The following is a 56936-nucleotide window of genomic DNA, read 5'->3' on the forward strand; positions in this document are numbered from 1 at the left end:
GACGACGTTCGCGGCGATGGCGAACAGGATGACCTGGGAGGCGCTGAACCCGAACACCTGCGCGGCGATGATGCCGCCGAAAGTGAACACCGCACCGACGCCGTCGCGGAACACCGCGCTGGCGAGCAGGAACGCGAGCACGTTGCGTCGTTCGCGCCAGAGTCGTGCGATGTCACGGCCGAGGTCCGCGTAGGCACTGAGGACCCCGCCGGTGTGGGTACGGTCGGGTGCGGCTTCCGGGATGACGACGAAGAGCGGGATCGAGCTGACGGCGAGCCACACGGCGGCGATGCCGATCGCGACGCGGACGTCCCACTGGCCGGTCGCGACGGTGGCGGGCAGCTGCAGGAGCCCACCGACGACGCCGTCGCCCTGGAAGTCCTGGATGCAGAGCACGAGCAGCACGACGAGCAGCACGATGCCACCGAAGTACCCGGCGGCCCACCCGATCGCGGAGACCCGGCCGGTGCGCTCCCCCGAGGCGACCTGCCCGATCATCGCGTTGTAGCCGACGCTCGCGATCTCGTACGCGACGGTGCCGATGCCGAGGAGCGCTGCGCCGAGCACGAGGTACGGCTGGCTCGGTGCGACGAACACCATGCCGCCGATGGACAGGGCGACGCCGATGGTGGCGATGAGGACGGATCGGCGGCGGTGGCCGGACGAGTCCGCGAGGCGTCCGATCGCCGGTGCGACGAGCGCGACGACGATGCCGGCGATGGTGAGGGCGGTGGACACGACCGCCGTGTTGTGCGCGAGCTCGCGCTCGACGAGGGCCTTCCCCGCCGCGGACGTGTCGGCGACGTGCGCCGGGTCCACGAACGCTCGGCTCGCCAGGTACGTGCTGAACACGAAGGTGGTCACGACGGCGTTGAACGCCGCGGATCCCCAGTCCCACAACGCCCAGGAGACGAGCGCACGCCGGTCGGTGCGCTGCGGCACGACGGCGGCCGGTGAAGCGGTCATGCGCGAACCGTAGCGCGTCCCGGTGACGCACCGGTGGCCCCGTTCCGGGTCACGTGCCGGCCTGGAGGCGCGGTGCGGGCCCGCCCCGCGCCTCCAGGCCGCACCGTGCCGCGTTCCGGGCCCGGTGCGAGCTGCGCACGCCGCCACCGTGTGCGGGACCTCGCACGCTGCGCGTGCTCGGCGGGTCAGGCGGGGACGCCGCCGGGGTAGACGACGGACTTGAGGGACTCCGGGTCGGTGTCGCTCTCGAGTGCTTGGCGGACGTCGTCGAGCCCGAACCGTCCGGTGACGAGCGAGTCGAGGTCGACCTGGCCGGACGCGACGAGCTCGATGGCGACGGGCCAGGTGTTCGTGTACCGGAAGATGCCGGTGACCGTGACCTCGAGGTTCTGGATGTGCTCGACGGGCAACGTCATCTCGGAGTTGCCGAGACCGACGAGCACCGCGGCTCCGGCCGGACCGACGGCCTTGATGCCGTCGGAGACCGCACGCGGGGCGCCGCTCGCGTCGATGAAGGCGTCGACGGGCACGATGTCGGACGCGACCGACACCGCGGTGGGGTCGACGACCTCGGTCGCGCCGTACTGCAGGGCGCGGTCGCGGCGCTCCGCGACCAGGTCGCTGACGACGATGCGCGAGGCACCGAACGCCTTCGCGGCCTGCGCGCAGATGATGCCGATCGGACCGGCACCGGCGATGAGCACCGACGAGCCGGGGACGATCCCGGCCTTGCGGACCGCGGCGATGCCGACGGACAGGGGTTCGAGGAGTGCGCCGGCCTCGAACGAGACGGAGTCGGGCAGGGTGTGCGCGAACTCGGACTCGATGGTGACGTACTCCGCGAACGCGCCGTCGACCGGCGGGGTCGCGTAGAAGCGCATGTGCGGGCAGAGGTTGTACCGGCCGGCCAGGCACTGGGCGCAGCGGTGGCAGGGCCGTTGCGGCTCGATGGCCACGCGTTCGCCGACGCGGGACTCGTCGACCCCCGCACCGACGGCGGTGATCGTGCCGGAGAGCTCGTGTCCGAGGACCAGGGGCTCCTCGACGACGAAGTCACCGATGCGGCCGTGCCGGTAGTAGTGCACGTCGGAGCCGCAGACGCCGACGGCCGCCACCCGGACGAGCACGTCGCCGGGGTCGACGGTCGGGACCGGGCGGTCCTCGACGGTGAGGTCCTGGGTGCCGAGCAGGACGCTGACGCGCTGCTGCTGGTCGCCGTGCTGGGTGGAGGTCATGCGGTTCTCGCTTCCCCGGCCGCGTCGTCGCGGCCGTGTGGTCGGGTGGGGGCTCGCAGCAGGTCGCGGAAGCCGGTCTCGGCGGCGCCGCGCAACAGCACGTCGTCGCCGAGCCCGGCCGGCAGCACCCGGAGCCGTTCGGTCATCGCCGCCATCGTCTGCGCCCGGACCTCGGTCTCGATGCGGTCGCCGACGTGCTGCAGCAGGACGCCGAGGAAGCCGCCGAGGACGACCACCTCGGGGTTGACGGTGTGGATCGCGTTCCGGAGGGCGGTGGCCAGTGCGGTGACCTGCCGGTCGACGACGCGCTCGACCTCGGGACGGTGTTCGGCCAGGACCGCCGCGAGGGCTGCCTGATCGTCCGGTGCGACCCCGGCGGCGGTGACGAGGGCGTCGCGGGAGGCTTCGGTCTCGAGGCACCCGACGGCACCGCAGTGGCACCGGATGCCGTTCGCGGCGACGAAGGTGTGCCCGAGCTCGCCGGCGTACCCGTCCGCGCCGCTGAGGGGCCGCCCGGCACTGATCACCCCGCCACCGATGCCGCTCGCGCCGCCGTTGAGGTAGACGAGGTCGTCGACGCCGCGCCCGCTGCCGTAGAGCCGTTCGGCCCACGCGCCGGTGTTCGCGTCGTTCGTGACCCGGACGGGCAGACCGGTGCGGTCGGCGAGGGGGCCGGCGACCGGTTCGTCGTGCCAGCCGAGGTGCGGTGCGTACCGGACGACGCCGTCGCCGACGTGGACGGTGCCCGGGACGGCGACGCCGATGCCGACGAGGCGGGCGCCCGGGCCGATCCCGGCGGTGAGCCGCTCGACCAGGACCGCGATGGTCTCGATCGCCGTGGCGGCGCTCGGGGGCGCGTCGGACGGTTCGACGGCGCGCTCGCGGACGGTGCCGTCGAGCCCGACCAGGGCGACCGTGACGGCGTCGACCTCGACCGTGACGGCGGCGGCGACCACGTCGGCCGAGGCGCGCACGACGGGGCTCGGACGGCCGACCCCGGCGGAAGCGCGGCCGGCACCGGCGGACGCGCGGCCGGCGCCGGCGGACGCGCGGCCCGCGCCGGCGGTCGCGCGGCCGGCGCCGGCGGTCGTGCCGGTGGCGCTCCCCTCGGACTCGTGCACCAGTCCGAGCTCGACGAGCTCACCGACGATGGCGAGCGTCGTGGAGCGGTTGAGCCCGGTCAGCCGGGTGAGCTCCGCGCGCGTGACGGGCCCGAGTTCGTGCACGAGCCGGAGCACCCGTCCGGTGTTGCCCGCCGGCCGTTCGGTCACGGTGTCACCAGGTCGCCGGTCGCGCGCCGTGCGGGACGGTCGCGGGGCGGTCGACCCGCGAGGTCACCGGCACGACGACGTGGTCGCGAGCCGCGGTCGCGACGGCCTCCATGACCTCGAGCACGTGGAACGCCAGGTCGCCGGAGGCACGGTGCGGTCGGTCCGTGGCGATCGCGTGGGCCATGTCGGCGAGACCGTACCCGCGCCCGGCGTCGGCGTACCCGGCGCTGGTCGGCAGTCCGTTCCACGTCGGGTCCTGGGCGGTGGCGACGGACACCGGCTCCGAGAAGCGGTTCGGGTCGGGGACGTCGAGCGTGCCCGAGGTGCCGTACACCTCGAAGAGCGGAGCGCGTGTGGCCCAGACTTCGAAGGACACGGTGACGGTGGAGATGACCCCGTTCTCGTGCTCGAGGACCGCGGCGACGTGGGTGTCGACGTCGACCGGGATCGGCGTGCCGGCGTTCGGACCCGTCGCGACGGTGCGCTCACGGGTCGAACGGGTTGCGCTGCCGCTCACCCGGACGACCGGGCCGAAGAACGTGACGAGGCTGGTCAGGTAGTACGGCCCCATGTCGAGCAGCGGCCCGCCGCCCGGCTGGTAGTAGAACGCCGGTGCCGGGTGCCAGCGTTCGTGCCCCGGGGCGCTCCAGGCCACGGCGGCGCCGACGGGGGTGCCGATCACGCCGTCGTCGAGTGCCGCGCGGGCGGTCTGGATCCCGGTGCCGAGGACGGTGTCGGGTGCGCTGCCGACCCGCAGCCCCGACCGGCGGGCGAGGTCGAGCACAGGGGCTGCCTCGGCCGTCGACATCGCGAGCGGCTTCTCGCCGTAGACGTGCTTGCCCGCGGTGAGCGCGCGGGTGGCGACGTCGGCGTGCGCGGCGGGGATCGTCAGGTTGAGGACCACGTCGACGTCGTCGGCGGCGAGCAGGTCGTCGACGCTCGTGCCCCGGACGCCCTGCTCCGCTCCGACCGCCTGGGCTCGCGCGACGTCGAGGTCGGCGACCGCGGCGAGCTCGAGCCCGGGCAGCGCCGGGAAGTGCTCGAAGTACTGCTGGCTGATCACCCCGACGCCGACGACGCCGACGCGGAGCACCCCCTCGTTCACCGTGCTGCCCACAGGAGTCCCCGTTCGATGATGGTGCGGACCGGCTGCGACTCGACGATCTCGAGCCGGTGTCCGGGTGCCGAGACGAACACGCGTCCCTTCCCCCACTGCCTGGTCCAGATCGCCGGCGCGGTGACCGGGCGGTTCCAGGCGTCCCACGGTCGGGCTTCCTGGGTGGTGGTGGCGAGGACGTCGTTGTACTCGTCGCTGAGCACCCAGTACTGCTCGGTGACGAGGTCGAAGTCCTCGATGCCCTGCGTGATCGGGTGCTCGCGCCCGAGGTCGGTGACGTGCACCGTGTACGGGATGTAGTTGTCGGACTGCTCGCCGATGCGCTCGTCCGGGTGCTTGCCCGCGTGGTGCGCGAACTGCCCGCCGATCATGTGGAGGTAGTCGGCGGTGTCGCGGTACGAGTCCGCGATGCCGCCGTGCCAGCCCGCCATGCCGGTGCCGTTCAGGACCGCACGCTGCAGGCCGGCGAACTCCTCCGGTGCGATCGTCGTCATGGTGTTCACCTGGACGATCAGGTCGACGGTGTCCATGTAAGGCTCGTCGGCGTAGACGGCCGTCGAGTCCGACACCCGGACCTCGAACCCGTGCTCCTGCAGGAACGGGGTGAACAGGTCGGTGGTCTCGACCGGCTGGTGGCCGTCCCAGCCACCACGGACGACGAGGGCCCGGCGGGTGGTCTCGGCGGCGCTCATGCCGTCACCGTCCAGCTGCTGCCGTCGGCGGCGCTCCGTTCGACGGCGTCGAGCACGCGTTGCACGTGGAGTCCTTCCTCGAACGAGGGCGAGGGGTCGGTGCCGGCGACGATCGCGTCGACGAAGTCCTTCACCTGGTGGCTGAAGGTGTGCTCGTAGCCGATGAGGTGCCCGGTGGGCCACCACGCCGCGGCGTACGGGTGTTCCGGTTCGGTGACGAGGATGCGGCGGAAGCCCTGCTCCCCCGCGGGTGCCGATGTCTCGTACAGCCGCAGCTCGTTCATCGCCTCGAGGTCGAACTGGATCGCCCCGAGGGACCCGCTGATCTCGAGCGTCAGCCCGTTCTTCCGGCCGGTGGCGTACCGCGTGGCCTCGAACGTGCCGATCGCGCGGTCGGCAGCGCCGCCGCCGAGCCGTGCGGTGAAGAACGCCGCGTCGTCGACGGTGACCTGCCCGCGCTCGCTCGACGCGGTGCCGGAGAGTCCGACGCCGTCGGCGAGCAGGGGACGTTCGGTCACGAAGGTCTCGAGGGTGCCGGACACGCTCGTCAGCTCGGAGCCCGTGATGTGCTCGACGAGGTCGATGGCGTGCGCGCCGATGTCGCCGAGCGATCCGGACCCTGCGAGCGCCTTGTCGAGCCGCCACGTCATCGGGCCGTCCTCGTCGGCCAGCCAGTCCTGCAGGTAGAGCGCGCGGACCTGGCGGATGGTGCCGAGTCGACCGGCCTGCACGAGCTCTCGCGCGAAGGCGATCGCGGGCACCCGGCGGTAGCTGAACCCGACCATCGAGCGGATCCCCCGCGAGCGTGCTGCTGCGGCGGCCGCGGTCATCGCCTCGGCCTGCTCGACCGTGTTGGCGAGCGGCTTCTCGCACAGGACGTGCTTGCCGGCCTCGAGTGCGGCGATCGCGATCTCGACGTGCGACGAGCCGGGCGACACGATGTCGACGACGTCGATGTCCGGGTCGGCGACGACGGCGCGCCAGTCGGTGGAGGCTGCCTGCCAGCCGTACTGCTCGCGGGACGCCTCGGTGCGCTCCGGGTCACGCCCGACCAGGACGGCCATCTCGGGTTCGACGCCGAGGTCGAAGAAGCGTGGGGCGGTCCGCCAGGCCTGCGAGTGGGCGGCCCCCATGAAGCCGTGCCCGATCATCGCGATCCGCAGTCGGTCGTGTCCGCGTCGTTCCTGTGCCATCCAGTCGCTCCCTTGCGATCGGTCCTTGCCACAGCCAACACTACCGCTTATGTTGGGCGCGGCAACATTTTGTTTCGACGACGAACGGTGACCACCATGGCAACGACGCCCACCCGTGCAGACAAGTTCTCCTTCGGTCTCTGGACCATCGGCTACAACGGCTCCGACCCCTTCGGCGGGCCGACCCGTCCGGCCCTCGACGTGGTCGAGGCGGTCGAGAAGCTCGACGAGCTCGGGGCCTACGGCCTGACCTTCCACGACGACGACCTGTTCGCGTTCGGTTCCACCGACGCCGAACGGCAGACCCAGATCGACCGCCTCAAGGGCGCGCTCGAGTCCACCGGGATCGTGGTCCCGATGGTCACGACGAACCTGTTCTCCGCCCCCGTCTTCAAGGACGGCGGCTTCACCTCGAACGACCGGCAGGTGCGCCGCTTCGCGCTCCGCAAGGTCCTGCGCAACATCGACCTCGCCGCCGAGCTCGGTGCGTCGACGTTCGTGATGTGGGGCGGCCGCGAGGGCGCCGAGTACGACAGCGCGAAGGACGTCCAGGCGGCGCTCGAGCGCTACCGCGAGGCCGTCAACCTGCTCGCGGACTACGTGACCGACAAGGGCTACGGCATCCGGTTCGCCATCGAGCCGAAGCCGAACGAGCCCCGTGGCGACATCCTGCTGCCGACCCTCGGTCACGCGATCGCCTTCACCGAGACCCTCGAGCGTCCGGAGATGTTCGGCATCAACCCCGAGGTCGGCCACGAGCAGATGGCCGGTCTGAACTTCACCGCCGGCATCGCCCAGGCGCTCTACCAGGGCAAGCTCTTCCACATCGACCTCAACGGTCAGCGCGGCATCAAGTACGACCAGGACCTGGTGTTCGGTCACGGCGACCTGCAGAACGCGTTCTCGCTCGTCGACCTGCTCGAGCACGGTTCGCCGCAGGGTGGCCAGGCGTACGACGGCCCGCGCCACTTCGACTACAAGCCGAGCCGCACCGAGGACATCTCGGGCGTCTGGGACTCGGCCGCGGCGAACATGCGCATGTACCTGCTCCTCAAGGAGCGCGCCGAGGCGTTCCGCGCCGACCCCGAGGTGCAGGCCGCGCTCGAGGCCTCGAAGGTCTCCGAGCTGTCGAAGCCGACGTTGGACGACGGCGAGTCGTACGACGCGTTCCTCGCCGACCGTTCGGCGTACGAGGACTTCGACGCCGACGCGTACTTCGGCGGCAAGGGCTTCGGTTTCGTCCGCCTGCAGCAGCTGGCGATCGAGCACCTGATGGGCGCTCGTTGAGCGACGACCGGCGGCTCGTGGCCGGGGTCGACTCGTCGACCCAGTCCTGCAAGGTCACGATCCGTGACGCCGACACCGGTGCCGTCGTCCGGGAGGGGCGCGGGTCCCACCCGGACGGCACCGCCGTCGACCCCCGCCACTGGTGGGACGCGCTCGGCACCGCGATCGCGGAGGCCGGCGGTTTCGACGACGTCGCCGCCGTCGCGATCGCCGGGCAGCAGCACGGCATGGTCGCGCTCGACGCGGACGGCCACGTGGTGCGCGACGCGCTCCTGTGGAACGACGTGCGCAGTGCGGACGCGGCCGCGCAGATGGTCGAGGAGATCGGCCGGGAGGCATGGGTCGCCCGGACGGGTCTGGTGCCGGTCGCGTCGTTCACCGGTACCAAGCTGCGGTGGCTCCGGCAGGCAGAGCCCGAGAACGCGGCCCGTGTCGCGGCCGTCGCGCTCCCCCACGACTGGCTGTCGTGGCGGCTGCGCGGCTACGGGCCGGCGGACGAGAGTCCGCTCGGCCCCGACCTGGACGCACTCGCGACCGACGCCTCGGACGCCAGTGGCACCGCCTACTGGGACCCGGTGCGCCGTTCGTACGACGAGGACCTGTTCGAGCGCGCACTCGGCCGACCGCTGCGCGTGGCCGGCTCGGGGGCGTCCGACGCCGTCGTCGTGCCACGGGTCGTCGAGCACGACGAGGCGATGGGCACGCTGTCCACCGACGTACAGCTGCCGAACGGTGCGCTCGCGCCGTCCGGCCTGGTCGTCGGCGCCGGACTCGGTGACAACGCCGGGGCAGCGCTCGGCCTCGGGCTCGGCCCGGGTGACGTCGCGGTGTCCCTCGGCACGAGCGGCACGGTCTTCGGGGTCACCGGGACCGAGGTGCGGGACCCGAGCGGGACCGTGGCGGGCTTCGCCGACGGGACCGGGTCGCGCCTCCCGATCGTCACGACGCTCAACGCGGCCCGCGTGCTCGAGGTGATCGGCGGCCTGCTCGGCGTCGACCACGACGCGCTCGGCGAGCTGGCGCTGCAGGCGCCGGCCGGTGCGGACGGGCTCGTCCTCGTGCCGTACTTCGTCGGCGAGCGCACCCCGAACCGTCCGGACGCGACCGCGTCCCTGCTCGGCATGACGCCGGGGACGACCGACCGCGTGCACCTCGCGCGGGCGGCCGTCGAGGGGATGCTCTGCGCCCTGGCGGACGGACTCGCCGCCGTCGAGGACACCGGCGTCACCGTCTCGCGCCTCCTGCTCATCGGCGGGGCCGCGCGGAACGCGGCCGTCCGGGCCGTCGCCGCACAGGTGTTCGGGCGCGACGTGCTCATCCCGGAACCCGGCGAGTACGTCGCATCCGGCGCCGCGAAGCAGGCGGCCTGGGCGCTCACCGGCACCCTGCCGTCGTGGGACGTCGCGACGACGACCGTGCCCGCGGACCCGCACCCCGAGGTGCTCGAGCAGTACCGCGCCGCGGCGCACTGAACCGACACTCCGTGCCCCCGGCGCCGTCCTCGACGGTGCCGGGGGCACGATCGTCCCGGAGGACCCCCACATGCCACTGACCGACCTGCCCCTCGACGCACTCCGCGCCTACCGCTCCGACGTCCGTCGCCCCGCCGACTTCGACACGTTCTGGGCCGACACCATCGCCTCGGCCCGCGCCGCCGGCGTCGCTCCGGTCCTCGCGCCGGTCGACACCCCCGTCACCGGCCTCGTCGTCGAGGACCTGACGTTCTCCGGCTTCGGCGGCGACCCCGTGCGCGCCTGGGTCAACCGTCCCGTGGCCGACGACGGTGGCGCACTGCCCGTCGTCGTCGAGTTCCTCGGGTACGGCGGCGGCCGCGGTCGCCCCGGCGAGCGGGTGCACTGGGCCCTCGCCGGGTACGTGCACGTCGTGATGGACACCCGCGGCCAGGGCTCGGGCTGGGCCGGCGGCGACACCCCGGACCCGCACGGCTCCGGACCGCACGCCAGCGGGTGGATGACGAACGGCATCGGCTCCCCCGCCGACCACTACTACCGCCGCGTCTACACCGACGCCGTCCGCCTGGTCGACGCCGTGCGCACGCTGCCCGGCATCGACCCCGAACGCATCGCGCTGACCGGCGGGAGCCAGGGCGGCGGGATCGCGATCGCCGCCGCCGCGCTCGTCGAGGCCCACGTCGGACCGGTCACCGCGGTGCTGCCCGACGTCGCGTTCCTGAGCGACTGGGAGCGCGGGACCGACGTCGCCGTCGGCGGACCGTACCTCGAGCTCGCGACGTACCTGTCCGTGCACCGCGACGCTGCCGAGGCCGTCTGGGCCACCGCGGCGTACTTCGACGGCGTGAACCACGCTGCCGGGATCACCGCACCCGCGTTGTTCTCCGTCGCGCTGATGGACGACGTCGTGCCCCCGCGCACCACCTTCGCGGCGTACAACGCGCTCGGGTCCGTCGACCGGGAGATCGAGGTCTACCCGTACAACGGGCACGAGGGTGGTGGCTTCCGGCAGTGGGAGCGGCAGGTGGCGTTCCTGCGGGCTCGGGGCTAGGGGCCGCGTCAGTGCGACCTGCACCCGGTCGGGACCGCCGCGCAGGGGCACCTACCCTAGGGGGATGCTCTCCCGACGCGACGCCGCCGTCCGGCTCGACATCCCCCTCGAGATGGCGACCCACCACGGGATCCCACCACGCATCAGCGAAGCCGAACTCGACGCGATCGAGCAGGACCCGCCCGCCTGGCTCGCGCAGTCCCGGGCGAACCGCACGGGCACGAAGAAGGTCTGGGTCCACCTCGAGTGCGTGGTCTGCGGGTTCTCCGAGGACGCCCGGCCCAAGAAGTGGTGGCCCGACTGGGACTACCTGATGTGCGACTACCACGCCCCGTACCAGGCGCCCGACCCCACCGCCGGGCTGACCCGGCGCGAGGTCGAGGGCATTGGTAGCCGGTTCGTCGCCCTCGTCGACGAGAAGCCCTAGCCAGACTGCCCGGACCTCAGCCGCGGGCCACCGGGTCCGGGTCACCGAGCAGTCGCCGGGTCCAGTCGGCGAGGGCCCGTGTCGCGGTCCGTGAGATCGCCGCCTCGGGCACCATGCTCGTGAAGCCGTGGAACGCCCCTGGCCACACGTGGAGCTCAGCATCGACGCCCGCGGCCCAGAGTCGGCTGGCGAACGCGACGGTCTCGTCGCGGAACACCTCGGCGCTGCCGGCGTCGATGTAGGTGCGCGGCAATCCGGACAGGTCGGCCGCGCGGGCTGGAGCGGCGTACCCGGAGACGTCGTCCGTCCCGCGTCGCGCGCCGAGGTACGCGTTCCAGCCGAAGCGGGTCAGCTGCCGGTCGGCGACCCCGACGCCGTCGATCTGCTTCGTCGAGACGGTGTCGTCACGATCGTCGAGCATGGGCGACACGAGGACCTGCGCCAGCAGCTCCGGACCCTTCCGGTCGCGTGCGAGGAGGGCCGTGCCGGCAGCGAGCCCGCCGCCGGCGCTCTGCCCCGCGATGACGATCCGCGCTGGGTCGACGCCGAGTTCGTCGACGTGCGCAGCGACCCAGAGCAGGCCGGCGTAGCAGTCCTCGACCGGGTACGGGTCGGGGTGCTCGGGGGCGAGGCGGTAGTCGACGCTGATCAGGACCACGTCGTGGTCGAGCAGCCAGTCGTCGTAGGAGTCGAGGTTCCCGAGGTGGTGGCCGAACATCATGCCCCCGCCGTGGATGGTGTAGACCGCCGCCGTCGTCCCGGTGCGCTCGATGCGGTCGATGACGGCGAGGTCGATCGGGTCGCCGAGGTGCCCCGGCACCGTGACGGTCCGTCGTTGGTACCCGCGGGACCGCAGGCGCTCGTCGAGGACGTCCTCGGGCACGTCGAGCTGTCGCATGCGGGGCAGCATCTCGGCGGTGACGGTGAGAGGGCCGCGAGCTTCGAGCGCGGTGAGGAAGGTCGCGAGTTCGGGGTCGAACGGCGGACGGACGACGGCGTCAGACATCGGTGGGCTCCTGGACGGTGCTGGTGGTTGCGGGGGTGCTGGTGGACGCTCGGCGGGCACGGACGATGCCCGTGCCGACGAGGAGCGCGGCGACCGCGGTGATGACGAAGCCGGCGATCGAGACCGCACCCTCGAAGGCGCTGATCCGCTCCGGCGTCCACGCGGTCGTCGTGATGCTGCCGCCGACGAGGGCGGCGAGGATGGTGCCCGTGGCAGCGACGCCGACCGCCGTCGCGATCTCGCTCGCCGTGTCGACGAGCGCCGCACCGATCGACGTGCGGTCCGCCGGCAGGCCGGTCAGGACGTTGGTGCCGGCGACGACCCCGACGACCCGCATTCCCGCGGCGACGAGGACGAGGGCGACGAGGACGAACGGGTACCCGAACCGGGCGCCGGCGGCGAACACGGCGAGCCCGGCGACGACCGCGGCGGCACTGGTCCACGCGGCTCGGTCGAGTCCGACGCGCCGGACGAACGGTCCGACGAAGCGGCCGCTGCCGAGCAGGACCACGACCTGCGGGAGCGTGCCGACGGCGGCCATGACCGGGGACCACTCCCAGGCGAACTGCAACTGCAGCGTGACCATGTACGACAGTCCGGCCATCGCGAGGCCGGCGGCCGCCTTGTAGGCGAGACCGCTCGCGACCAGGGGCTGCGCGATGAGACGGAGGTCGAGCAGCGGGTGACGGGCGCTCCGTTCGCGCACCCAGAACCCGGCCGCCGCGACGATCGTGGCGAGGGTGACGCCCCAGGTCGTCCACCCGTCGACACCGCTGACGAAGAGCGTCGGGGTGACCAGGACGCCGACGACGGTCGCCGTCCCGAGCACGGCACCGACGACGTCGACCGGGTGTGCGTGCAGGTCACCGGGCCGGTCGGCCGCGATCCCGGTGCGGACACCGACGAACGCGACGGCGGCGATCGGCGCGTTCGCGACGAGGAGGACCTGCCACGGCGCCACCGCCAGCACGAAGCCGCCGATGGTCGGTCCGACCGCGAGCCCGACGAGCCCAGCCGTCGAGATGACCGTGAGCGCGCGGACCCGCAGGTCCTCGACCGAGAACAGGCGGAAGGCCAGCGCCATCGAGCCGGGAGTCGTCATCGCGGCGGCGACACCCATCAGGGCGCGGACGACGATCAACTGCTCCGCCGTGGTGACGAACACCGTCACCACGCTCACGACCGCGAGCAGTGTCAGGCCGACGAGCATCGTCCGGCGACGACCGAATCGATCGGCGACGGCTCCGAAGAGCAGCATGAGCCCGCCGAACGCGACCGAGTAGGCGCCGGACACCCACTGCAGCATCGTGGTCGACGCGTCGAGATCGCGGCCGATCGTCGGCAGCGCGACGTTCAGGACCGAGTTGTCGAGCATCTCGAACAGGAACACCGCCGAGAGCCCGGCGAGGGCCACCCACGAGTCACGCAGGCGTGGTGTTGCGGCTGGCGCTGTTGGGCTCGGGATTGGTACGGACACGAGCGCACTCCTTCGATGAAGAAGTGGCGGCTCCTGTGAGACGCGTACGCGGTTCCGCCTGCCGGAGCAGAGCGGGTTTTTTCCCTCTGCCGCTGATCCTAGCGCATGCGCTCGGTGACGAGGATGGTCTGCACCGACGGCGCGACGAGCGCGACGATGTCCTCGAACTCGGCATCGACCAGTGCGTCGATGCCGACGACCTGGCGTCCCACCACCACGCCGATGAGCATGGACGAGGCGAGGGTCGCCCGGAGCGCCGCGTCCGGCAGGTTCGGGAACCGCGGCGCGTAGACCTCGAGGACCCGTGCCCGGATGAACGCACGGAGGTTCTCCGCGGCCCGCTCGTTCGTGACGGCGGAGCGGAAGGTGGCGAGCAGCGCTCCGGAGGACTCCGGCGCGGTCCACATCCGCAGGAAGGCGCGGACCAGCCGTTCACCGAGTCCCTCGACCGGGCCGTCCAGCGCTTCGGCGAGCGCCACCGCGGTCTCGGGCGGCATCGCCATCGCAGCTGCGAACAGGTCGTCCTTGGAACCGTAGGACCGCACGACCAGCGCCGCGTCGACCCCGGCGTCGGCCGCGATCTTCCGGATCGACGCCCCCGCGAAACCGTCGACCGCGAACCGCGCCCGTGCGGCGTCGAGGACCACCTTCCGGGTGTCGTTCGAACCGGGCCGCCGACCGAGCGGCCGGATCGGGGTGCCCTCGTTCGGTCCGTCCGCCATGCGGCGATCCTACGGCAGGGCCGATGAAGTCAACGCGCGTTGCTTTCTTGTCGGAAGCTGCCTATGCTCGCGGACGGCCCATCGCCCACCATCGGCGTCCGGGGCCGTCGAACACCGAAACGAGTCGCAGCATGACCACATCCACCGCCCTGCCGAGCGCCACCCCGTGGCGCCGGGTCGTCGCCACCGCCGTCCTCGTCGCAGCCGTCGTCTCCGTCGTGGTGATCGCCTTCACCTGGCCGTCACGGACCTCGACCGCGCACGACATCCCGATCGTGGTCGCCGGGCCCGCCGCACAGACCTCGCAGCTCGAGGCCGCCCTGACGAAGGGCAACGACACCTTCGACGTCAGCCACGCAACCGACCGCGCTGACGCCGTGCAGATGCTCGAGGAACGCGACGCCTACGGCGCGGTCGTGCTCTCCACGGGCGCAGCGCCCGAGGTGCTCACCGCGAGCGCAGCGAGCCCCGCGGTCGCGCAGGTGATGAACGGCGTCGCGGCGGAGCTCCGCGCGCAGGCAGCGGCAGCCGCAGCGGCAGCCGACGGAACGCCCGCGACGGCGACCGTCAGCGTCACCGACGTGGTCCCGCTCTCCGACGACGACCCGACCGGCTCCGGGCTCGTCGCCGCAGCGTTCCCGCTCGTCATGGGCGGCATGCTCGGCGGGATCCTGCTGACGTTCCTCGTGCACGGCACCGGACGTCGAGCGGTCGGTCTCGCGGTCTTCGTCGTCGTGGGCGGCTTCGCCGTGGCCGGCATCCTGCAGGGCTGGTTGGGGATCCTGCAGGGCCAGTACCTGGAGAACGTGGCGGCCTTCACGCTCGCGCTCGCCTCCGTCGCCGGCACGATCCTCGGCGCCTCGACCCTCATCGGCCGGATCGGCGTGAGCGTCGGCCCGGTCCTCTTCCTGCTCTTCGCGAACCCGATCGCCTCCACCGCGACGCCCTCCTCGTTCCTCCCTGCGCCCTGGGGCACGATCGGCCAGTGGTTCCCGCCGGGCGCCGGGTCGCGACTGCTCCGCGACCTCTCGTACTTCCCCGACGCCGACTCGACACCGCAGTGGCTCACCCTCGCGGCGTGGACCGCGTTCGGACTCGCGCTCATGGGCATCGGAGCCTTCCTGCACGAACGTCGCCGCCACGCCCACCACGGCGAGCACGTCCGGGGACCGGAGCACGCGCCCGATCCGCTGACCGTCTGAGCGGACCGCGCTGCGGACCGAGAACAGGAGCAAGGACGGACGGGAGGCACGGTGCCAGCTGGCACCGTGCCTCCCGTCCGTCAGCGCGTCACCTCCACGGCGCGGGGCTGGGGTGTCCTGGGAGTGCGCCCCTGGTGACCGCCTCCGCTCGTAGGGTCGCCTCATGAGCACGAACCGCGACGACGTCAAGGCGTTCCTCGTCAGCCGCCGTGCGCGGGTCCGCCCCGACCAGGTCGGCCTGCCTGCGGGCCCGAACCGACGCGTCGCGGGCCTGCGACGCGGCGAGGTCGCGATGCTCGCCGACGTGAGCGTCGAGTACTACTCCCGCGTCGAACGCGGCAGCCTTGCGGGGGTCTCCGACGGCGTCCTGTCCGCCATCGCCGGCGCACTGCTCCTGGACGACGCCGAACGCGACCACCTCTTCGACCTCGCTCGGGCCGCGAACGCATCCCCGGTCCGTCGGTCCGGACGGTCCTCGACCCCGAAGACGTTGCGCACCGGACTCCAGTACGTCCTCGACGGCTTCACCGGCGGCCCTGCGGTCATCCGCAACGACCGCCTCGACGTCCTCGGCGTGAACGCGCTCGGGCGAGCGCTCTATGCCGACCTGTTCCGGACGACCGATCACCCGAACCTCGCCCGCGCCACCTTCCTCGACCGAGAGTGGGCGGACGCGTTCCACCCGGACTGGGACCTCGCCGCTGACCAGAGCGTCGCGATCCTCCGCGCTGCCGCTGGCCACGACCCGGACGACCGGGCCCTGCAAGACCTCGTCGGGGAGCTCTCGACGCGGAGTCCGGAGTTCCGCGCGAAGTGGGCAGCGCACGACGTCCGCCGTCACGCCACCGGGGAGAAGCACTTCGTGCACCCGGTGGTCGGTCCTCTCGACCTGTCCTTCGAGGGCACCCGCCTGATGAGCGACCCAGGGCTGAGCTTCCTAATCTACACCGCAGAGCCCGGTTCGCCGACCGCCGATGCACTCCGACTGCTCGGTTCCCTCGCCGCCACCGAGGCCGTCACGCCGTCCTGATCCGGATCGCCGCCACCGCTGCGGTCACGAGCACTGCGGCCGCGACCACGAAGCTGACCTGCACCCCCTCGACGAAGTGCCCGCGGTCCGCGAGGAACGCGCCGAACACGGCGATGGCCACCGCACCACCGACCTGACGGAACGTGTTGAACACCGCGCTGGCGGTCCCCGAACGTTCTGCCGGGACGCTCGCGAGCACGACCGCGGTCGCCGGCGGCATCGCGACGGAACCGCCGGTCCCGGTCAGGATCGTGCACACCGCGACCGCGGCGACCGAGCCGAGCGGGGCGCAGACGACCATCACCGCCAGGCCGAGCGCCATCGTCGTGAGCCCCGCGATGATCGGCAGGCGTGCACCGAAGCGGTTCGCGAGGCTGCCGCTGACGATGTTGCCGACGATGCTGAACGCTGCGGACGGCAGGAACACGAGACCGGCGGCCAACGGCGGCAGTCCGAGGTGCTGCTGCAGGAACAGGCTGAGCACGAACACGCTGCCGAAGTTGCCCACCATGAACGCGAACCCGACGCCGAGGGCGATCCGCACCCCCGACGAGCGGAACAGGTCGAGCGGCATCATCGGGTGCCGGCCGCGCGCCTCGACCACGAGGAACCCGACGAGCGCACCCGCGGCGACCGTGAGGGCGAGGACCACGGGCCAGGAACCGAAGCCGGTGGCCCCGCCTTCGATGAGTCCGAAGACCAGCCCACCGAGGGCGAGGAGGGCGAGCACCTGGCCGGCTGCGTCGAAGCGGCTCGGCCGCCGCACCGATGCCCCTACCCGGACGAGCATGACGAGCATCGCAGCACACACCGGCAGGTTGATCGCGAAGACGAGCCGCCAGTCGAGCGTCGTCAGCAAGCCACCGAGGACCGGCCCGACCGCACCCGCGACCGCTCCCCCGACCGCCCAGATGCCGAGCGCGTGCGCTCGCTCCCTGGCGTCGGGGAAGGCCTCTCGGATGAGCGCCATCGACGCGGGCAGCATGACCGCCGCAGCCGCGCCCTGCACCGCCCGCGCAGCGATGAGGGCGCCGAGGGACGGGGCGAGCGCACACGCGACGGAGGCGATGAGGAATCCGACGATGCCCCAGCCGATCGCCCGCTTCGCCCCGAGCCGGTCGGACAGGTTCCCGGCGAACAGGAGCAAGGACGCGAACACGAGCGTGTACGCGTCGATCACCCACTGCAACCCGGACGTGCTCCCGCCCAGTTCCCGACCCATCGTCGTCAACGCGACGTTGACGATCAGGATGTCGAGCGTGATGAGGAAGAACCCGAGCGAGGCGAGGACGAGTGTCAGCCTCGCCGCGGGTCGGGCTGGTCCGGTCCGGACGGCTCCGGTCGCGTTCGTGGTCTGCGCGGTCACGTTCCGATGCTCCCGGAGCGCGGTGCTCGGCGGGACGCCCTGTCGGGGAACCCCTCGTGGGCTCGAACTGCGGAGCAGCGCGGGTCGGCCGGAGCCGATCGGTCACCGCGGGGGCCCGTCGTCCCCCCGGACCGCGGCGACCGCTTCGATCTCGACGAGCTGATCGTCGTACCCGAGAACGGTCACGCCGAGCAGGGTGCTGGGCACGTCATGGCTCCCGAAGGCATCACGCACGACTTCCCAAGCGGCGACGAGGTCCGTCTGCCGAGACGACGCGACGAGCACCCGCGTGCTCATCACGTCCTCCATCGTGGCGCCGGCAGCTCGAAGGGCTTCCTGCATCGTCTCGACGCACTTCGCCGCTTGACCGGCGTAGTCCCCGACGGCGGCCGTGCTGCCGTCCGACTCGAGCGGGCACGCCCCCGCGAGGAACACGAACCGCGTTCCGCTCGGAGCCGTCGATGCGTACGCGTACTCGGCGACGTCGCTGAGCACGTCGAATCGGATGAGGCGCACGAGGTTGTTCATCCCCTCATCCTCACAGCCGAGGGGCGCGAGGGTCAGTCGGAGGCCGCGGCGACCTGGACCCAACGGCCCTCCGAGACGATCTCGGTGCGACCGTCGACGACCGTGATCGCGGTTTGCTCATCGATCGCGTAGGCCGGGCCGCCGAGGTCTGCCGCCCAGCGCTCGGCGTGCGCCAGGGTGTTCTCGGGGAACGCATCGAGGTGCGGGAAGATCGAGAAGTCGACCACGCCCAGCGTCTGGTCGTCCTCCGCGCCTGACCACTCGACGAAGGACGCCCCGATCCGCGGCGTCATCACCATGCTCCCGGCGCTGACCCCCACCCAGACGGTGTCCGGCAACGTCGACACCACCTCGGCGAGCCCCGACTCCCGCATCCAGTGGCTCAGGTAGGTCGCGTCGCCGCCGTCGACCAGGAGCACGTCGGCCTGACGGACCCATGTTCCCCACCGTTCGACGCCGATCGTGGGGAGTGCGGTGAGTTCGAGGACGCCGACCGATGCCCATCCCAGCCCGGAGAAGTACCGGGAATCCACACCGCCTGCGATCACGTCCCGCACCGACGACGGCCCGCACATCGGGTGCCCCCACTGCGCCGTCGGGACGACCAGCGCGTGGCTGTCCTCGATCGGCTTGCCGAGGAGATCCACGAGAGCGGCGCGGATGCTCGGGTTCGTGACACCGCCCGACGTCAACATGAGCTTCACGTCTCCCCCGATCAGACTGGATCTCGATCAGTGGTACACCCGGACGGCGCATCCCGTGCGGGGCGCTCCTAAGGTGGACCATGACCGAAACAGCGCAACCGCTCCTCCGGCTCGGGGTGCTGGCCGAGTCGCGGAAGGCCGACGAGCACCGTCTGCCGATCCATCCCGCTCACTTCGAGCGCATCGACCCCGACCTGCGCGAGCAGATGATCCTCGAACGCGGCTACGGCACGCGGTTCGGTGTCTCCGACGCGCAGCTCGAACCGCTCGTCGGCGCCGTCGCCGATCGCGACGAGATCATCGCCCGATCCGACGTCGTCCTCCTGCCGAAGCCCCAGGCCTCCGATCTCGAGGACCTGCGCGACGGCCAGGTGCTCTGGGGATGGCCGCACTGTGTGCAGGACCGCCCGCTCACACAGCTCGCGATCGACAAGCGGCTGACCCTGATCGCCTGGGAGGCCATGAACCACTGGCAGGACGACGGCGGGTTCGGGCTGCACGTGTTCCACAAGAACAACGAGATGGCCGGCTACTGCTCGGTCCTCCACGCCCTGCAGCTCTGCGGTTCGACCGGTGACTACGGACGCCGGCTCACCGCGGTCGTGATCGGCTTCGGCGCCACGGCACGCGGGGCCGTCATCGCACTGAACGCGCACGGGATCCACGACGTGCGCGTCCTGACCCACCGGGACATCGCCGCCGTCGGGTCCCCGATCCCGTCGGTCGAGATGGTGCAGCTGCGGCACGACCAACGAGCACCGTTCGACAGCACCGTGATGGCAGAGGACGGGCCGGTCCCGCTCGCGCCGTACCTCGCCGAGAACGACATCGTCGTGAACTGCACCCTGCAGGACCCGAACGCTCCCCTGACGTACCTGCGGACCGAGGACCTCGCGGTGTTCCGTCCCGGCAGCCTCATCGTCGACGTGTCGATCGACGAGGGCATGGGCCGCAGCTGGGCACGGCCCACGACGTTCGTCGAGCCGATGATCACGGTCGGCGGCTCGACCAACTACTACGCGGTCGACCACTCCCCCTCGCTGCTCTGGAACTCCGCCACGTGGGAGATCAGCGAGGCGTTGATGCCGTTCCTCCGGACCGTCATGGAGGGCCCGGAGTCCTGGGCAGTCTCGGAGACGATCCGACGGGCGATCGAGATCGACGACGGCCACGTCGTGAACCCGGCCATCCTGGCGTTCCAGGACCGCTCCGCGGAGTACCCGTACGACACCGCCAGCTGACCCCTCGCGACTCGGGCTCCTCAGCCGGGCATCGACTCCGCGAGCGCAGCACGCGACGGGGCCGCGGGGAACGGATCGGCGAAGTACTGGGTCTCGTGGACGACCTCGCCGTCGACGAACTCCATCACCGACACCGTCTGCGTCGGAGCGCCGTCGTAGGTGATGGTGCACTCGCTGACCCACAGCGCCCCGGCTCCGGTGATCCGCCGCACCGCGAAGTGGCGCTCGGCGGGGTGGTCGTGACGCTGGGCGGAGATCGTCTCGCGACCCCGGAAGCGCTCGCCGGACTGGGGGTAGTCCAGGATCGCGTCGTCGGCGTACATCGCGTGCTCGGCCACGATGTCCCCGGCTTCCGATGCGTGCCAGTGCGCCTCGATCACCGAGCGCAGGTGTCCACCATCGTCCGCGTCCATGGGGACACCGTAGGACTCCGCCGGGGCGACCGCCAGCACTGATTGATGCCTTGCAGAGTGTGTCGCGCTCGTGGTACACATTCCCTCAAGGGGGCCCCATGTACATGTTGTTGCTCATCGCGTCCGGCGCACCGGTCGTCGCCGGGATCGGACTCGTGGGCGGAGCGCTCCTCGCCCGTCTCGACTCGGCGCGTCACCACACGGTCGTCCTCGGTGGCGACTGGGCGGCGGTCGTCCGGAGTGACCGGACGCGGGCCAAGTGGGCGGCGGCCGTCGCACTCGCCGGTTGGTTGCTGCCCATCGCCCTCGGCGCCGCGACGCTCGGACTCTTCGAGTGGTGGCCCGACACCCTGCCACTCGCGGCCGGGATCATCGCCGTGGCCGTGACCGCCGTCGCCACCCGGTCGGAACGCGCCCACCGGCACGGAGCCCTGCCCGTGGTGGACTTCCGTCGCCGCAGCGCGTTCTCGATCGCCGCACCGTCGGCCATCGCGGGCGCCGCCACCGCGTTCATCGCCGTCGTGGTCACCGTCGTCGCCGCCGGGGTGGTGTCCTCGCCGGACGAGCTCGGCCGGTACACCGAGTTCACGATGGCGGTGGGCGACGGCAGTGCCGGGACCCTGTTCTTCGGGTGGTACTTCGGCGTTCCGGTGCTCATCGGCGCCGTCGTCCTCGTGGCGCTCACCTGGGCCGGGCTGGCCCGCGTCGCACGACCGCCGCTGGTCGCCGACGAACGGTCCGGCGACGAGTGGCTCCGTCGGCAGCGGGCGTCGGACCTGCTGCGCACCGCGACCGCTGCGCTCTGCGTGACGCTCGGCTCCAGCTGGACGATGATCGCCGGAGCGTCGCAGCTCCGGACCTCGCTGCGCGGGACCGAGGCCGGGACGATCGAGTTCGGGACGTCGTTCGCGGCGGTGGGATCGGTGCTCGGCCCCGCCGCACTCCTCGTCACCGGCGTCGGCGTGGCCCTGCTCGTCGCGATCCTGCTGCGGCGCCGACCCCGCCAACGGCAGGACCTGATCGAGCACGAAGCGGCCGCGGCCCGAGCGTGAACGAAGCGGAGACCGCGCCGGACCCGCGGTCGGGCGCGGACGGCATCGCCGACCACTTCCGAGGCCTCGTCGCCGCCGGGATGCTCGCCGCCGGTGATCGGCTCCCGTCGGTGCGGCAACTCGCACGCGACCTCGGGGTCGCTCCGGGAACGGTCGCGAAGGCCTTCCAGCGCCTCGAGTCCGAGGGGCTGGTCACCGCACGGCACGGCTCCGGCACCCGTGTCGCCGAGCGCCGGGGGGCGTTGCCGCCCCCCGTCCTAGTGGCACTCCGACGAGCCGTCGACGAAGCGGACCGCCACGGCGTCGTCGGCGAGGACCTCCGTGCCGCACTCGACGCGATGTGGAACGCCACGCGTCCGTGATCGACTGCGCCGGGTAGGACTACCTCCGGCCCACCGCGCCGATCGTGACGGGCAGCTCCGCACCGGCCTGGTCACCACCGTGCGACTGCACGGACAGCGTGGCAGCGCCGGTCGGCAGGTCCTCGGGCAGGTCGAACGCGCCACGCACGGTGTCGAGGTCGCCGCTCGGCTCGGGCCGGCCGATCAGCACGTCCTTCCCGGTGGACTCGGGCGTGATCGTCACGGTGACGTCGTCGGCCGGACGGGATGTCCCACCGGTGTCCTCGCACGTCTGCCACATGTGGTCGACGCTGAGCCGGACCACTCCCCCGGGCTCGAGGGTCGACTCACCCAGGTCGATCGTCGTGCCGGCACAGGACCCGGCAGCGCTCGTCGCGCACCCGCTCAGGGCAGCCGCGACGAGGGCCGTCACGACCACCGCCCCCGACACCCACCCGCGAGACCGCTCCACGACACCCAGCGAAGCACGGACCGTCGGGGCGCCGGGTGACGATCGGGTGACGGGCCGACCGCCGTCAGACCGCCCCGGACAGGTCGGCCCCACGCGTCACCACGTCGTCGGCGACCTCGCGCAGCCCGCGCCCGGCACGTCCTGCCGCCTTCCGGAGCACCTGGAACGCCTCGTCGATGCCGATGGACCGCCGGTGGGCGAGCGCACCCTTGGCCTGCTCGACCGTCACCCGCGCGTCGAGCGCGTCGGCGACCTGCTCGTCGAGGGTGAGCAGCCGCCCCTCGACCCGCTGGCGGACGAGTGCGGCTGAGGCGGCGTCGGCGAGCAGCTGGATGAGCACCACGTCCCGGTCGTCGTGTCCCCGGTCGTGGTCGGCGAAGACGCAGAGCGATCCGATGGTGTCCTGGCGCAGCCGGATCGGTTCGGCGAACGTGCCGACGAGCCCGCGTTCGCGCAGGGTCTCGACGAACGCCGGCCACCGCGCTGCGTGCGTCCTGACGTCCGGCACGTCGATCGACTTCCCGCTGCGGTAGCAGTCGAGGCAGGCACCCTGACCCGTCCCGAGCTGCGCTTCCTCGGCGTCACTGCTGCGCTCACTGGTGGACGCGATGACGCGGAGCACCCCGGATCCGTCCGCGAGGACGATCCCGGCCTCGGTCGCCGAGGTGAGTCGCACGCAGGCGTCGATGACGCGGTCCGTGGCGTCGAGGACCGCGAGGTCGGGCGCGAGGACCTCACGCAGTCCGCCGGTCAGCTGCTCGAAACGGTCGGCGCCGCCACGGGGATCATCGGTGGTCATGCCCCGAACGTACGGGGTGACGCGTCACGCGCGTTCCAGGATCGCGTCGCGGTGGTCGCGACCGACGGACGGACGGGAGGCACGGTGCCAGCTGGCACCGTGCCTCCCGTCCGCAGTGTGGTCAGGTGCTCACTCCGTGGTCGAGACCCAGTCGATGAGCAGGTTCCCGGAGTCGCCCCAGTTCCCGGTCTGGAACATGAAGCGGTGCGCCGTGGTCGGCACGTCGTGGGTGATCGTGCCGAGGACCTTGCCGTCGACGCTGTAGGTCACCGACTCGCCCGGCTTCCAGTCCACCGTGTAGGTGTGCCAGTCGCGCCACGAGACACCGGTGCCGAGCTGGACGCGGTCCGCCTCGTTCCCCGGGGTCATCGAGTGGTGGAACACGGACGGGCTCGACTCGAAGTTGCCCTCGGGGAAGTCGATCTCGCCGTCGGACCAGGTGCCCGAGGTCGGCCAGAGCATGAAGGCCGCGCCGTTGCCGTCGCCGCCGGTCGCCTTGGCGCGGACGGAGAACGAGCCCCCGACGTGGCCCCAGGCGCCGTCGACGGTGCCGAAGGTGCCGGCTGCTCCGGCGCCGCCGAGCTGGACGTCCATCACGCCGTCGTGCACCGAGACGGTCTTGCTCGGCTCGTAGATGCCGGACGTGCCGTCCGGGTACGGCTGCCACGACTGTGGGTACACAGCGGTGACCTGGCCGGCGGCCGCGTCGGTGTCGAAGGTCTCGACGAACGAGGCGTCGGGGACGTCCGACGAGTCGGCTTCGGCGTCGGCCTCGGGAGCGGTGGCCGCTTCCTCTGCCTCGGGCGAGGCGGTGGGTGCGGGCTCGGCGTCCTCGGCCGGGGCGGGCGTCTCCTGGTCGACGACCGGCGCGGAGTCCGGGGTCGCCGTCGTGTCGTCCGTGGGCTCGGGCTCGGACGTCTCGGAGGGGGTCGGCGTGGGCGTGACGTCGGCGTCCGGCGTCACGGTCGGGGTGGGTGTCGGGCGGGAGTGGTGGTGACCGCTCCACCCCCACCAGGTCTGGGCGGAGGCGGCGGTGGGGACGCCGATGACGAGTGCGCCGGCTGCTGCGGCGGCGAGGATGGCGCGTCGGGCGTTCATCGGGAGTTCCGTTCGACGAGGGTCAGGGGAGTCGTGTCGCGCATGGGCGTGCACGTGCTTCGAGTGGCGATGTCGGGTTCCTCGGGGGCTCGGGCGCGAGGTTCGGCGCGGGGGTTCGGGGACGGACGGAGGCGTGCCGAATGGGTTTCGGTGACACGTCCGCGAACATCATGCATCATCTGTGCCCTGTTTGGGGGGTCCTGGAGGTGACCCGTTCGCGAACGACCGCTGGCCGGGGCTGGTGTCCCGGCCAGCGGCCGCGCAGCGTCACTCGACCGGCGTGCTCGACCACCCCACGATTCGCTGGTCGTCGGCGGTGACCTCGTGCACCGGCCCCGTGACGGTGACCGTCGCACGGTCCGTGGCGGAGCCGGGGACGGGCCGGCGGACCGGACCGTCGCCGGACGCGACGATCCCACCTGCCTGCACCGGGCCTCCAGGCCGTGACGCCGCCGCGTGGGACGCGACCCAGACCTGGACGTCACCGGGCTCGACCACCTTGCGCATGCCGCGGTCGGTGAACGCGAAGCGCTGGACGGGGACGCGGAAGCGCACCCGGGTCGACTCCCCGGCACCGAGCGCGACGCGGGCGTAGCCGAGCAGCTGGACCTCCGGCCGGGTGACCGTGGCGTGCACGTCGTGCCCGTAGAGCTGGACGACGTCCTCGCCGGACCGCTCCCCCGTGTTCCGGACGGTCACCGACGCCTCGAACACGGCGTCCGAGGGCACGCTGTCGTCGACGACGAGGTCCTCGTACGCGAACGACGTGTACCCGAGGCCGAAGCCGAACGGACGGACCGGGGTGGAGTCCGCGGCCGTGACGTCGGACGGGCCACCGAGCCGCGGGTGCAGGTACGTGTAGGGCTGCGCACCGGCCGCTCGCGGAAGGGAGACGGGCAGTCGGCCGGACGGCGACGCCGCCCCGGTGAGCAGGTCGGCGACGGCCAGGCCACCGCCCTCCCCCGGGAAGAACGCCTGCACGACGGCCGCCGGCCGGGCGCGGACGCCGGGCCGCGCGTCGGTGTCGTCCGCGTCGTCGTCGAGCGCGTCGGCGCCGTGCACGTCGGTGCCGTCCACGTCGGCGTCGAGCGCCCACCCGATCGCGTACGGCCGGCCGGTCAGCAGCACCATGACGGTCGGGGTGCCGGTGGCGACGACGGCCTCGACGAGTTCACGCTGCACACCGGGCAGGTCGAGCGACTCGGTGTCGTTGCCCTCGCCGACGGTGCCGCGCCCGAACAGGCCGGCCTGGTCCCCGACGACGACCACCGCGACGTCCGAGGCGGACGCGACCGCGACCGCGTCGGCGAACCCGTCTCGGTCGGAACCGGTGACGGCCGACCCCGCTGCGAAGCGGACCGCCGACGGGCCGAGCGCGTCCGTGAGCGCCTCGCGCACGGTCGGGATCTCGAAGCCGAGCGGCAGGTCCGGGTGCGACGCGAGCACGTGGTTCGCGAACGAGTAGCAGCCCTGCAGCGCCTCGGCCCGGTCGGCGTTCGGACCGATCACGGCGACCGAGGCCCCCGGACGGAGCGGGAGCACGGCGTCGTCGTTCGACAGGAGCACGAGCGACCGAGCGGCCAGCTGCTTCGCGAGCGAGCGGTGCAGCGGGGTGTCGAGGTCGATGTCGGTCGGTGGTTCGTCCTCGAACACGTCGGGGTCGAGCAGGCCGAGTCGCTCCTTCTGCCGCAGGACACGCAGGACGGCCCGGTCGACGAACGCCTCGTCGAGCAGTCCGGACCGGACCCGGTCGACGAGCGGCGCCAGGTACGCGTCGCCGGTCGGCAGTTCGACGTCGATCCCGGCCTCGAGCGCCAGCCCGGCGGCCTCGCCGCGGTCGGCGGCGATGCCGTGCATCACCTCGAGGAACGCGACCGAGAAGTAGTCCGCGACGACGGTGCCGTCGAACCCGAGCTCGTCGCGGAGCACCCCGGTGAGCAGTTCGGTGTTCGCGGCGACGGGCACGCCGTCGATCTCGGCGTACGAGTTCATCACGCTGCGCGCCCCGCCGTCCCGCACTGCCATCTCGAACGGCGGCAGGAACACGTCGGCGACCTCACGGGCCCCGACGTGCACGGGCGCGTGGTTCCGCCCCGCCTGCGACGCCGAGTAGCCGAGGAAGTGCTTGAGGGTCGCGTCGACCCCGGCGGACTGCAAGCCACGCACGTAGGCGGTGCCCACCGTGCCGACCAGGTACGGGTCCTCGCCGATGCACTCGTCGACCCGTCCCCACCGCGGGTCCCGGATCACGTCGAGCACCGGTGCGAGGCCCTGGTGCACCCCGAGCTGCCGCATCGACGACCCGATCGCGGCGCCGACCTGCTCGACGAGCTCCGGGTCGAAGGACGCGCCCCACGCCAGCGGCGTCGGGAACGTGGCGGCCTTCCACGCGGCGAGGCCGGTGAGGCACTCCTCGTGCACCAGCGCCGGGATGCCGAGGCGGGTCTCGCGCTTGAGGCGTCGCTGCTCGGCCCACAGCCACGCAGCACGCTCGTCGGGTTCGACGGGGCGGGTGCCGTAGACGCGGGTGAACTGACCGATGCCGTCGCGGGTGATGTCGGCGAGCGTCGTGCCCGCCTGTGTGGCGGCCATCTCGCCCTGCATCGGTGCGACGACGCCGTTCTGGTCGAGCCAGTAGCCGACGAGTTGCGCCGCCTTCTCCTCGAGGGTCATCGCGGCGAGCAGGGTGGTCGGGCGATCGGCGCTGATCGCGTCGGCGCTGGCCGTCGCGTTGCGTTCTGCCTGGAGGCGCGGCTCGCGTCCGGTGGTCCGGGTCGCGTCCGTCGCGGTCACCCCTTCACCGCCCCGGTGAGGCCGCCGACGATGCGGCGCTGGAAGATCGTGAAGAAGACGAGCGCCGGGATCATCGACATCGACGTGAACGCCAGGACCTTGGCCGTGTCGACGGAGTACTGCGACGAGAACGCCTGGACGCCGAGCGGCAGGGTGTAGCTGCCCTCGTGGTTCAGGATGAACAGCGGCAGGATGTAGCTGTTCCAGCTCGCGATGAACGCCAGGATCCCGACGGTCACGACGCCGGGCAGCGACAGCGGCACGATCATTCGGAAGAAGAACCCGAGGCGGCTCGCACCGTCGATCGACGCTGCCTCTTCGAGCTCGTCCGGGATCGCCCGCAGGAACGGCACGAGGATGATCACGGTCGTCGGCAGCGCGAAGGCGATCTGCGGCAGGATCACCCCGGCCAGGCTGTTCGTCAGACCGAGGTCCTTGACGAGCAGGTACAGCGGCGTGATGGCGACGGTGATCGGGAACATCAGCCCGGCGGCGAACAGGGCGTACAGCGCACCGCGCCCGGCGAACCGGTAGCGGGCGAGCACGAAGCTCACCATCAGGCCGAGCACCACGACGCCCGCCGTGGTCGTCACGGCGGAGATCGTCGAGTTGGCCAGCTGCTGCCAGAAGATGCCGCTCGACAGCACGGCGCCGTAGTTGCCGAACTCGAACGGAGCCGGCAGGCCGGCAGGGCTCGTGGTGATCTGCGAGTTGGTCCGGAAGCCACCCAGCACGATGTAGAGCACCGGTGCGAGGTTCGCGGCGACGAACAGGATCGCCACGACGTAGGTCAACGGGTTCGCGCGGCCGATGGCGGCGCTCGACCGGCGGTCCCGCGCGGCCCGGCGCCCGGGGGCGACGATGGTCGTGGTGGCCATCAGTTCTTCCTCTCGGTCAGTGCGCCGGCGGTGTCCCGCCGGAGCACGAAACGCTGGTAGATCAGGGCGACGGCGAGCGAGATCACGAACATCACGACGGCGACGGCACTGCCGAAGCCGAAGTTGCCGGACGTGCGGCCGTTCGCCACCATGTACGTCGCCATCGTCGAGGTCCCCGCCGTCGAGGCGATGTACTGCCCCCAGATGATGTAGACGAGGTCGAAGAGCTGGAGCGACCCGATGATCGACAGGAACGCCCAGATGCGGATCGTCGGACCGAGCAGCGGCAGGGTGATGCGCCGCTGGATCTGCCAGTAGCCGGCACCGTCGATGGCCGCCGCCTCGAAGAGCTCCTCGGGGATGCTCTGCAGGCCGGCGAGGAACAGGATCACCGCGAAGCCGATGTACTTCCACGAGATGATCACGAGCAGGGTCCAGATCGCGATGTCCGGGTTCGAGAGCCAGTCGGCCCGCAGCCCGCCGAGCCCGATGCCCTGGAGCAGGTCGTTCACCGCGCCGTTCGACTGGAGCATGAGGCTCCACCCGGTGCCGACGATCACCTCGGAGATGACGTACGGCACGAAGACCAACACGCGGACGAGCCCGCGGCCGTGCATCTTCTGGTTGAGCAGCAGCGCGAGCACGATGGCGATCGGCCCCTGCAGCACCAGTGAGAGCACGACGATGAAGCCGTTGTGCATCAGGACCGCGTGGAACGCCTTGTCCTGGAAGATGATGATGTAGTTCTGCAGCCCCACGAAGTCGGTGGGTGGGCCGTAGCCCTGCCACTTGAAGAAGCCGTAGTAGGCGGCGAGGCCCACTGGCAGGATCACGAACGTCACGAAGACGATGACGGCGGGTCCTGCGAGGACCGCGATCTCGACGCGCTTGCGCCAGTCCGCGATGCGGCGCGTGGACCGCCGACCGGCGGGGAGCGGCGTACCGCTCCCCGCCGGGGACGTCCCCGCGGCCGTGTCCGACCCGGTGGCCGGAGTCGTACCGAGCGAGGTGTCGAGGGTCATGCTCAGCCCTTGGCCGCAGCCTGGTTGGTGGTCTCCACGATGTCCTTCGCGCTGCCCTTGCCGGCGAGCAGGTCGACGACGCTGGTGTTCAGCGCGTTGCCGACGTTCTGGCCGTACAGGGTGTCGAGGTACTGCGAGACGAACGGAGCGTCCTTGTAGGCGGCGAGCGCGGACTTCAGGTAGTCCGAGTCGACGACGGACTGGGCGTCCTGGTTGACGGGGATGGCGTTGAAGGCGGTGTAGTACGCCTCCTGGTTGTCCTTCTGGACGATGAAGTTGAGGAAGTCGGTGCACGCCTTCTTCGGGGCCTTCGCCGAGCAGGAGTTGCCGTCGACGCCGCCCATCATCGACTTCGGGTCACCCTTGCCACCGTCGATCGTGGGGAACGGGAACCAGCCGAGGTCGGCCAGCGGCTTGCCGTCCGGGGTGAGCGATGCGATCACACCCGGGTCCCACGCACCCATGAGTTCCATGGCCGCCTTGTGGTTCGCCAGGAGACCGGCGGAGCTGCCGGCACCCTGCTGCGCCGCGGTGGTCAGGAAGCCGTTGTTGAACGGCTTCGTGGCGTTGAAGTCCTCGAGCTGCTCGCCCGCCTTCGTCCAGCACGCGTTGTCGAACTCCAGCGACTTCGCGGCGCCCTCGAGCGTCTTCTGGCTGCACTCGCGGAGCGCGAAGTTGTAGTACCAGTGCGCGGCCGGCCAAGCGTCCTTCGCGCCGACGGCGACCGGGTCGATGTCCTTCGCCTTGAGCTTGGCGATGTCGTCGTTCAGCTCGTCCATCGTGGTCGGAGTGCCCTCGATGCCGGCCTGCTCGAACAGGTCCTTCGAGTACCAGATGCCCTCGGGCAGCACTGCGCCCGGCATGGCGTAGGTGCCGCCGTCCTTCTCGTAGCCCGCGAAGGTACCGGCGCTGATCGACTTCTTCGCGTCGGCGCTGATGGAGTCGGAGATGTCCATGAGCTGCCCGGCGGCGATCATCGCGTCCATCTTGCCGCCGCCGCGCTGCAGGAAGATGTCCGGTCCGTCGCCGGAGTTGAGCGCGGTCTGGAGCTTGCCGTCCAGGTCCTCGTTCTGGATCGCCTGGGTCTTGATGGTGACGTTCGGGTACTTCTTCTCGAACGCCTTGACCGTCGAGGCCCAGTAGGCCTTGCCCGGTCCGGTGGTGGAGTTGTGCCAGAAGGTCATCGTGACCTTGCCGTTGCCGTCGTCGGCGGCATCGCTGCCCGCCGAGCAGCCTGCGGCCACCAGCGCTGTCGCCCCGATCAGCGCGATGGCTGCCGCGGCACGGATCTTCCTCGTCATCGTGGATCTCCTGAGTGTCGTCGTTGACATGTGGCGACATCGACTGCCGCTGCGGAGAGCGTGCCAGGTGATCCCCCGCGTTGTCAATCGATATCGATAACGTTTTCTACGCTCATTTCGTCGCGGTACAGCGGTACGGTGAGCACATGGACTCGGCCCTCGGAGCGCGTCCCGGTACCGGCCGGGTGACGATCGGCGACGTCGCACGGGTCGCCGGGGTCTCGATCCCCACGGTGTCCAAGGTGATCAACCAGCGCGACGGCGTGGCTCCGGCGACGATGCTCCGGGTGCAGCAGGTGGTCGAGGACCTCGGTTACGAGACCTCGTTGGTCGCCCGCAGCCTGCGGAGCTCGCGCACCGGGGTCGTCGGGATCCTCGTGCCCGAGTTCGAGCCGTTCTCGACGGAGCTCCTCCGGGGCATCTCCCGCGCGGCGACCGGCACCGGCTACGAGCTGCTCGCCTACGCCGGGCTCATGACCGGTGCCGACCGGCCCGGCTGGGAACGCCGGTCGTTGTCCCGGCTGTCCGGCACCCTGATCGACGGCGCGATCGTCGTCACCCCGACCACGGCGCTGTCGAGCTCGTCGATCCCCGTCGTGGCGATCGACCCGCACACCGGCCCGGAGGGGCACGCCACCGTCGACGCCGACAACGAAGCCGGTGCCGTCCAGGCCGTCGAGCACCTGCTCGCCCTCGGCCACACCCGCATCGCGCACCTGCAGGGCCGCGCCGACCTCGCGTCCGCGCAGCTCCGTGCCGCCGGCTACCGCTCAGCGCTGGCGGCCGCCGGCATCACCGTCGACGAACGGCTGCTGTGCGACGGCGGGTACCAGGAGGACCAGTCCGCCGCCGTCGCCCGCGAGTTGTTGTCGCTGACGGACCGGCCGACCGCGGTGTTCGCCGCGAACGACTCGTCGGCGATCGGCGTGCTCCGCGCCGCCGCGGAGCTCGGACTCCGGGTGCCCGAGGACCTGTCGGTGGTCGGGTTCGACGACGTCCCGCAGGCAGCCATCACCACCCCGCCGCTCACCACCGTGTCGCAGCCGCTCGCCGAGCTCGGGTCCCGCGCGGTGGAGATGCTCCTGACGATGCTCCGGGGCGAGGTCGCGTCCGACCACGTCCGGCTCCCGACCACCCTGCGCGTCCGGCAGAGCACCGGGCCGGTGCCCGCGGGCAGGACCTGACGACGGGCTAGTCCCCGGTCTGGCCGTGGGGCGCAGCGACGGGCTTCGACTGGCTCGATCCGCGCTGCCGGAGGTACACGGTCGCCCAGACCATGACCGAGATCACCAGGAACTCGGACTGCCAGTTCTGCATCGACTCGAACCAGAACTGACTGGTGCCGAGGTACTGCCACGCGGTGACGACGGCGGCACCGTGCTCGACCTGCTCCTCGTTGAACGCCGCCGCTCCCCCGATCACGTGCCCGACGACGCTGCCGGCGAACAGCACGCCGAACAGGATCAGCAGGGAGTTCTCGTACAGGGCGAGCGCGACACCGCCCCGGCGGACCGGCCACGGCGCGCGTGGGTCGTCGGCGTGCTCTCGCGGGTCGGCGTCCTGGGGTGCGTCGTCGTCGAGCGACTTCGACTCGCTCGACCCCTTCTGGAACAGGAAGGTGGTGAGCACGACGTACGAGCCCATCTGCAGGAACTCGCTCTCCCAGTTCTCGAACGTGGCCTCGGCGAAGTCACCGCTCGACAGGAACGCCCAGAGCGACTCGGCGGCCTGCCCGTGCAGCAGCGCGTCGTGGCTCGCGACCCGCCACCCGGCGAACACCATCCCGACGAAGCACGACAGGAACACGACCGCGTTCGCGACGAGCAGTCCGTTCCGGCGGAGCCACGACCACTCGTCGGGACGCTTCCGCAGCAGCACGCTCATCTGTGGGGCCGCAGTCTCCCGGGTCCGACCGGCAGCACCCCGGCGCGGTACTCGAGCGCGTCGGACGTCCCGTCCGCGGTGACCGTGGCCCGCGCGTCGCCGAACCGCCAGACCCGGTTGAACAGGTACACGCCGATCTCGGTGCCGCCCTCGTCCGGTACCGCCCAGGTGCCGCGCCCCCACTGCGCCGGGTGCCCGACCCCGTCGATCGTCACGGTCGGGCGGGCGAACCACGTCAGGGGCGGTCGGACGATCCGGAGTTCGACGCGTCGTCGTGTCGTCCCCGAGGGCAGCGGTGCATCCACGTGTGCAGCCTACGGTCCCGCCGTCAGCGCCGGAGCGTCTGCTTCGGGTACTCCCCGAAACGCTCTGCGTAGGACGCCGAGAACCGTCCGAGGTGTGCGAACCCCCACCGCCGGGCGACGTCCCCGATCACGCCGGCCTGGGGATCGAGCTCGAGCAGTTCGGCACGCACCCGGTCCAGCCGGACGCCTCGGAGGTACGTCAGCGGTGACACGTCGAACACCCGTCGGAACGACTCCTGCACCGATCGCACGCTCAACCCGGCCACCGCCGCGAGGTCCGCGATCGTCACGGTCTCGGACGCGTGGGTGTGGATGTGCTCGACGGCGGCCCGGAGCCGGGCGTTCCGCGGCAGGCCGAGCACCGGGGGCAGGTCGTCGAGCGCCGGCGGGAAGGTGTCCAGGAACGCGACGACCGCCGCGGCCTTCGCGTCCTCCCACGCCGCGGACCCGGGCCCGGCGACCCGGAGCGCCCGGGACAGCGCCCCGAGCGATGCGTGCCACTGCCGGAGCACGTCGGGATCGGGCTCGCGCGTGTGGTCGAAGGACAGCGGCCGCGACCCGACGCCGAGTCGCTCGGCCGCCACGCGGTGCACGAGGGCACGGTCGAAGTGCACCAGGCGCTGGTCGTAGTCGGCTGCCAGGAAGACGAAGTCGTGGTCGGTCGGGAAGAGCGTCGGCGCGTCGGGACGGAGGTCCACCTGCTGCCCGAGCACGTCGAGCTGCGCGCTGCCCGCCGTGATCCACGTCGCCACGTAGTCACGCCCCAGCGGCACCTCGCCGCGCAGGAACCCGCGCATCTGCGAGCGCCGGATGCTCACCTCGGAGTCCCCGACCGCGGTGTACCGGTAACTGAACGGGCCGTCGGTCGGCCGCGCGAACCACGGCTCGGCGCCGAGCGCCCCCGCGAGGTCTCGTGCAGCGGACTCCGGGTCGCTCCCGGAGAGCTCGAACCGGACCGACTCGACCACCGGTTCGTCGGGCCGTTCGACGTCGATCGGGTCAGCCACGACGCGCCGATTCCACGAGGGATGTCCGGATCACGTCATCTCGCTCGTTATCTGGATACGCTGTCGGGGTGAGTGCGGCGTATCGTGACGCGGAACCGATCCGCACAGAGGGGGCGCTCCTGTGAGCGATCTCGACCTGGACGCCGCCCTGACCCGACTCGAGGCCGCGGTGGCCGACCTCCGCGGTCGACTGCGCGACCAGCTGGGCGTCTCCGGCGGCGACCTGACGGTGCTGCAGTACGTGGCCCGGGCAGAGGAAGCGGGTCGGACGGTTCGCGTGAAGGACCTGTCGAAGCACCTGGGCCTGACCGGTCCGGCGGTCACCGGGATGGTCGACCGACTCGAGCGCAACGGCCACCTCAGCCGCATCCCCAACCCTGCCGACGGCCGGAGCAGGCACATCGAACTGACCGACGCGGCCAGGCTCGACTACTCGCACGCCATGGACGGCACGAACAAGCACCTGCACGAGCTGATGGCCTCCTTCTCGGATCGGGACAGGGTCCGCTTCGTCCGGATCGTCGATCGCATCGTCGCGGCCATCGACCTCGGTGCAACGGGCCCCTGACGGCAGGTTACGGGCGCGGATGATCACGCCCAGACGATTGTCCGTCAAGCGCAGTTGGGTAACTTCCCTACCTATCTTGCCGGACGTCGAGCGTTCTCGCCCGTAGGTTCTCCTTCGGATGCCCCCACACGGGGGTCATCCGTGCCGACCACGGAGAACGGGGAGGATCATGAGCACCTACGAGACGCAGCCGGACATCGACCCGGTCCGCATCGAGACCTTCCGCCGGATGCGCAAGCGCTGGAAGTACGGCGAGCTGCAGGAAGCACCCGGCCTGACCGACGACTGCTTCACGGACACCGCCCGGGACCCGCGTCGACGCTGATCATCAGGTCCGCCGAACCAACGAGACGGTGTTCGGCCCGACCACGGCGCTCGCCAGGTCGACCCGCGCCAGTCCCCCGGGCACGAGCGCGTCCGCGATCGTCAGGCGGAGTGCCGTCTGCGAGTACCGACCCGTCGTGGCGCGCCCGCCGGAGGCACTGCCCGTGCCGGTGTCCTCCTGCACGTTGACGCGCAGCGAGAGCACGCCGGGCAACCCCGCGAGCACCGTCCCGAGTGCGCGCACCACCGGGCCGCCGATCGTCGTGGTGATGGTCGTGCCGAGCGTGCCGACGACGGCGAACAGCTGCGTCGTCAGGGTGCCGACGACCGCCTGGGTCAGCGGGTTCACGAGCGAGGTCGCGAGGCCGGTGACGACGCCGAGCAGCGGGCCGAGGTTCAGCCCGAGGAGCGCCACACCGACCGTCAGCTTCGTCTGCCCGGACATCAGCGCCGCGACACCGGTGTCCACCCCGACGGACAGCGTGGCGATCTTCAGCCGGATGCCGAGGATGGGCGCGCTGAGGTCGGCGGCCAGGGCGATGCGGACGTGGAGGGCCCCGAGCGCCGTCGTCAACGCGGCGGTGACCTTCGACGCCCATGAGTCGATGACCTGTCCGAGCCGGTCCGCGAGCGCGCCGAGCGTCGTCGCATCGAGCACCACCTCGTGGTTCGGCGGCAGGTCGTTCAGTCCGTGCACGTCGTCCCCGAGCAGGTGCGCGAGGTCGACACGCACCGACCCCGCCGACAGGTCGAGCGACAGCGTGCCACCCGTGTCCTGCACCGGTTCGGCGAGCAGCGGTGCCACCGCGCCGGCCAGGTCCGGGCCGGTGATCTCCACTGTCCCGCCGATCGTGCCGAGCCCGAGGCTGCCGGTGAGCCCCCCGAGCACCCCCAGCACGCCCTGGTCGATCGTCCGCGCGAGCACCCCGTCACGGCCACCGAGGGCGTCGACCGCGGAGTCGAGCTGCACGACGGTGTCGTCCACCGCGGTGACCAGGGCGCCGACGAGCGGGCTGTCGACCCGCAGGTCCAGGCTCGCGATGCCGTAGTCGCGTTCGACGCCGAACGTCTCGGCGTCATCGGCGACGGTCTGCACGGCAGCTGCCCGCACGGCGGTGCGGAGGTTCGTCGCGAGAGTGCGCTGCACGACGCCGCCCCAGACGTCTTCGCGGATCGCGTCGCATCCGTCGAGCTCGGCACTCGCCCCCACCGCACCGACGTCGAGCCCGACGTCGGTCACGTCCGCGATGCCCGGCAGCGCGCGGCCGAGGGTGATCGACGCGGGGTCCGGCAGGTCGCTCGTCGGGGTGGTGTCGGTGACGAGCACACCGCCGGAGTCCGCCACGAGACCGGACGCCGCCACCGCTTCCCCGGTGCCCGCGGCGGTCGCCACCTGGTTGACGGCACCGGCCGACCCCGCGGGGAGCCCGACGCCGAGGCCGGTGAGGTCGATGCCCACCAGGTCCCCGAGCAGACCGACGTCGAGCGGGTTCCCGAACGCCTGGGTGAACGGCCGCCCGCCGCTGCCGAGCTCCGGCGCGGTGACGGGTTCGACCGCGGCCGGCGCCGCACCGGTCTTGGCCACGGTGACCCCGCGCACGGTCGCCACGTCGTCGAGGTCGATGCCCGCGAGGCTCCCGCTGAGGAACCGGCTCGACGCCGTCGCGGTGTAGTCGGCGTCGGCACCGCAGTCGAACGAGGACGTCCCGACGCCGCCGTGCGCCCATTCGCGGTCGTTCCAGGACGCGCTGCTCGGGACGGCCGCCGGGGTCAGGAGCGCAGCCGCCACGACGACGCCGGTCGCGACCGCGAACCGCCCGCGGCGCACGGCCGGCAGACGCAGACCGGCGCGGCGACGGGGACGCAGACGCGGCGTCACGGTGCGCCTCCCGCGGCGCGGACGGGACGACGGAGCCGGAGCGCCACCCCCGTCAGCAGCGCCGCGACCGCCACGAGCACGGGTCCGAGGAACCCGCCACCGGTCATCGCGAGCACACCGGGAGCCGGGCCAGGACCAGAACCAGAACCAGGCCCAGAACCAGAACCAGGCCCAGGCCCAGGCCCGGGGCCGTCCCCCTGCGCCGTCACGCCGATGCCGACCTCGGCCGACGGCGCGAGCGGTGTGGCGGGGTCGCCGAGGGACAGCCGCACGAGCAGGTACGCCGTGCCGTCGCCGTCCGGGTCCGGGATGCGGACCGCCGGGCTCGCCGTCGCCCAGTCGGCCGCGGGGGTCGCCGACACGAGCTCGGCGACCCGTCCCTCGCAGGTCGGCGCCGAGTCGGGGTGGCGCCACTCCTCGTCGCAGGTCGCCACCGAGACCATCACGCCGTCGGTGCCCGCGCTGTGCGCACCACGGCCCTGCACCTGCAGGTCGAGGGTCACCGGACCCGGCTCCTCCACCCGGGTCCTGATCTGCCACGTGACGTCGCCACCGAGCGCCGGGTCGGGGAGTGCGAGGGGGGTCGGACCGGTGTCGAGGACCAGGCGACCCGGTGTGCCGGTCGTCGCCACGGGCCTCCAGTCCGTCGCCGCGACCGCGACCGCCGTCGTCCCCACGCCCGCCGAGCCGACGAGGACGGCACCGACGACGGCGAGCAGCGCGAGCGGGCGCATCACGTCGTCTGCTCGCGCCGACGCTCGGGCCAGAACGCCCACGCGACGAGTACCCCGACCACCGCGACCGCGAGCCCACGTGCGGGCGGGCTCGTGAGCGCGACGAGGACGGTGCCGAGCGCCGGGGCGTGGGCGAGCGCGAGTCCGGCGTCGCGGACCACGTACGGCTGCCGGTCGTCGGCGGTGTTGTCGTCGCCGCGCAGGGTCAGGGACCGTGCGGCCGCGTCGCCACGCACCCGCTCGATCGCGACGATCCGGTGGGTCACGGGCAGCGTCGACCCCGGACGGGGAACGGTCACGACGTCGCCGTCGTCGAGCTCGGCGGCGGACACCCGGTGGGTGATCGCGAGTCCGCCTGCCGGGATCGTCGGCGCCATCGAGCCGGTGGTGACGACGACGAAGGACAGCCCGGTGAACGCCACCGCCGCCCAGGCGAGCAGGCAGGCGAGACCGACCGAGCCCGCGACCGTCATGACGACGGTCCGGACGCGGTCGACGGGACGACGACGTGGTGTCGCGTCCTCGGTGGCGGACGTCGACGGGGCGGTGCCGCGCACGGCGGCGTCAGTCGGACTCGGCGGCGAACTGCCAGGCCGGCGCGGCCGTGCGCCCCTGGAGCGCGTCGACCGTGGTGCCCGACGGCAGGGTCGGTGACTCGGGGAGCGAGACCTCGAAGCAGTAGACCTGGGTCGAACCGGCGGCCGCGGCGAGCGGCTGCGCGGCCGATCCCCCGGTCGTGCCGAGCGGCCCGTCCGCGATGACGTTCCCCGGGGTGGTGAACGCGGTGGCGTCGCACGCGGCGGCGGTGCTCGTCGTCGTCGCGACCCGGACGTGCAGGGCGTCCCAGAGCGTCTGGTCCGCGTCGGTCACCGTGACGCCGTCCGCCGGCACCGCGGCGCTGAGCGCGACGTCGCCGGCGATCGACCCGGCGGTCGTGCGGAGCGCGACGGGCGCGTACGTCGCGGTGCCGGGCGAGAGCGCGAGGGCGTCGACCGTGAACCGCAGCGCCTGGCCGGAGTTCGACTCGTCCGAGGTGAACCCGGCCGCGGCGAAGGGCGCCAGGACGTTCTGCTCGACCTCGAAGCCCGAGGTGCCGACCCCTGGTCCGCCGGAGCCGTTGCCGCCGAACACCCACTCGGTGTCCGTCCACGACGCGAGGGTGTAGCCGAGGCCCCCGACGACGAGGACCCCTCCCGCGGCGAGGGCGAGGACGCGGTTGCGGTTCCGGTTCCGCTTCCGGGCGCGCGGGGGCGCGGTGCTGTCAGCCATGACGTGTCTCCTGATCCGTGACGCCGATCGGTGGTGACGACGGCCGGGGTGGTTGGTCCCGGCCGTCGTCGTCGACGTCTGTGCTGATCCTTGCTCACTGTTGGTGCGGAATCAACCGCGGCGCTACCCCTTGACGGCCCCCGAGGTGAGTCCGGAGACGATCGAGCGTCGGAACACGAGCACCAGGATCACGATGGGCACCGTCGCCGCGACGCTCGCCGCGAAGATCTGCGCGAAGGGCACCGTGAACTGGGTGCCGAACAGCGCGATGCCCACCGGGATCGTGCGGAACGAGTTCTCGCTGTTGAACGTCAGCGCCATCAGGAACTCGCTCCACGACGCCGTGAACGTGAAGACACCGACCGTGAACAACCCTGGCTTCGCCATCGGCAGGATCACGCTCAGCACGGTGCGCCAGGCACCGGCGCCGTCGATCTCGGAGGCCTCCTCGATCGTCGAGGGGATGCCCACCAGGTAGTTGCGCATGATCCAGATGGCGAACGGCAGGTTGAACGCGACGTACGGCACGATCAGGCCCGGGTACGAGTTGAGCAGCCCGAGGTTCCGCTCGAGCAGGTACAGCGGCGTCAGCACCGCGATCGCCGGGAACACCGAGAGCATCAGCAACGACGTCATGATCGCCGTGCGTCCCCTGATCCACCGACCCGCGAGCGCGTAGCCCGCCAGGAACGCCAGTGCCAGGACGATCACGGTCGTCGACACCGACACGATCACGCTGTTCACCATGTACTGACCGAGCGCGTTGTCCCGGAACGCCACCACGAAGTTGTCGAAGGTCACCGACACCGGCCAGAACGTCGGCGGCGACTGCGAGATCTCGGACGCCGGCTTGAACGACGTCGTCACGAGCCAGTACAGGGGCAGCGCGGTGAGCACCGCGATGACGACCCCGCTGACGTTGACGGTGTTGACCCACTTGCGCCAACCCTTGCGCACGCGTTGACGGGGCATCAGTCGTCCCCTCCCTTCGCCTGGTTCCGGAACGCCCGGAGGAACAGCAGACAGCCGGCAGCGACGATGATCGCGGTGGACGTCGCGATCGCCGCGCCCGGCCCGATGTTGATGTCCTGGAACAGGACCTTGTAGCCCATGATCGCGAGCGACTGTGTGGCGGTGCCCGGACCCCCGTTCGTCAGCACGAACGGCAGGTCGAAGACGCCGAACGCCTGCAGGATGCGGAACAGCACCGCGATCGTCAGGGTCGGGGTGAGCTGCGGCAACACCACCCGCCAGAAGGTCTGCCAGGTGCTCGCGCCGTCGAGCTCGGCGGCCTCGTAGTGGTCCTCGGAGATCTGCACGAGCCCGGCGAGCAGGATGATCGCCACGAACGGCGTGGTCTTCCAGATGTCCGCGACCATCAGCCCGGTGATCGCGGGCACCGGTTCACCGAGGATCACAGGGGCGTCCCCGAACAGTCCGAAGAACCACGTCGCGACGCCGTACGTGCTGTCGTAGATGTACTTCCAGAGCTGCGCGTTCACGATCGTGACGAGCGACCACGGGACGAGCATGAGCGCGAGCATCCACCCGCGGGTCGCCCCGAGCCGTTCGAGCACCAGGGCGACGAGCATGCCGAGGACGAGCTCCACCGCGACCGTCACGACCGTGTAGAGCACCGTGAACCCGAGCGCCCGGTACCAGTCGGCGCTCTGCAGCAGCGCGGCGTAGTTGCCGAACCCGAACGACTGGATCGTGAACCCCTCGTAGCCGACCTCGACGTCGGCGAAGCTCAGGACGATCGAGTAGACGACCGGGAAGATCGTCACCGCAGCCACGACGAGCAGCGCCGGGGCCGCGAAGCCCCACGCGCCACGCGCGCGGATGCGGTCGAGGCGCGACCGCCCGCTCAGGCGAGGTGGCGGATCGACGCGACCCGCGCCTCCAGGCCTGGTCGACGACCGCGTGGCCGTGCCGGCGCTCACAGCGCAGCCCCCTGCAGGGCGAGCGAGATCGCGGAGGCCATCGCGCTCGTGCCGCCGTCGACGGACGCCTGACCGCCGAGGATGCTGTTGCCGTTCTGGTAGATGCCCTGCGAGACCTTCGGGTAGTACGCGGTCGAGGTCGGGCGGGGCACGAGCGTGATGCCGGCAGCCGTGTCGTAGGTGGGGCGGTTCTGCCGCTTCGCGTCGTCGCTGACCAGGCTCGCCGACCGCGCCGGCAGCACACCGCCCTCGCGGGTCAGGAACTGCTGCGCCGTCTCGCTCGACATCCAGCGCGCGAAGGTCAGTGCGGCTGCCGGCTCCTGCGTGTGCGGGTTGATGTAGTTCCCCCACCCGCCGATCGTGGAGTGGTGCTCGTCCTGCCCGTCGAACGTCGGGCGCGCGGCGAGACCGACCTTGCCCGCCACTCGGCTGTCCGGCCCGTTCGCGATGCCCCACGCGTACGACCAGTTGCGGAGGAACGCCGCCCGACCTCCCGAGAAGGCGTCGTTCGTGTCCTGCTCCTGGTACGTCAGGGTGGCCCGGGGGCTCGCGCCGTCCGTGATCAGGGAGCGCATGAACTCGAACGCACGCTTCGTCTCCGAACTCGTGGTCTCCGGCTTCGTCAGGTCGTCGTTGAGCAGCGATCCGCCTGCGTCGGCGACGAACTCGGTGACGTTGCAGGTGAGGCCCTCGTAGACGTCGCCCTGGAACGCGAAGCCGTAGCTCACGTCCCCGGTGTCGACGAGCTTCGCGCCGGTCTCACGGACTTCCTCCCACGACCGCGGCACCTGCAGGGAGTGCTTCGCGAGCAGGTCCTTCCGGTACAGGAAGAACGACTCGTCGATGTAGAGCGGGAACATGTAGTACGTCCCGTCGACGCTCGCCGCCTGTCGGAGGCCCTCCGGGAACTGGTCGAAGAAGTCCTCGCCCACGAGCTGGTTCACCGGGGTCGCGAGCTTGTTCTTCGCGAACTGCCCGGGCCACGCGACGTCGCCGAGGTACACGTCCGGAGTGCTGCTGCCGGCCGCGATCTGCGTCGTGAGGCTCGTCCGGTTCGTGTCGGTGTCGCTCGGCGCGGAGACGATGCGCACCCGGATGTTCGGGTGCTCCTTCTGGAACTCTGCGATGAGTCGGCGGCGCAGGTCACCGCCGTCCTTCGAGGCCACCTGCCCCGCCCACCAGCTGATCGTGGCCTCGCCCTCCGGTGGATCGGTGGGCCAGTCCCCCACGAGCGTGCGCTCGGGACGCGTGGAGCAACCGGCGAGCAGCAGCACCCCCGCTCCCCCGAGCAGGAACATCCTGCGGTCGATCGCCATCCGCGTCCTCCTCGACGTGTGGTGCTGAACCTGTGCGTCCACACAACCAAACATGGCCTGAGTGCGCGGTGGGCGCGGCGCGGCGGGCGGTGCGCGCGCGGTGCGGCGCGGTGCGGCGCGCGGATTTCGCGCTCAGCGACAGTTCACGCGTTCGCGGCCCCGTGAACTGTCGCGCAGCCCGAAAGGTGCGGACCGGCGGCCGGGAGGCGCGGGGCGGGGCCGACCCGCGCCTCCCGGCCGGTGGGTGGTCGCGTCGACGGCGCGTCAGGCGCGCGCGGGACCCGTCGAGTCCGCCAGGTGCATGGCACACGGGATGAGGGTGTGCGTGAGGTCGGTCGTGGCGCCCTCGAGCCGGTCGACGAGCGACTCGACCGCGAGCCGCCCGAGCTCCGGGCCGGGCGCGTTGAGGGTCGTGAGCACCGGCTCCGTGGCCGCTCCGGCGCCGTCGGAGGAGACGATCGCGATGACCGAGACGTCTTCGGGCACCCGCTTCCCGGCGGCCGTCAGTCCGCTGACCAGGCCGAAGTTCGAGTCGTCCTTCATGATGATCGCCGCGGTCACCCCTGGGTCGCGCTCGAGGAGTTCCCGCGCCGCAGCACGACCGCCCTCGGCCGAGGCCCCGGACGCGACGACCGTCCCGTCGAGCCCGCGCCGGGCCATCGACGAGCGGAACGCTGCCTCGGACCGGACCTTCGGGCCGTACTCCGCCATCGCCGTGCCGTCGAGGTCCTCGACCACGAGACCGATCCGCCGGTGCCCGAGCCCGGCGAGGTGGTCGAGGGCGTCCTCGACCGTGCGCTCGAAGTCGATGTCGACGAACGAGATGGACGAGGGGTCGGCGGTGCGGCCGATGGAGACGAACGGGACGTCCATCTCGACGAGCCGCTCGATCCGGGGGTCGTGCATCGTGACCTCCATCACGACGACGCCGTCCGCCAGGCCCCCGGAGATCAGGTCGCGCACGTCGTCGGCGGTGGTCGCGGCCGGCCAGAGCACCAGGTGGTACCCGAGCTCGGAGGCGCGGCTCGCGGCACTGGTGAAGAACTGCAGCGCCGTCTGACCGAGCCGCTGCTCGAGCACCGGGAAGAGCAGCGCGAGGATCCGGGTCCGGCGTGAGGCGAGCGCCCGTGCGACGACGTTGTTGCGGTAGCCGAGCTCGCGCATGGCGGCGGAGACGCGCGCCCGTGTCTCCTCCGACACCCGCTTGTTCCCGTTCACCACGAACGACACGGTCGCGATCGAGACCCCCGCCCGGTCGGCGACCTGCTGCATCGTCGCCATGGCGTCTCCCGTTCGTGTGGTCCGCTCACTGTAGCGCTGGACCGATCGGAAAATGTTCGTCTAAGCGCTTTACTGTCGAAGCGCTTAGATGCTAGCTTCGCAGCACTCGGGACGCGACGGAGCGGTTCTGGTCCGGTTCGCGGTCCGATCCACGAGCGGTACGTCCGCCTCGTGTCCGGCAACCATCCAGAGAAGAGCGAAGCAATGAAGCCTCGACACCGCAGGATCGCCCCGGTCCTCAGCGCGGTCGCCATGCTGGCGACCGTCCCCCTCGTCCTCGCCGGCTGCTCCGGGGGCTCGTCCGCGAGCTCCGGCGGCAAGGTGGACTCCATCACCGTGCTCGACTACTACAACCAGGGCAACGACAAGAAGGTCATCGGCGACTACCTCGACAAGTGCGGGGCTGCGAACGACGTGACGATCAAGCGCAGTCTGGTGCCCGGCTCCTCGCTCATCCAGAAGGTCCTGCAGCAGGCGTCGTCGAAGACCCTGCCCGACGTCCTGATGCTCGACAACCCGGACCTCCAGCAGATCGCCGAGACCGGGGCGCTCTCCCCGCTCACCGACTACGGCATCTCCACCGACGGCTACGCGAAGGGCGTGCTGCAGGCCGGTACGTACGAGGGCAAGGTCTACGGACTCGCGCCGACCGTGAACACCATCGCGCTGTTCTACAACAAGAAGGTCCTGTCGGACGCCGGCGTGACCCCGCCGAAGACGTGGGACGAGCTGCAGGCCGCGGCGAAGAAGCTCACGAAGGGCAGCCAGTACGGGTTCGCCGTCGACGCGAACGCCACCTACGAGGGCACCTGGCAGTTCCTGCCGTTCATGTGGTCGAACGGTGGCGACGAGAAGGACATCGCGACGCCGGAGACCACCGAGGCGCTGTCGCTGTGGAAGGGCCTCGTCGACGACGGCTCGATGTCGAAGAGCGTCGTGAACTGGACCCAGGCCGACGTGAACGACCAGTTCATGGCCGGCAAGGCCGCGATGATGATCAACGGACCGTGGCAGATCCCCGGGCTGAAGGCGTCGAAGGTCGACTACGGCATCGCGCAGATCCCCGTGCAGTCCGCCAGCGACAAGGCCGTCGCCCCGCTCGGTGGCGAGGTCTGGACCGTCCCGAACACCGGCGACAAGGCCAAGCAGCAGGTCGCCGCGAAGGTCGTCGCGTGCATGAACGACGCGAAGAACCAGCTCGCGATGGCGAAGCTGCGGTACACGATCCCCTCGAAGACCGCGGCCGCGCAGCAGTTCGGCAAGGACGTCCCCGAGGAGCAGGTCTTCGTCGACCTGGTCGCCGACGCCCGTGCCCGCACCGGTGAGCTCGGCGCCGACTGGCCGAAGGCGGCGACGAAGATCTACACCGCCGTGCAGTCCGCGCTGACCGGGCAGGACTCGCCCGCCGACGCCCTGAAGAACGCCCAGTCGAGCAACTGACGATGACTGCCACCGCGACCCCCGTCGCCCCACGGCGGGCCGCCGGCGACGGAGCTCCTCCTCCGTCCCGGCGGCCCCGCCCGGGCCGCAGCCTGCGCTTCCAGCGGCTCGCGCAGCTGCTGTTCCTGCTGCCCGCCGTCCTGTTCCTGCTGCTGTTCTTCGGCTACCCCGTGGTCAAGAACATCGTGATGAGCTTCCAGGCGTACACGACCTCGACCTTCTACACGGGCGAGGCTCCGTGGGTCGGGTTCGCGAACTACGCCTCGGTCGTCTCGTCGCAGCTGTTCGGGCCGGCGCTGCTCAACACCGCGCTGTTCACGATCGGGTCGATCGTCGGGCAGTTCGTCATCGGGCTGCTGCTCGCGCTGTTCTTCCGGCGGAACTTCCCGCTCTCCGGACTGCTCCGTTCCCTGCTCCTGCTGCCGTGGCTCCTGCCGCTCATCGTCTCGAGTGCGGTCTGGAAGTGGATGCTCGACCAGGACTCCGGCGTCGTGAACCAGTTCCTGCACCTGTTCGGCGCCGGGTCCGTCCCGTGGCTGACCAGCCCGGCGGTGGCGCTCATCACCGTCATCGCGGTGAACATCTGGATCGGCATCCCGTTCAACACGACGATCCTCTACGGCGGTCTGCAGGACATCCCGACCGAGCTGTACGAGGCCGCGGCGCTCGACGGTGCCACCGGGTGGAAGGCGTTCTGGGCGATCACCTGGCCGATGCTCCGCCCCGTCGTGAGCGTCACGCTCGTGCTCGGGGTCGTCTACACGATCAAGGTCCTGGACATCATCCTCGGCCTGACGAACGGTGGTCCGGCGAACGCCACCCAGACCATCGCGACGCAGTCGTACGACCTGTCCTTCAAGCAGTTCGACTTCGGACAGGGCGCCGCGCTGAGCAACATCCTCATCGTGATCTCGGCACTGTTCGCGATCGTCTACCTCCGTCTCAACAGGAAGGCCGTCGATGACTGACAGCGCCCTCCGGACCCGCGCGGTCGTCACCCGCGGCGCCCGACGACCCGTCCGGCCCACCAGCGCGAAGCAGTGGGTGCTCTCCGGCATCGGGATCCTGATCCTCGCCGTGATGCTGTTCCCCGTCTACTGGATGATCAACATCTCGCTCCAGCCGGCCGGCCCCGCCATCGAGGCCGCCTGGTTCCCGGTGCACGCGCAGCTGAACGGCTACGCGCAGGCCATCGCCGACCAGGGTGGGGCGCTCCTGACCAGCCTCGCGATCGCACTCGGCAGTGTCGTGGTGAGCCTGCTCATCGCGACGCCGGCGTCCTACGCGCTCGCGCAGTTCAAGGTGAAGGGCGTCGGGGCGGTGCTGTTCGGCATCCTCATCTCGCAGATGATCCCCGGCATCGTCGTCGCCAACGCGCTGTACGCCGCGTACAACGACCTCGGGTTGCTCAACACGATCCCCGGGCTGATCCTCGCCGACTCCACCGCCGGTGTGCCCTTCGCGATCCTCATCATGCGGGCGTTCATGCAGAACATCCCCCCGTCGATCATCGAGGCCGCCAAGGTGGACGGTGCCGGCAACTTCCGGGCGTTCCGCTCGGTCGTCGTCCCGATCAGCGCCAACGCCCTGATCACCGCCGGGCTCTTCACGTTCCTGTTCACCTGGAGCGACTTCCTGTTCGCGCTGACCCTCACCACCACCGGTGACGTCCGGCCGATCACGCTCGGCATCTACAACTACATCGGCACCTTCACCGCCGACTGGTCGACCGTCATGGCGGCCGCGGTGATGGCGTCGATCCCCGCCATCGTGCTGCTGCTCGTGGCGCAGAAGTTCATCGCAGCCGGAGCCACCGGCGGCGCAGTCAAGTGACCGGGTCACCGGCCAGCCTCGGGTCGCACGACCCGCGTCCCACGAACGACCCCGGAAGGGCACACATCATGACCACCACCCCGCTCCGCATCACCGTCTGGGGCGAGAACGTCCACGAGCAGGTCGAGCAGCACGTCGCAGAGCGCTACCCCGACGGCATGCACGGCGCCATCGCCGACGGGATCCGCGAGAACCTCCCGGACGCCGTCGTCCGGACGGCCACCATGCAGCAGCCCGAGCACGGTCTGACCGACGAGGTCCTGGCGGACACCGACGTCCTCACCTGGTGGGGGCACGCCGCGCACGCCGACGTCGACGACGCCGTCGTGGACCGGGTGCACAAGCACGTCCTCTCCGGCATGGGCCTCGTGGTCCTGCACTCCGGCCACTGGTCGAAGATCTTCGGCAAGCTGATGGGCACCACCTGCACGCTCCGGTGGCGCAGCGAGCACGATCAGGAGCTCGTCTGGACCGTGAACCCGCAGCACCCGATCACGCGCGGCGTCCCGAACCCGATCGTGATCCCCGAGCAGGAGATGTACGGCGAGTACTTCGACGTGCCGACCCCCGACGAGCTCGTGTTCATCTCGGGGTTCACCGGCGGCGAGGTGTTCCGGAGCGGCATGACCTACCGCCGCGGCCTCGGGAAGATCTTCTACTTCTCCCCCGGCGACCAGGACTTCCCGGTGTACCACCACGAGGACGTCCGCCGGGTGATCGCGAACGCGACCGAGTGGGCGCGGCCGGAGCGCGAGCGGGAGCTCCCGACGCTCCGCCGGTTCGAGCTCGGCGAGTACCTCGACGGCCAGCACTACCGCGGCCCGTTCGACGACGCACCCGTCGACGAGCCGGTCGACCAGCCCGTCGACGAAGTCGACCAGCGCGTCGACGAAGCGGCCCGCGCGTGAGCGCGTTGCGCGTCGTCCAGGTCGGCGCCGGCGGGATGGGCCGCGCCTGGCTCGGCACCGTCGCCGCCGACCCTGACGTGGAGCTCGTCGGCATCGTCGACCTCGACCTCGACGCCGCACGGGCCGGTGCCGCGCACGCCGGCGACCCGACGATCCCGGTCGGCACCGACCTCACCGCACTCGCGGCCGGGACCGGCGCCGAGGCCGTGCTCGACATCACGGTCCCCGTCGCGCACCACCCGGTCACCCTCGAGGCGCTCCGTGCCGGTCTCCCGGTGCTCGGTGAGAAGCCGGCGGCCCAGACCGTGGCCGAGGCCCTGTCGCTCGCCGCCGCGGCCGAGGCCACCGGCAAGCTGTTCATGGTCTCCCAGTCACGTCGGTACAACGACCACCTCGTCGCCTTCCGCGAGCACGTCCGACTCCTCGGCGACGTCGGCGGCCTGAGCACCCGGTTCGCCAAGGCCCCGCACTTCGGCGGTTTCCGCGAGGAGATGGACGACGTCCTGCTGCTCGACATGGCGATCCACGCGTTCGACTCCGCCCGGTACGTGCTCGAACGCGACCCGGTGTCGGTGTACTGCGAGTCGTGGAACCCGTCCTGGTCCTGGTACCGCGGCGACGCGGCCGCTGCGGCGGTCTTCACCTTCGAGGGCGACGTCCGCTACGTCTACGACGGCTCCTGGTGCGCGCCCGGCGCCGAGACGTCGTGGAACGGGGACTGGCGCGCCTCCGGTGCCGGGGGCACCGCGCTCTGGGACGGCGACACCGCTCCGTGGAGCGACCTCGACGGCACGGTCGGAGCACCGGGGAACGCACCGAGCGTCGGGCACGAGATCGCGGGCGCGCTCGCCTCGTTCGTCCGCGCCGTGCGCTCGGGCGAGGTCCCGGACGGCGAGGTCCACGGCAACGTGATGAGCCTGACCATGGTCGACGCCGCGATCGCGTCGACCAGGAGCGGCCGTCGCATCGTGATCGACGAGGTCCTCGAGCAGGCGCACGCAGAGGCCCTCGCGGTCGAGCGGGACGAAGCGGTCCGCGACCGGCTCGCGTCGTGGGGGTCCGTCCGGGACGCGCTGGGGGCGTCGGCCGCGGCCGCGCACTGAGGGACGGGAGGCGCGGGTCGGGCCCGCACCGCGCCTCCCGTCCGCTCGCCTCGCGTCTCGAACCCGCACTTCGTGAGCAGGAATGGTCGGGTCCCACAACGGGACCCGACCATTTCTGCTCACGAAGCGTCGGCGGGGGGGGTGGCACGTGGCACGTGGCACGTGGCGCGCCGTCGGCGGTCAGCGCGGGATGATCGAGAAGAGGAACTTCTTCCGGATCATGTACCAGACGAGCAGGATGAGCGCCGTGTGGGTCGCGAAGCCGATCCAGCCGTTGGCCCAGTCGACGCCGGGGATCGACGCGATGGCCAGGGCGAAGAACACCTGCCAGACGAAGACGTAGAGGCTCGCCTGCCCGATCGGGATCCACAGCCAGCCGATCACCGTCGCGATCGGCTTCCAGAACACCGTGAGGATCGCGTACGAGACGATCGCGAAGAACGCGATGTCGACCAGTCGGCCCCACTGCAGGTCCACGCGCTGGTAGGCGGTGTTGTAGAGGTCGTCGTACATCGTCGCCGGGAACGGCACCGGGGCGAACCCGAAGTGGTTCGCCGCCCAGACGTAGACCAGGAACGCCGCGTACCCGCCGATCCCCACACCGACGAGCACCTTGCCGAGCCGCCCGGTCAACGAACCGATGATCTGCCGGCGGTAGTACCCGAGCACGAGACCGTGGGTGAACACGACCTGCCAGGTGAGCAGGGGGAACACGGCCTCGAACTGCGAGTTGAGCGGCCGGAAGTCCGGGTGCAGCGCCTGGAACACGTACAGCGCCCAGCTCACGACGAGCAGCGCCCACCAGTACCCGCGACGGATCACCCAGAGGAACGCGGGGATGAACAGGCTCAGCACCACGAAGAGCCCCATGATGTTGAACGGCCACGGCCCCATCTCGAGCAGCAGGAACTGTCGGATCGCGTACCAGGGCGGCGGGTAGGCCAACAGCTGCATCGCGTTCGGGTAGAGGTCGTAGACGCGGCCCTCGGCCCCCACGCCGCCGGTGCCGGTGCCGCGGTCGGTGAAGGTCGTGATGGCGTCGGTGTTCAGGAACGGGATGAAGCTCATCGCGAAGACCACCGCGATCACCCCGAGCGTGACGAGGTACTGCTTGCGCGCACGCTTCCACGCTCCGACCGCCGCCACCCACTCGCCGAACTTCTTGATGGCGAACGGGTACGTCATGCCGAGGACCATGCCGGACAGGAACACGAACATCTCCGCGCCCGTGATGGCCCCGACCGCGTGCAGCGTGATGTACGAGTACGGGCCGCCGATCTCGATGTGGGTGATCACCACGGCCAGGATGATGAAGCCGCGGAACAGGTCGAGCCGCAGGTCGCGCCCGGGCTTGCCGTCGTCGGGGTACCGCCAGCTCGGCAGCAGCCGCCCGACCAGCCCGCTCAGCAGGAACACGATCGCGAGTCCGACCGCGACCCAGACGATCCACGCCATCTGGTCGCCGCCGGTGTCGTACTGCTGATCGGTCGCGGCGTTGCCCTGCTGCGTCGTGACCCGCTCGGTGACCGGTCCGAAGGTGAAGTCGCCGGCACGGTCGAGGTCGGTGCGGAACGACCCGGCGATGCCCGGCACCGCGGTGTCCCGCCAGTCGGCGACGCGGTTGCCGGCCTCGGGTTCCCGGCGGTTCGTCTCGAGGAAGGTGACCCCGCGGATGAGTGGCCGGTCCTGCACGGCGGCGATGACCTGCCGCCACCAGCCCTGCTTCACCAGCAGTTCGGCGTCGCCACGACGGGTGTGGTCGTACAGCGCGCCGGTGTCGAGCAGCATCGACCGGTCACCCTGCAGCGCGAACCGGTCGTAGAAGCTGTCGGTCTGCTGCTGGTCGTAGCCCCAGGTCTCGTCGAACCGGGCCTCGACCTCGCCGGACGCGGGGACGTCGTTGCGGGTCAGCGGGACGTCGCGGCCGGCGGCCTCGGTCGCCTTGCCCTTGCCGAAGTAGTACATCGACAGGCCGACCCAGTCGACGGCGGACTCTCCGGGCCAGTACGGCTCGTAGGGGTCGTCGGCCGCGGTGAGCGCACCGTCGCCGTTGGTGTCGAGCTTCGCGACGTCGGTCGCGGAGAGGTCGGCCAGACGCCCGGCCGACTCGCCGAACGGGTACCCGGCGCCGTACGACGGGGACCACACCATGAGGGCGTCCGAGTCGCCGCCGTGCACGGCCGTCGCGAGGGCTCTGAACGCCCGGACGAACTGCGTCGGCTGCTGCCCCCAGCGCACCCACGTGCCGTTCATCTGCGGGGCGAACCGGACGAGGACCTGCGTGCCGTACTGGTCGCGGATCTCCTCGAACACGGTGTTCGCGGCCCGGGCGTCGGCGGCGTCGAGCGACCGGAGCGACTGCCCGGGTTCGAGGCTGACGACGAGGACCGCACCCTGGGTCGCCGCGGCCCGCGTCGCGCGGAGGAGCTCCTTGCGCGCGGGTCGGTCGAGCGGGTAGTCGACCTCGACGCCGTACATCGACGGCGTCGCGCCGAGCCGCCCCTCGTAGCCGGCGGGCGCGTCGGCGCCCCAGTCCAGGTCGGGGCCGAACCACCTCGAGCCCGACGCGGGCTCCTCTGCCGCGGCGGTGTGGACCGTCACGGCGGACGCCGGCAGCGCGCCACCGAGCAGGAGCGTCGCGATGGTGACGAGGACGGCGACCGCGCGGGCGGCCTGCAGTCTCACCGGTCGCACGCCAGCGTCCACACGTTGTGCCCGTGCTCGTGTCGGTGTTCGAGGCGGTCGAGTGCTGCGATGGCGAGCGCCAGGCCGCGGCCGCTCTCCTGCTCGACGTCGGCCATCGTCACGGCGGCGAGGTCGATGTCCACCGGCAGCCCGTTGTCGGTGAGCTCCGCGGTCAGGGAACGCTCGGTCGCTTCGAGGTGCACGGTGTACCGCCGACCGGTCGCCTGGTCGGCGCGCGTGGTGTGCTCGACGATGTTCGCGGCGACCTCGGCCAGCGCGGTCTCGAGCGAGAACCGCAGCCGGACGTCGTCGATGCCGAGCGCGTCCCACCACGCGCCGAAGCGGTCCTGGACCTCGTCGAGGGAGGCGGCCGTCGCGGCGACCTCGAACGTGGTGGGGTTCACAGTGGTCCTCCGGCGGTGCTCGACTCGTGTTCGGACTGGATGCCACCGCTCGGTCCCCGGTAGCGGACGGCGCGGATGACGATGCTGAAGATGAAGAGGTCGAAGACCACCCACGCGGTGTTCACGAGCGGTGCGATCCCCGACGCCTGCCCGGTGAGGTACCGGATCCCGATCAGGATCAGCGCCGCCACCAGGGCTCCCATCGCGATGAGCTGCGGCTTCACGAGGTCCCACCGCGGCTTCTGCTCGGTCTCGTCGCGGACCTTCGGTGTCACGCGGAACCCGAGCGGCTTGCCCCGGAAGACGTTCTCGAACGCACTCGTCACCGACTCGATCCAGACCGGGAACAGGGCGAGCGAGTACTGCTGGCCGCGCCACGTCGGTCTGCCTGCTGCCACCACCCAGAACAGCAGCTGGTTGAGCACGAGGAACGGGATGAGCCTGGCGAAGAAGTCGACGCTGTACGCCTGGACCGGCACGACGCCGAACGACAGGCAGAGCACCGGCGCGGCGATGTAGACGATCGCCGCGAAGCCGGACAGGTAGCTCCACATCGTGGAGAAGTACATGAGCCGCTGCCCCCACGACAGGCCCTTCTGCACGAGCGGGTTCTCGCGGAAGAAGACCTGCATCGTGCCCTGCGCCCAGCGGAGACGCTGCACGAGCATCGTCGGCAGGTCCTCCGGCGCCAGGCCCTTCGCCAGGATCTCGTCGTGGTACGCGGACTTCCAGCCGAGCCCGTGCAGGCGCATCGCGGTGGCCATGTCCTCGGTCACCGAGATCGTCGCCAGCGGCATGATCGGCTGGGCCTCGTCGTCGCGGTTGACGTCGAGCGCACGGGCGAGGACCGCGATCGACTCGATGGCCGCGACGGGTGAGGCGTCGCGGCGCCCGAGCACGTCGAGTGCGGCGTCGTCGAGACCGGCGAAGGTGTTGGCGTCGGTCGACATCGCCGCGAGTTCCTGCAGGTCGTTCCGCACCGACTCGAGGTCGGCGGCGGCGAACCGGTACGAGATCGCGTCGATCCCGCGCTGGAACGCGTACGTGACGTCGCCGAGCGGTTCGCCGGCGCGCACCTGGTCGCGGGCACGGTCGACGACGGCCTCGGCTTCGTCCAGGGCGCCGAGCACGCGCGGGTCCGTCTCGGTCTCGCGCGCTCGGGCCAGCAGTTTGCGGGAGGTCGTGATGGTGCGCTGCACCGATGCCTCGACCTCGACCACGTACCGCGAGATGCCGAGCTGCATGAGTGCCTCGCGCCGGAGGATCGCGTTCGACCCGCAGAAGAACGCCGCGTTCCAGCCGTCCTTCGACTGCTGGATCGGACCGTAGAACAGCGGCGCCTGGCTGCCCAGGAGGTCGGCATCGGGCACGTTCTCGAACCACTGCGGCGTCTGCACGAGCGCCATCCGGGGGTCCTTGAAGTAGCCGAGCGTGCGGTCGAGGATCGCCGGGTCCGGCACCTGGTCGGCGTCGAGGATGAGCAGGAACTCGCCCTGCGTCGCCAGCAGCGCGTTGTTGAGGTTCCCCGCCTTGGCGTGCCGGGGGCGGTCGACCCAGTCCGCGCCGCGCGTGATGACCCCGATGCCGAGCGACTCGGCGGCCGCGCGCATCTCCGGCCGGTTGCCGTCGTCGAGGATCCAGGTCTCGTGCGGGTGCGCGATGGCCTTCGCCGCCCGGGCGGTGCGGACGACGAGGTCGACGGGTTCGTTGTAGGTCGTGATGAAGACGTCGACGGTGACGTCGGTGGACGGCTTGGTCGGGGGCTCCCCGCGCTCCCGCAGACGCCAGGCGCCGATCGCGAAGAGCAGGGAGTCGATGACGCTGTAGGTCTCGGCGAGGATCAGCGGCACCGCGATCCACCACGAGTGCCAGTTCACCGAGGCGGCCCACCGCCACACCACGTAGTTCACCCCGGCGAGCGAGGCGAGGAGCGCGACGGTCCGCACGGTGACGAGTCGGCGCCGCGAGGTCCCGGTGGTCAGGCGACGGCGGTCCTGCCTGCTGACGTCGATCGCGGTCACCGGGTCGCCCCGTCCGCGGCGTCGCCGAACGTGCTGCGTCGCAAGCGTGCCTCCTGATCCGCCGGTCCCCCGGACACGGCGCGCGCCCGGGATGTGGTTCCGTCCGGCCGTCGGCGACGTGCGCCACCGGACCGTCCGTCCGCCTGCGGTCGTCGGGCACGACCTCGGCGTAGGGACCTGTCTACCGCAGCGGCCGGGGGTCTGTCAGGCGGCACACCCGATCTGGGGAGAGCAGTGCGGTCAGAGGACTGCGGTGAACCCGAGGTCGTCGGCGAGTCGCGCGATCACCTGGTCGAAGTAGGCCGCGGGGTCCGACACCGATCCGACGAAGTGACCGAAGAGCTCGAACGAGATCGTGCCGAAGACCGTGGACCAGGCCATCAGCGTGCGGACGACGACCTCGTCGGGCAGCACGATGCCGAGCTCGGCGAGCGTCGAGACGGCAGCCGCGACGGCGGCAGCCCCACCGGACGCGACCGACTGCCCGCCGGGCGCGACCGACTGCCCGCCAGATGCGACCGACTGCGCGCCGGACGCGACCGCCGGCGCCGTGGACGCGACCGCAGCCGGGCCGGGCGTGCCCGCGGAGGGCGATCCGGGCCTCCCGTCCGATCCGTCGTCCGACGCGACCGCGCACGCGTCCGCGCACGCGCCCGCGCACGTGACCGCGCACGCGTCCGCCACCACGCGCACGAGCGCGAACGTCGTCCGCGTCGCGGGCTCGACCGTCTCGCGCGGGGCGGCGTAGCCGGGCACGGGCGAGCCGTACAGCAGGGCGAAGTCGCCCGGGTGCGCCACCGACCACGTCCGGATCGCCCGGCAGACCGCGACCCACCGTGCACCCGGTTCTGGTCCGGCGTCGGTGTCCGCGTCCTCCACCGCTCGGCCGAGTTCGTCGTAGTCCGCGATGAGCAGGGCGGTGAGCAGGTCGTCGCGGCTCGGGAAGTAGCGGTACACCGCCGAGGAGACCATGCCGACGTCACGGGCGACGGCGCGGAGGCTGAGCTGACTCGGACCCTCCTCGGTCAGCCGTGCACGCGCCGCCGCGAGGATGTCTGCCGTGACCGTCTGCCGGGCGAGTGCGCGTGCCGTCTGTGCCATGCCGCCAGCCTGCCACGCGAGAGCACTGCACACAATCGAGAGCAGTGCTCTTGCACTTTCGCGCCGACCAGCGCATGCTGAGTTCCGAGAGCAGTGCTCTCGGAACACTCCGAGGAAAGCAGGGAACCATGTCGCAGCACCACGTCGTCATCGGCGCCGGCCCGGTGGGCCGCCACGTCGCAGCAGTCCTGGCCGGGCGCGGTGAACGGGTCACGGTCGCCACCCGCTCGGGTCGGGACACCGGCCTGGAGGCAGTGGGTCACGTCGCGCTCGACGCCTCCGATCCCGACGCACTCACCCGGGTGAGCGAGGGCGCTGCCGCGCTCTACAACTGCGCGAACCCGGGCGACTACACGCAGTGGGAGGCGACCTGGCCGCCGCTCGCGGCCTCGCTGCTCACGGCAGCCGAGCGGACCGGTGCCGTCTACGCCATCACCGGCAACCTGTACCCGTACGGCCCCGTCGAGGGCCCGATGCACCCCGGGACCCCTGATGCCGCGACCGACCACAAGGGCATCCTCCGCGCGCGACTCTGGGCCGACGCCCGGTCCGCGCACGAGGCCGGTCGGCTCCGCGCCGTCGAGGTCCGCGCCTCGGACTACGTCGGCCCCGGGATCGGCGAGAACGGGCACGTCACCCGGGTCCTCCCGGCGGCGCTGCGCGGGAAGGCCGTCACGATGATCGGCCGGACGGACCTGCCGCACACCTTCACCGACGTGCTCGACGTCGCGAGGACCCTCGTCGCCGCTGCCGACGACGAGACGGCGCACGGTCGGACGTGGATGGTGCCGAGCAACCCGCCCCGGTCGCAGCAGCAGGCGTTGACCGAGGTGCTCGCCTCGGCGGGGAAGCCGCCCGTCACCGTGCGCCGTCTGCCCGCCGGGGCGCTCCGGGCACTCGGGCTGGTGTCCCCGATGATGCGGGAGATGGCGCAGATGGCCTACCAGTGGACGGCGCCGTACGTGATCGACGACTCGGAGAGCCGGGCGCGCTTCGGGATCGAGCCCACGCCGTGGGACGAGGTCTGCCGCCGGACGGCCGAGGGCGTCGCCTGACCCGGGCGTCCCGTGGGTGGACGGCGGCGCGGGTGCGGGCTCTCACCCGCGCCCGCGCCCGGCCTCAGCCGACGAGCAGCCGCGAGTACTGCGCCGCGGACAGCTGCTTCGCAGCTCCCCCGGCAGCCGGCACCCGCCAGAGCCCCGTCGTCGGACCGCTGTCGACGTTCACGAACACGTCGCCGTCGGCGTCAGCAGCACCCGTGTTGGGGCCGCGCGACCCCGCCGTGAGTCCGGAGACCGGTCGGGTGGAGGTCCCGTTGCTCCCGACGACCCGCTTGTCCGGGATCGACCGGTCGACCTTGCACCCGGTCGGGCTCGTCGGGTACTCGGCCGGAGCCGTGCACCACTCGGCGGACTGCAGCAGCGAGAAGCCGTCGGCGTTGGCAGCCCCGTACTCGAACGCCAGTCGGGGCTCGATCGAGGTGAGTGCCGTGGCACCGGGCTTCAGCTGGTACCACGCCCACGAGCCTGCGCCACCGGGCGAGCGGATGTCGACGTAGACGTTGCCGTGCGAGTCGGCGAGGACCGCGGCCGGGTAGCCCACGCCGGAGCTGCCGGGCAGGGTGATGGTGCGTGCTGCCACCCCGGTTCCCTTGACGTACGGCGAGGACGAGGAGCCGCCGAGCACGACGACCCGTCCGTCGGGCGTGACGATCCAGAAGCGCTGGTCACCGCCGGTCGGGCGGCCTCCGAGGTCGAGGGCGACCTTCGCGGTGTGCGCACCCGACGGGAGTTCCTGCACGGCACCCGTCACCGAGTCCACCCAGTACAGGTTGCCGGCGTCGTCGGCCCGGAGGTCCTCGGTCAGGTGCAGGCCGGTCGCGACCGTGCGGACCGCGCCACCGTCGGCGGGGTGCACCCGGATCGCGGTGAGGTCAGCCGAGGGCGTGTAGACGTCGCCGTCGCCGTCCGCTGCGAAGCCTGCGCCGTCCGTGGCGACCGTGACCGGGGCGTCCGTGCCCGAGGTCGGGAAGCGCACCACGTCACCAGCGGCGTCGAGGGCGAAGAGCGACTGCGTGTCACCCGGGTCGGTCGGCGTCACGGGTGCGGAGGGCGCGGTGTACCGCACGGTCACGGCCTTGCCGCTGCCCTTCTTGCCGAGGGCGCGCACGGTGAACGAGTAGGTGGTGTCGGCGGTCAGGTGCGAGAAGCGGTCCGAACGCGCGTTGGCCGGCAGCTGGTCGACGTGCGGGCGGCCGTTGTGCCAGGTGCGCTTGACCGCGACCTTCCACCCGGTGACCTTCGCCCCGGACCTGGGGCTCGCCCAGCGGACGGTCGCACTGTCTGAGGCTCCGCTGACCTTGACGGAGGTCGGTGCTCCCGGCACCGACGACGAGGGGGCTGCCGTTGCCGGCGCCGCTCCCCCGATGACGAGCGCCGCCGCTGCTGCGACGGTGAGTAGTGCTCGGTACACGGTCGTTCCCCTGACTTCTCCGCGGCTCCCTGCGTCACGGCTCCGGGTATCACAGCACCGCGCGGGCGCGAGGGGAACCGGATCCGGCCCGATCTGCGGTTCCCCGCACCGCAAGCCTGCGGATGCGGGGACTGGAGACGACCGGACGACGGACGGGAGGTGGGCCCCACCAGCCGGTACCGGCGCACCGCGCCAGCGGGGCGACGGCCGTGCCTGGAGGGACGGTGCCAGCTGGCACCGTGCCTCCCGTCAGGAACTGGTCGCGTCCAGGACGCGGCGAGCGTCAGTAGCGCGGCTTGCGCT

Annotated in this window: 55 protein-coding genes (2 of these 55 cut by a window edge); 18 read left to right on the forward strand and 37 right to left on the reverse strand. The window is 71.5% G+C overall.

Features of this window, described 5'->3' with window-relative positions; all coding sequences use genetic code 11:
- From EDF19_RS02900 to EDF19_RS02925, 6 genes are all read right to left on the reverse strand, one after another.
- Positions 1–966, reverse strand: the 5' portion of a protein-coding gene (locus tag EDF19_RS02900; RefSeq protein ID WP_123679410.1) for an MFS transporter. Its footprint begins 423 nt before the window's first position; only the first 966 of its 1389 coding nucleotides appear in the window; the start codon lies at positions 964–966; the stop codon falls past the left edge of the window.
- 185 nt (positions 967–1151) lie between these two features.
- Positions 1152–2201, reverse strand: a complete 1050-nt coding sequence (locus EDF19_RS02905; protein ID WP_123679411.1) for an NAD(P)-dependent alcohol dehydrogenase — start codon at positions 2199–2201, stop codon at positions 1152–1154.
- Positions 2198–3472, reverse strand: a complete 1275-nt coding sequence (locus EDF19_RS02910) for an ROK family transcriptional regulator (protein WP_123679412.1) — start codon at positions 3470–3472, stop codon at positions 2198–2200. The genes EDF19_RS02905 and EDF19_RS02910 overlap by 4 nt, the downstream gene beginning before the upstream one ends.
- A gap of 4 nt (positions 3473–3476) precedes the next feature.
- Positions 3477–4589, reverse strand: coding sequence for a Gfo/Idh/MocA family protein (locus EDF19_RS02915; RefSeq protein WP_123679413.1), 1113 nt, complete (start codon positions 4587–4589; stop codon positions 3477–3479).
- Positions 4574–5281 (reverse strand): ThuA domain-containing protein, encoded by a 708-nt coding sequence (locus tag EDF19_RS02920; RefSeq protein WP_123679414.1) that lies wholly within the window; start codon positions 5279–5281, stop codon positions 4574–4576. The genes EDF19_RS02915 and EDF19_RS02920 overlap by 16 nt, the downstream gene beginning before the upstream one ends.
- Positions 5278–6432: a Gfo/Idh/MocA family protein gene (locus EDF19_RS02925; protein WP_123679905.1), complete on the reverse strand. Its 1155-nt coding sequence runs from the start codon at positions 6430–6432 to the stop codon at positions 5278–5280. The genes EDF19_RS02920 and EDF19_RS02925 overlap by 4 nt, the downstream gene beginning before the upstream one ends.
- A gap of 138 nt (positions 6433–6570) precedes the next feature.
- Here EDF19_RS02925 and xylA point away from each other — a divergent pair, with 138 nt between their 5' ends.
- The 4 genes from xylA (at position 6571) to EDF19_RS02945 (ending at position 10711) form a co-directional block, all read left to right on the forward strand.
- Positions 6571–7761, forward strand: coding sequence for a xylose isomerase (gene xylA / locus EDF19_RS02930; protein ID WP_123679415.1), 1191 nt, complete (start codon positions 6571–6573; stop codon positions 7759–7761).
- On the forward strand, positions 7758–9233 hold the full coding sequence (locus EDF19_RS02935) for a xylulokinase (protein WP_123679416.1): 1476 nt from the start codon (positions 7758–7760) through the stop codon (positions 9231–9233). Before xylA ends, EDF19_RS02935 begins: the two co-directional genes overlap by 4 nt.
- Before the next feature lie 70 nt (positions 9234–9303).
- Positions 9304–10284: an acetylxylan esterase gene (locus EDF19_RS02940; protein ID WP_123679417.1), complete on the forward strand. Its 981-nt coding sequence runs from the start codon at positions 9304–9306 to the stop codon at positions 10282–10284.
- 64 nt (positions 10285–10348) lie between these two features.
- A complete protein-coding gene (locus EDF19_RS02945) occupies positions 10349–10711 on the forward strand; it encodes a hypothetical protein (RefSeq protein ID WP_123679418.1) in 363 nt (120 codons plus the stop codon).
- Between the two features lie 16 nt (positions 10712–10727).
- Here the strand turns inward: EDF19_RS02945 and EDF19_RS02950 are convergent, their stop codons facing one another.
- From EDF19_RS02950 to EDF19_RS02960, 3 genes are all read right to left on the reverse strand, one after another.
- Positions 10728–11717: an alpha/beta hydrolase gene (locus EDF19_RS02950; protein ID WP_123679419.1), complete on the reverse strand. Its 990-nt coding sequence runs from the start codon at positions 11715–11717 to the stop codon at positions 10728–10730.
- Positions 11710–13194 carry an MFS transporter gene (locus tag EDF19_RS02955; RefSeq protein WP_311317090.1) on the reverse strand — a complete coding sequence of 495 codons (1485 nt, stop codon included), beginning with the start codon at positions 13192–13194 and terminating at the stop codon, positions 11710–11712. The genes EDF19_RS02950 and EDF19_RS02955 overlap by 8 nt, the downstream gene beginning before the upstream one ends.
- 98 nt (positions 13195–13292) lie before the next feature.
- The gene (locus EDF19_RS02960; RefSeq protein ID WP_123679421.1) at positions 13293–13916 is read right to left on the reverse strand and encodes a TetR family transcriptional regulator; all 624 of its coding nucleotides are present in this window, start codon (positions 13914–13916) and stop codon (positions 13293–13295) included.
- A 131-nt stretch (positions 13917–14047) separates the two neighbouring features.
- Between EDF19_RS02960 and EDF19_RS02965 the strand changes: the two genes are divergently transcribed.
- Positions 14048–15118 carry a hypothetical protein gene (locus EDF19_RS02965; RefSeq protein ID WP_123679422.1) on the forward strand — a complete coding sequence of 357 codons (1071 nt, stop codon included), beginning with the start codon at positions 14048–14050 and terminating at the stop codon, positions 15116–15118.
- 163 nt (positions 15119–15281) lie between these two features.
- The gene (locus EDF19_RS02970; RefSeq protein WP_123679423.1) at positions 15282–16148 is read left to right on the forward strand and encodes a helix-turn-helix transcriptional regulator; all 867 of its coding nucleotides are present in this window, start codon (positions 15282–15284) and stop codon (positions 16146–16148) included.
- Here the strand turns inward: EDF19_RS02970 and EDF19_RS02975 are convergent.
- From EDF19_RS02975 to EDF19_RS02985, 3 genes are all read right to left on the reverse strand, one after another.
- On the reverse strand, positions 16135–17514 hold the full coding sequence (locus EDF19_RS02975; RefSeq protein ID WP_221180608.1) for an MFS transporter: 1380 nt from the start codon (positions 17512–17514) through the stop codon (positions 16135–16137). The two genes, EDF19_RS02970 and EDF19_RS02975, sit on opposite strands and share 14 nt — an antisense overlap.
- A 102-nt stretch (positions 17515–17616) precedes the next feature.
- Entirely contained in the window at positions 17617–18042 is a 426-nt protein-coding gene (locus EDF19_RS02980) for a RidA family protein (protein ID WP_123679424.1), read from the reverse strand.
- Between the two features lie 32 nt (positions 18043–18074).
- A complete protein-coding gene (locus EDF19_RS02985; protein ID WP_123679425.1) occupies positions 18075–18746 on the reverse strand; it encodes a Type 1 glutamine amidotransferase-like domain-containing protein in 672 nt (223 codons plus the stop codon).
- A gap of 80 nt (positions 18747–18826) precedes the next feature.
- On the opposite strand from EDF19_RS02985, the gene EDF19_RS02990 reads away from it, so the two are divergent.
- Positions 18827–19987 carry a N(5)-(carboxyethyl)ornithine synthase gene (locus EDF19_RS02990; protein WP_123679426.1) on the forward strand — a complete coding sequence of 387 codons (1161 nt, stop codon included), beginning with the start codon at positions 18827–18829 and terminating at the stop codon, positions 19985–19987.
- A 20-nt stretch (positions 19988–20007) separates the two neighbouring features.
- Here the strand turns inward: EDF19_RS02990 and EDF19_RS02995 are convergent, their stop codons facing one another.
- Positions 20008–20400, reverse strand: a complete 393-nt coding sequence (locus EDF19_RS02995) for a nuclear transport factor 2 family protein (protein WP_123679907.1) — start codon at positions 20398–20400, stop codon at positions 20008–20010.
- Between the two features lie 98 nt (positions 20401–20498).
- Here EDF19_RS02995 and EDF19_RS03000 point away from each other — a divergent pair, with 98 nt between their 5' ends.
- Positions 20499–21452, forward strand: coding sequence for a hypothetical protein (locus EDF19_RS03000; protein ID WP_123679427.1), 954 nt, complete (start codon positions 20499–20501; stop codon positions 21450–21452).
- Positions 21449–21814: a GntR family transcriptional regulator gene (locus EDF19_RS03005; protein ID WP_260216879.1), complete on the forward strand. Its 366-nt coding sequence runs from the start codon at positions 21449–21451 to the stop codon at positions 21812–21814. The genes EDF19_RS03000 and EDF19_RS03005 overlap by 4 nt, the downstream gene beginning before the upstream one ends.
- A gap of 19 nt (positions 21815–21833) precedes the next feature.
- Here EDF19_RS03005 and EDF19_RS03010 read toward each other — a convergent pair whose 3' ends face one another.
- The 7 genes from EDF19_RS03010 to EDF19_RS03040 all read right to left on the reverse strand — a co-directional run bounded on the left by EDF19_RS03010 (position 21834) and on the right by EDF19_RS03040 (position 30156).
- Positions 21834–22265, reverse strand: a complete 432-nt coding sequence (locus EDF19_RS03010) for a hypothetical protein (RefSeq protein WP_148071015.1) — start codon at positions 22263–22265, stop codon at positions 21834–21836.
- A 64-nt stretch (positions 22266–22329) separates the two neighbouring features.
- Positions 22330–23064: a GAF and ANTAR domain-containing protein gene (locus EDF19_RS03015; RefSeq protein ID WP_123679429.1), complete on the reverse strand. Its 735-nt coding sequence runs from the start codon at positions 23062–23064 to the stop codon at positions 22330–22332.
- Between the two features lie 129 nt (positions 23065–23193).
- On the reverse strand, positions 23194–24162 hold the full coding sequence (locus EDF19_RS19345) for a glycoside hydrolase family 16 protein (RefSeq protein ID WP_260216880.1): 969 nt from the start codon (positions 24160–24162) through the stop codon (positions 23194–23196).
- 267 nt (positions 24163–24429) lie between these two features.
- Positions 24430–26955, reverse strand: a complete 2526-nt coding sequence (locus tag EDF19_RS03025) for a beta-glucosidase (RefSeq protein WP_395859404.1) — start codon at positions 26953–26955, stop codon at positions 24430–24432.
- Complete coding sequence (locus tag EDF19_RS03030; protein ID WP_123679430.1) at positions 26952–27833, reverse strand: carbohydrate ABC transporter permease; 882 nt, start codon at positions 27831–27833, stop codon at positions 26952–26954. The genes EDF19_RS03025 and EDF19_RS03030 overlap by 4 nt, the downstream gene beginning before the upstream one ends.
- Positions 27833–28855, reverse strand: coding sequence for a carbohydrate ABC transporter permease (locus tag EDF19_RS03035; protein ID WP_123679431.1), 1023 nt, complete (start codon positions 28853–28855; stop codon positions 27833–27835). Before EDF19_RS03035 ends, EDF19_RS03030 begins: the two co-directional genes overlap by 1 nt.
- A 2-nt stretch (positions 28856–28857) precedes the next feature.
- On the reverse strand, positions 28858–30156 hold the full coding sequence (locus EDF19_RS03040; protein WP_123679432.1) for an ABC transporter substrate-binding protein: 1299 nt from the start codon (positions 30154–30156) through the stop codon (positions 28858–28860).
- Between the two features lie 146 nt (positions 30157–30302).
- Between EDF19_RS03040 and EDF19_RS03045 the strand changes: the two genes are divergently transcribed.
- Complete coding sequence (locus EDF19_RS03045; protein ID WP_123679433.1) at positions 30303–31340, forward strand: LacI family DNA-binding transcriptional regulator; 1038 nt, start codon at positions 30303–30305, stop codon at positions 31338–31340.
- A gap of 7 nt (positions 31341–31347) precedes the next feature.
- On the opposite strand, the gene EDF19_RS03050 is transcribed toward EDF19_RS03045, so the two are convergent.
- From EDF19_RS03050 to EDF19_RS19280, 3 genes are read right to left on the reverse strand one after another with little or no spacing between them, the layout of a single operon-like run.
- Entirely contained in the window at positions 31348–32040 is a 693-nt protein-coding gene (locus tag EDF19_RS03050; RefSeq protein ID WP_123679434.1) for a DUF6766 family protein, read from the reverse strand.
- Positions 32037–32345, reverse strand: coding sequence for a hypothetical protein (locus EDF19_RS03055; RefSeq protein WP_260216881.1), 309 nt, complete (start codon positions 32343–32345; stop codon positions 32037–32039). Before EDF19_RS03055 ends, EDF19_RS03050 begins: the two co-directional genes overlap by 4 nt.
- A gap of 23 nt (positions 32346–32368) precedes the next feature.
- Positions 32369–33352 carry a helix-turn-helix domain-containing protein gene (locus EDF19_RS19280; protein ID WP_221180609.1) on the reverse strand — a complete coding sequence of 328 codons (984 nt, stop codon included), beginning with the start codon at positions 33350–33352 and terminating at the stop codon, positions 32369–32371.
- 121 nt (positions 33353–33473) lie between these two features.
- On the opposite strand from EDF19_RS19280, the gene EDF19_RS03065 reads away from it, so the two are divergent.
- Together EDF19_RS03065 and EDF19_RS18960 are read left to right on the forward strand one after the other, a co-directional pair.
- On the forward strand, positions 33474–33920 hold the full coding sequence (locus EDF19_RS03065; RefSeq protein WP_123679435.1) for a MarR family winged helix-turn-helix transcriptional regulator: 447 nt from the start codon (positions 33474–33476) through the stop codon (positions 33918–33920).
- A gap of 169 nt (positions 33921–34089) precedes the next feature.
- Complete coding sequence (locus EDF19_RS18960) at positions 34090–34245, forward strand: hypothetical protein (protein ID WP_185022639.1); 156 nt, start codon at positions 34090–34092, stop codon at positions 34243–34245.
- Between the two features lie 3 nt (positions 34246–34248).
- On the opposite strand, the gene EDF19_RS18775 is transcribed toward EDF19_RS18960, so the two are convergent.
- The 8 genes from EDF19_RS18775 to EDF19_RS03105 all read right to left on the reverse strand — a co-directional run bounded on the left by EDF19_RS18775 (position 34249) and on the right by EDF19_RS03105 (position 42666).
- Positions 34249–36123, reverse strand: a complete 1875-nt coding sequence (locus EDF19_RS18775; RefSeq protein ID WP_148071016.1) for a choice-of-anchor G family protein — start codon at positions 36121–36123, stop codon at positions 34249–34251.
- Positions 36120–36860, reverse strand: a complete 741-nt coding sequence (locus EDF19_RS18965) for a hypothetical protein (RefSeq protein ID WP_185022640.1) — start codon at positions 36858–36860, stop codon at positions 36120–36122. Before EDF19_RS18965 ends, EDF19_RS18775 begins: the two co-directional genes overlap by 4 nt.
- Positions 36857–37414, reverse strand: a complete 558-nt coding sequence (locus EDF19_RS03080; protein ID WP_123679436.1) for a signal peptidase I — start codon at positions 37412–37414, stop codon at positions 36857–36859. The genes EDF19_RS18965 and EDF19_RS03080 overlap by 4 nt, the downstream gene beginning before the upstream one ends.
- Positions 37415–37421: 7 nt before the next feature.
- The gene (locus EDF19_RS03085; RefSeq protein WP_123679437.1) at positions 37422–38126 is read right to left on the reverse strand and encodes an acyl-CoA dehydrogenase; all 705 of its coding nucleotides are present in this window, start codon (positions 38124–38126) and stop codon (positions 37422–37424) included.
- A 123-nt stretch (positions 38127–38249) separates the two neighbouring features.
- Positions 38250–39098 carry a carbohydrate ABC transporter permease gene (locus EDF19_RS03090; RefSeq protein ID WP_260216882.1) on the reverse strand — a complete coding sequence of 283 codons (849 nt, stop codon included), beginning with the start codon at positions 39096–39098 and terminating at the stop codon, positions 38250–38252.
- The gene (locus EDF19_RS03095) at positions 39098–40069 is read right to left on the reverse strand and encodes a carbohydrate ABC transporter permease (protein ID WP_185022641.1); all 972 of its coding nucleotides are present in this window, start codon (positions 40067–40069) and stop codon (positions 39098–39100) included. Before EDF19_RS03095 ends, EDF19_RS03090 begins: the two co-directional genes overlap by 1 nt.
- A complete protein-coding gene (locus EDF19_RS03100) occupies positions 40066–41385 on the reverse strand; it encodes an ABC transporter substrate-binding protein (RefSeq protein ID WP_185022642.1) in 1320 nt (439 codons plus the stop codon). The genes EDF19_RS03095 and EDF19_RS03100 overlap by 4 nt, the downstream gene beginning before the upstream one ends.
- A 264-nt stretch (positions 41386–41649) precedes the next feature.
- On the reverse strand, positions 41650–42666 hold the full coding sequence (locus tag EDF19_RS03105; protein WP_260216883.1) for a LacI family DNA-binding transcriptional regulator: 1017 nt from the start codon (positions 42664–42666) through the stop codon (positions 41650–41652).
- Between the two features lie 204 nt (positions 42667–42870).
- Here EDF19_RS03105 and EDF19_RS03110 point away from each other — a divergent pair, with 204 nt between their 5' ends.
- The 5 genes from EDF19_RS03110 (at position 42871) to EDF19_RS03130 (ending at position 47950) form a co-directional block, all read left to right on the forward strand.
- Positions 42871–44106 (forward strand): ABC transporter substrate-binding protein, encoded by a 1236-nt coding sequence (locus tag EDF19_RS03110; RefSeq protein WP_123679440.1) that lies wholly within the window; start codon positions 42871–42873, stop codon positions 44104–44106.
- A 2-nt stretch (positions 44107–44108) separates the two neighbouring features.
- Positions 44109–45074 carry a carbohydrate ABC transporter permease gene (locus EDF19_RS03115; protein ID WP_123679441.1) on the forward strand — a complete coding sequence of 322 codons (966 nt, stop codon included), beginning with the start codon at positions 44109–44111 and terminating at the stop codon, positions 45072–45074.
- Positions 45067–45939: a carbohydrate ABC transporter permease gene (locus tag EDF19_RS03120; protein ID WP_123679442.1), complete on the forward strand. Its 873-nt coding sequence runs from the start codon at positions 45067–45069 to the stop codon at positions 45937–45939. The genes EDF19_RS03115 and EDF19_RS03120 overlap by 8 nt, the downstream gene beginning before the upstream one ends.
- Positions 45940–46007: 68 nt before the next feature.
- Positions 46008–46847: a ThuA domain-containing protein gene (locus EDF19_RS03125; protein ID WP_260216884.1), complete on the forward strand. Its 840-nt coding sequence runs from the start codon at positions 46008–46010 to the stop codon at positions 46845–46847.
- A gap of 5 nt (positions 46848–46852) precedes the next feature.
- On the forward strand, positions 46853–47950 hold the full coding sequence (locus tag EDF19_RS03130; protein WP_123679915.1) for a Gfo/Idh/MocA family protein: 1098 nt from the start codon (positions 46853–46855) through the stop codon (positions 47948–47950).
- Between the two features lie 180 nt (positions 47951–48130).
- Here EDF19_RS03130 and opgC read toward each other — a convergent pair whose 3' ends face one another.
- From opgC to EDF19_RS03150, 4 genes are all read right to left on the reverse strand, one after another.
- Complete coding sequence (gene opgC, locus EDF19_RS03135) at positions 48131–50635, reverse strand: OpgC domain-containing protein (RefSeq protein WP_148071017.1); 2505 nt, start codon at positions 50633–50635, stop codon at positions 48131–48133.
- Positions 50632–51039, reverse strand: coding sequence for an ATP-binding protein (locus tag EDF19_RS03140; protein WP_185022643.1), 408 nt, complete (start codon positions 51037–51039; stop codon positions 50632–50634). Before EDF19_RS03140 ends, opgC begins: the two co-directional genes overlap by 4 nt.
- Positions 51036–52985 carry a glycosyltransferase gene (locus EDF19_RS03145; protein ID WP_260216960.1) on the reverse strand — a complete coding sequence of 650 codons (1950 nt, stop codon included), beginning with the start codon at positions 52983–52985 and terminating at the stop codon, positions 51036–51038. Before EDF19_RS03145 ends, EDF19_RS03140 begins: the two co-directional genes overlap by 4 nt.
- Positions 52986–53300: 315 nt before the next feature.
- Positions 53301–54161, reverse strand: a complete 861-nt coding sequence (locus EDF19_RS03150; RefSeq protein WP_123679445.1) for a TetR/AcrR family transcriptional regulator — start codon at positions 54159–54161, stop codon at positions 53301–53303.
- A gap of 128 nt (positions 54162–54289) precedes the next feature.
- On the opposite strand from EDF19_RS03150, the gene EDF19_RS03155 reads away from it, so the two are divergent.
- Positions 54290–55216, forward strand: coding sequence for an NAD-dependent epimerase/dehydratase family protein (locus EDF19_RS03155; protein ID WP_123679446.1), 927 nt, complete (start codon positions 54290–54292; stop codon positions 55214–55216).
- Positions 55217–55280: 64 nt separating this feature from the next.
- On the opposite strand, the gene EDF19_RS03160 is transcribed toward EDF19_RS03155, so the two are convergent.
- The gene (locus tag EDF19_RS03160) at positions 55281–56633 is read right to left on the reverse strand and encodes a fibronectin type III domain-containing protein (RefSeq protein WP_185022644.1); all 1353 of its coding nucleotides are present in this window, start codon (positions 56631–56633) and stop codon (positions 55281–55283) included.
- Between the two features lie 283 nt (positions 56634–56916).
- On the reverse strand, positions 56917–56936 hold the 3' portion of the coding sequence (locus tag EDF19_RS03165) for a DEAD/DEAH box helicase (protein ID WP_123679448.1). 1789 nt of this gene lie beyond the right edge of the window; 20 of the gene's 1809 nt are visible here — the last part of the coding sequence; its start codon lies off the right edge, out of view; the stop codon is at positions 56917–56919.

Source organism: Curtobacterium sp. PhB115, assembly GCF_003752025.1.
Classification (GTDB): Bacteria; Actinomycetota; Actinomycetes; order Actinomycetales; family Microbacteriaceae; genus Curtobacterium.

What these genes read in the sequence shown, in the direction of transcription:
- EDF19_RS02905 (WP_123679411.1), bottom strand. Translation starts at nt 2,201, where the DNA reads ATGACCTCCACCCAGCACGGCGACCAGCAGCAGCGCGTCAGCGTCCTG.
- EDF19_RS02920 (WP_123679414.1), bottom strand. Translation starts at nt 5,281, where the DNA reads ATGAGCGCCGCCGAGACCACCCGCCGGGCCCTCGTCGTCCGTGGTGGC.
- EDF19_RS02925 (WP_123679905.1), bottom strand. Translation starts at nt 6,432, where the DNA reads ATGATCGGGCACGGCTTCATGGGGGCCGCCCACTCGCAGGCCTGGCGG.
- xylA (WP_123679415.1), top strand. Translation starts at nt 6,571, where the DNA reads ATGGCAACGACGCCCACCCGTGCAGACAAGTTCTCCTTCGGTCTCTGG.
- EDF19_RS02940 (WP_123679417.1), top strand. Translation starts at nt 9,304, where the DNA reads ATGCCACTGACCGACCTGCCCCTCGACGCACTCCGCGCCTACCGCTCC.
- EDF19_RS02945 (WP_123679418.1), top strand. Translation starts at nt 10,349, where the DNA reads ATGCTCTCCCGACGCGACGCCGCCGTCCGGCTCGACATCCCCCTCGAG.
- EDF19_RS02950 (WP_123679419.1), bottom strand. Translation starts at nt 11,717, where the DNA reads ATGTCTGACGCCGTCGTCCGTCCGCCGTTCGACCCCGAACTCGCGACC.
- EDF19_RS02960 (WP_123679421.1), bottom strand. Translation starts at nt 13,916, where the DNA reads ATGGCGGACGGACCGAACGAGGGCACCCCGATCCGGCCGCTCGGTCGG.
- EDF19_RS02965 (WP_123679422.1), top strand. Translation starts at nt 14,048, where the DNA reads ATGACCACATCCACCGCCCTGCCGAGCGCCACCCCGTGGCGCCGGGTC.
- EDF19_RS02970 (WP_123679423.1), top strand. Translation starts at nt 15,282, where the DNA reads ATGAGCACGAACCGCGACGACGTCAAGGCGTTCCTCGTCAGCCGCCGT.
- EDF19_RS02980 (WP_123679424.1), bottom strand. Translation starts at nt 18,042, where the DNA reads ATGAACAACCTCGTGCGCCTCATCCGATTCGACGTGCTCAGCGACGTC.
- EDF19_RS02990 (WP_123679426.1), top strand. Translation starts at nt 18,827, where the DNA reads ATGACCGAAACAGCGCAACCGCTCCTCCGGCTCGGGGTGCTGGCCGAG.
- EDF19_RS02995 (WP_123679907.1), bottom strand. Translation starts at nt 20,400, where the DNA reads ATGGACGCGGACGATGGTGGACACCTGCGCTCGGTGATCGAGGCGCAC.
- EDF19_RS03000 (WP_123679427.1), top strand. Translation starts at nt 20,499, where the DNA reads ATGTACATGTTGTTGCTCATCGCGTCCGGCGCACCGGTCGTCGCCGGG.
- EDF19_RS03015 (WP_123679429.1), bottom strand. Translation starts at nt 23,064, where the DNA reads ATGACCACCGATGATCCCCGTGGCGGCGCCGACCGTTTCGAGCAGCTG.
- EDF19_RS19345 (WP_260216880.1), bottom strand. Translation starts at nt 24,162, where the DNA reads ATGAACGCCCGACGCGCCATCCTCGCCGCCGCAGCAGCCGGCGCACTC.
- EDF19_RS03030 (WP_123679430.1), bottom strand. Translation starts at nt 27,833, where the DNA reads ATGGCCACCACGACCATCGTCGCCCCCGGGCGCCGGGCCGCGCGGGAC.
- EDF19_RS03035 (WP_123679431.1), bottom strand. Translation starts at nt 28,855, where the DNA reads ATGACCCTCGACACCTCGCTCGGTACGACTCCGGCCACCGGGTCGGAC.
- EDF19_RS03040 (WP_123679432.1), bottom strand. Translation starts at nt 30,156, where the DNA reads ATGACGAGGAAGATCCGTGCCGCGGCAGCCATCGCGCTGATCGGGGCG.
- EDF19_RS03045 (WP_123679433.1), top strand. Translation starts at nt 30,303, where the DNA reads ATGGACTCGGCCCTCGGAGCGCGTCCCGGTACCGGCCGGGTGACGATC.
- EDF19_RS03050 (WP_123679434.1), bottom strand. Translation starts at nt 32,040, where the DNA reads ATGAGCGTGCTGCTGCGGAAGCGTCCCGACGAGTGGTCGTGGCTCCGC.
- EDF19_RS18960 (WP_185022639.1), top strand. Translation starts at nt 34,090, where the DNA reads ATGAGCACCTACGAGACGCAGCCGGACATCGACCCGGTCCGCATCGAG.
- EDF19_RS03085 (WP_123679437.1), bottom strand. Translation starts at nt 38,126, where the DNA reads ATGGCTGACAGCACCGCGCCCCCGCGCGCCCGGAAGCGGAACCGGAAC.
- EDF19_RS03090 (WP_260216882.1), bottom strand. Translation starts at nt 39,098, where the DNA reads ATGCCCCGTCAACGCGTGCGCAAGGGTTGGCGCAAGTGGGTCAACACC.
- EDF19_RS03100 (WP_185022642.1), bottom strand. Translation starts at nt 41,385, where the DNA reads ATGGCGATCGACCGCAGGATGTTCCTGCTCGGGGGAGCGGGGGTGCTG.
- EDF19_RS03105 (WP_260216883.1), bottom strand. Translation starts at nt 42,666, where the DNA reads ATGGCGACGATGCAGCAGGTCGCCGACCGGGCGGGGGTCTCGATCGCG.
- EDF19_RS03110 (WP_123679440.1), top strand. Translation starts at nt 42,871, where the DNA reads ATGAAGCCTCGACACCGCAGGATCGCCCCGGTCCTCAGCGCGGTCGCC.
- EDF19_RS03115 (WP_123679441.1), top strand. Translation starts at nt 44,109, where the DNA reads ATGACTGCCACCGCGACCCCCGTCGCCCCACGGCGGGCCGCCGGCGAC.
- EDF19_RS03120 (WP_123679442.1), top strand. Translation starts at nt 45,067, where the DNA reads ATGACTGACAGCGCCCTCCGGACCCGCGCGGTCGTCACCCGCGGCGCC.
- EDF19_RS03125 (WP_260216884.1), top strand. Translation starts at nt 46,008, where the DNA reads ATGACCACCACCCCGCTCCGCATCACCGTCTGGGGCGAGAACGTCCAC.
- EDF19_RS03150 (WP_123679445.1), bottom strand. Translation starts at nt 54,161, where the DNA reads ATGGCACAGACGGCACGCGCACTCGCCCGGCAGACGGTCACGGCAGAC.
- EDF19_RS03155 (WP_123679446.1), top strand. Translation starts at nt 54,290, where the DNA reads ATGTCGCAGCACCACGTCGTCATCGGCGCCGGCCCGGTGGGCCGCCAC.